The 57,671-nt window shown below is 52.9% G+C and carries 52 protein-coding genes (2 of these 52 cut by a window edge); 32 read left to right on the forward strand and 20 right to left on the reverse strand.

The window, feature by feature from the left end:
• Window positions 1–1,344: the 5' portion of a peptidyl-dipeptidase Dcp gene (gene dcp, locus ACLJPE_RS03790; protein ID WP_000106258.1), read on the reverse strand. The gene continues 699 nt to the left of window position 1, outside the view; the window shows 1,344 of its 2,043 coding nt (coding positions 1–1,344); it begins with the start codon at window positions 1,342–1,344; the stop codon falls past the left edge of the window.
• Between the two features lie 138 nt (window positions 1,345–1,482).
• Here dcp and ydfG point away from each other — a divergent pair, with 138 nt between their 5' ends.
• The 3 genes from ydfG (at window position 1,483) to ydfZ (ending at window position 3,430) form a co-directional block, all read left to right on the forward strand.
• Entirely contained in the window at window positions 1,483–2,229 is a 747-nt protein-coding gene (ydfG, locus tag ACLJPE_RS03795) for a bifunctional NADP-dependent 3-hydroxy acid dehydrogenase/3-hydroxypropionate dehydrogenase YdfG (protein WP_000636564.1), read from the forward strand.
• Between the two features lie 129 nt (window positions 2,230–2,358).
• Window positions 2,359–3,045, forward strand: a complete 687-nt coding sequence (locus ACLJPE_RS03800; RefSeq protein ID WP_000215562.1) for a GntR family transcriptional regulator — start codon at window positions 2,359–2,361, stop codon at window positions 3,043–3,045.
• 181 nt (window positions 3,046–3,226) lie between these two features.
• Entirely contained in the window at window positions 3,227–3,430 is a 204-nt protein-coding gene (gene ydfZ / locus ACLJPE_RS03805) for a putative selenium delivery protein YdfZ (protein ID WP_000989267.1), read from the forward strand.
• Between the two features lie 66 nt (window positions 3,431–3,496).
• Here ydfZ and ACLJPE_RS03810 read toward each other — a convergent pair whose 3' ends face one another.
• The 5 genes from ACLJPE_RS03810 to ACLJPE_RS03830 form a co-directional block, all read right to left on the reverse strand.
• The gene (locus ACLJPE_RS03810; protein ID WP_001181269.1) at window positions 3,497–4,963 is read right to left on the reverse strand and encodes a mannitol dehydrogenase family protein; all 1,467 of its coding nucleotides are present in this window, start codon (window positions 4,961–4,963) and stop codon (window positions 3,497–3,499) included.
• 143 nt (window positions 4,964–5,106) lie between these two features.
• A complete protein-coding gene (locus ACLJPE_RS03815) occupies window positions 5,107–6,486 on the reverse strand; it encodes an MFS transporter (RefSeq protein ID WP_000192119.1) in 1,380 nt (459 codons plus the stop codon).
• A gap of 53 nt (window positions 6,487–6,539) precedes the next feature.
• Window positions 6,540–7,559, reverse strand: coding sequence for a Zn-dependent oxidoreductase (locus ACLJPE_RS03820; RefSeq protein ID WP_000836487.1), 1,020 nt, complete (start codon window positions 7,557–7,559; stop codon window positions 6,540–6,542).
• 10 nt (window positions 7,560–7,569) lie between these two features.
• The gene (gene rspA / locus ACLJPE_RS03825) at window positions 7,570–8,784 is read right to left on the reverse strand and encodes a starvation-sensing protein RspA (protein ID WP_000706261.1); all 1,215 of its coding nucleotides are present in this window, start codon (window positions 8,782–8,784) and stop codon (window positions 7,570–7,572) included.
• A 121-nt stretch (window positions 8,785–8,905) separates the two neighbouring features.
• Entirely contained in the window at window positions 8,906–9,232 is a 327-nt protein-coding gene (locus tag ACLJPE_RS03830; protein ID WP_000921389.1) for a YnfA family protein, read from the reverse strand.
• 152 nt (window positions 9,233–9,384) lie between these two features.
• Here ACLJPE_RS03830 and ACLJPE_RS03835 point away from each other — a divergent pair, with 152 nt between their 5' ends.
• Together ACLJPE_RS03835 and speG are read left to right on the forward strand one after the other, a co-directional pair.
• Window positions 9,385–9,726, forward strand: a complete 342-nt coding sequence (locus tag ACLJPE_RS03835; RefSeq protein ID WP_001066438.1) for a DUF1283 family protein — start codon at window positions 9,385–9,387, stop codon at window positions 9,724–9,726.
• Between the two features lie 35 nt (window positions 9,727–9,761).
• Window positions 9,762–10,322 carry a spermidine N1-acetyltransferase gene (speG, locus tag ACLJPE_RS03840; protein ID WP_000199997.1) on the forward strand — a complete coding sequence of 187 codons (561 nt, stop codon included), beginning with the start codon at window positions 9,762–9,764 and terminating at the stop codon, window positions 10,320–10,322.
• 40 nt (window positions 10,323–10,362) lie between these two features.
• On the opposite strand, the gene ACLJPE_RS03845 is transcribed toward speG, so the two are convergent.
• Complete coding sequence (locus ACLJPE_RS03845; RefSeq protein ID WP_000743122.1) at window positions 10,363–11,073, reverse strand: YnfC family lipoprotein; 711 nt, start codon at window positions 11,071–11,073, stop codon at window positions 10,363–10,365.
• A gap of 103 nt (window positions 11,074–11,176) precedes the next feature.
• Between ACLJPE_RS03845 and ACLJPE_RS03850 the strand changes: the two genes are divergently transcribed.
• The 11 genes from ACLJPE_RS03850 to clcB all read left to right on the forward strand — a co-directional run bounded on the left by ACLJPE_RS03850 (window position 11,177) and on the right by clcB (window position 23,939).
• Window positions 11,177–11,485, forward strand: a complete 309-nt coding sequence (locus tag ACLJPE_RS03850; RefSeq protein ID WP_000975516.1) for a DUF1161 domain-containing protein — start codon at window positions 11,177–11,179, stop codon at window positions 11,483–11,485.
• A gap of 156 nt (window positions 11,486–11,641) precedes the next feature.
• Window positions 11,642–14,086, forward strand: coding sequence for a selenate/tellurate reductase subunit YnfE (ynfE, locus tag ACLJPE_RS03855; protein ID WP_001117596.1), 2,445 nt, complete (start codon window positions 11,642–11,644; stop codon window positions 14,084–14,086).
• A gap of 97 nt (window positions 14,087–14,183) precedes the next feature.
• Window positions 14,184–16,619 carry a selenate/tellurate reductase subunit YnfF gene (gene ynfF, locus ACLJPE_RS03860; RefSeq protein ID WP_000705292.1) on the forward strand — a complete coding sequence of 812 codons (2,436 nt, stop codon included), beginning with the start codon at window positions 14,184–14,186 and terminating at the stop codon, window positions 16,617–16,619.
• 10 nt (window positions 16,620–16,629) lie between these two features.
• Entirely contained in the window at window positions 16,630–17,247 is a 618-nt protein-coding gene (gene dmsB / locus ACLJPE_RS03865) for a dimethylsulfoxide reductase iron-sulfur subunit DmsB (RefSeq protein ID WP_000213064.1), read from the forward strand.
• Window position 17,248: 1 nt separating this feature from the next.
• Entirely contained in the window at window positions 17,249–18,106 is an 858-nt protein-coding gene (locus ACLJPE_RS03870) for a dimethyl sulfoxide reductase anchor subunit family protein (RefSeq protein ID WP_000534706.1), read from the forward strand.
• A gap of 42 nt (window positions 18,107–18,148) precedes the next feature.
• Entirely contained in the window at window positions 18,149–18,763 is a 615-nt protein-coding gene (gene dmsD, locus ACLJPE_RS03875; RefSeq protein ID WP_000206565.1) for a Tat proofreading chaperone DmsD, read from the forward strand.
• A 304-nt stretch (window positions 18,764–19,067) separates the two neighbouring features.
• A complete protein-coding gene (gene osmY, locus ACLJPE_RS03880) occupies window positions 19,068–19,778 on the forward strand; it encodes an osmoprotectant ABC transporter permease OsmY (protein WP_000557304.1) in 711 nt (236 codons plus the stop codon).
• A 28-nt stretch (window positions 19,779–19,806) separates the two neighbouring features.
• On the forward strand, window positions 19,807–20,709 hold the full coding sequence (gene osmX / locus ACLJPE_RS03885; RefSeq protein WP_001211193.1) for an osmoprotectant ABC transporter substrate-binding protein OsmX: 903 nt from the start codon (window positions 19,807–19,809) through the stop codon (window positions 20,707–20,709).
• Window positions 20,710–20,718: 9 nt separating this feature from the next.
• Window positions 20,719–21,366 carry an osmoprotectant ABC transporter permease OsmW gene (gene osmW, locus ACLJPE_RS03890; protein ID WP_000379677.1) on the forward strand — a complete coding sequence of 216 codons (648 nt, stop codon included), beginning with the start codon at window positions 20,719–20,721 and terminating at the stop codon, window positions 21,364–21,366.
• Complete coding sequence (gene osmV / locus ACLJPE_RS03895; RefSeq protein ID WP_000593078.1) at window positions 21,366–22,514, forward strand: osmoprotectant ABC transporter ATP-binding protein OsmV; 1,149 nt, start codon at window positions 21,366–21,368, stop codon at window positions 22,512–22,514. Before osmW ends, osmV begins: the two co-directional genes overlap by 1 nt.
• 135 nt (window positions 22,515–22,649) lie before the next feature.
• Window positions 22,650–23,939 (forward strand): voltage-gated ClC-type chloride channel ClcB, encoded by a 1,290-nt coding sequence (gene clcB, locus ACLJPE_RS03900; protein ID WP_031603922.1) that lies wholly within the window; start codon window positions 22,650–22,652, stop codon window positions 23,937–23,939.
• On the opposite strand, the gene bioD is transcribed toward clcB, so the two are convergent.
• The 3 genes from bioD to ACLJPE_RS03915 all read right to left on the reverse strand — a co-directional run bounded on the left by bioD (window position 23,895) and on the right by ACLJPE_RS03915 (window position 26,963).
• On the reverse strand, window positions 23,895–24,590 hold the full coding sequence (bioD, locus tag ACLJPE_RS03905; protein ID WP_000919206.1) for a dethiobiotin synthase: 696 nt from the start codon (window positions 24,588–24,590) through the stop codon (window positions 23,895–23,897). The two genes, clcB and bioD, sit on opposite strands and share 45 nt — an antisense overlap.
• Window positions 24,591–24,715: 125 nt before the next feature.
• Window positions 24,716–25,936, reverse strand: coding sequence for a sugar metabolism global transcriptional regulator Mlc (mlc, locus tag ACLJPE_RS03910; protein WP_000225087.1), 1,221 nt, complete (start codon window positions 25,934–25,936; stop codon window positions 24,716–24,718).
• Between the two features lie 127 nt (window positions 25,937–26,063).
• Window positions 26,064–26,963, reverse strand: coding sequence for a LysR family transcriptional regulator (locus ACLJPE_RS03915; RefSeq protein ID WP_001019577.1), 900 nt, complete (start codon window positions 26,961–26,963; stop codon window positions 26,064–26,066).
• A gap of 119 nt (window positions 26,964–27,082) precedes the next feature.
• On the opposite strand from ACLJPE_RS03915, the gene ACLJPE_RS03920 reads away from it, so the two are divergent.
• Window positions 27,083–28,336, forward strand: a complete 1,254-nt coding sequence (locus ACLJPE_RS03920) for an MFS transporter (RefSeq protein ID WP_023232814.1) — start codon at window positions 27,083–27,085, stop codon at window positions 28,334–28,336.
• Between the two features lie 66 nt (window positions 28,337–28,402).
• On the opposite strand, the gene ACLJPE_RS03925 is transcribed toward ACLJPE_RS03920, so the two are convergent.
• Complete coding sequence (locus ACLJPE_RS03925; protein WP_001068154.1) at window positions 28,403–28,495, reverse strand: KPN_01571 family protein; 93 nt, start codon at window positions 28,493–28,495, stop codon at window positions 28,403–28,405.
• Window positions 28,496–28,730: 235 nt separating this feature from the next.
• On the opposite strand from ACLJPE_RS03925, the gene asr reads away from it, so the two are divergent.
• Together asr and ACLJPE_RS03935 are read left to right on the forward strand one after the other, a co-directional pair.
• On the forward strand, window positions 28,731–28,979 hold the full coding sequence (gene asr, locus ACLJPE_RS03930) for an acid resistance repetitive basic protein Asr (RefSeq protein WP_000756317.1): 249 nt from the start codon (window positions 28,731–28,733) through the stop codon (window positions 28,977–28,979).
• Window positions 28,980–29,247: 268 nt separating this feature from the next.
• A complete protein-coding gene (locus ACLJPE_RS03935) occupies window positions 29,248–30,069 on the forward strand; it encodes a trypsin-like serine peptidase (RefSeq protein WP_000549654.1) in 822 nt (273 codons plus the stop codon).
• Between the two features lie 39 nt (window positions 30,070–30,108).
• Here the strand turns inward: ACLJPE_RS03935 and mdtI are convergent, their stop codons facing one another.
• Together mdtI and mdtJ are read right to left on the reverse strand one after the other, a co-directional pair.
• Window positions 30,109–30,438: a multidrug/spermidine efflux SMR transporter subunit MdtI gene (mdtI, locus tag ACLJPE_RS03940; RefSeq protein ID WP_023232815.1), complete on the reverse strand. Its 330-nt coding sequence runs from the start codon at window positions 30,436–30,438 to the stop codon at window positions 30,109–30,111.
• Window positions 30,425–30,787: a multidrug/spermidine efflux SMR transporter subunit MdtJ gene (gene mdtJ / locus ACLJPE_RS03945; RefSeq protein WP_000500279.1), complete on the reverse strand. Its 363-nt coding sequence runs from the start codon at window positions 30,785–30,787 to the stop codon at window positions 30,425–30,427. Before mdtJ ends, mdtI begins: the two co-directional genes overlap by 14 nt.
• A 417-nt stretch (window positions 30,788–31,204) precedes the next feature.
• On the opposite strand from mdtJ, the gene ACLJPE_RS03950 reads away from it, so the two are divergent.
• Window positions 31,205–32,239, forward strand: coding sequence for an AI-2E family transporter (locus ACLJPE_RS03950; RefSeq protein WP_023232816.1), 1,035 nt, complete (start codon window positions 31,205–31,207; stop codon window positions 32,237–32,239).
• A 174-nt stretch (window positions 32,240–32,413) separates the two neighbouring features.
• On the opposite strand, the gene pntB is transcribed toward ACLJPE_RS03950, so the two are convergent.
• Both pntB and pntA read right to left on the reverse strand, forming a co-directional pair.
• Window positions 32,414–33,802, reverse strand: a complete 1,389-nt coding sequence (pntB, locus tag ACLJPE_RS03955; protein ID WP_000014056.1) for a Re/Si-specific NAD(P)(+) transhydrogenase subunit beta — start codon at window positions 33,800–33,802, stop codon at window positions 32,414–32,416.
• A 10-nt stretch (window positions 33,803–33,812) separates the two neighbouring features.
• Window positions 33,813–35,342 (reverse strand): Re/Si-specific NAD(P)(+) transhydrogenase subunit alpha, encoded by a 1,530-nt coding sequence (pntA, locus tag ACLJPE_RS03960; protein WP_023220681.1) that lies wholly within the window; start codon window positions 35,340–35,342, stop codon window positions 33,813–33,815.
• Window positions 35,343–35,868: 526 nt separating this feature from the next.
• Between pntA and ydgH the strand changes: the two genes are divergently transcribed.
• Together ydgH and ACLJPE_RS03970 are read left to right on the forward strand one after the other, a co-directional pair.
• Window positions 35,869–36,813 (forward strand): DUF1471 family protein YdgH, encoded by a 945-nt coding sequence (ydgH, locus tag ACLJPE_RS03965; protein ID WP_000769292.1) that lies wholly within the window; start codon window positions 35,869–35,871, stop codon window positions 36,811–36,813.
• Between the two features lie 298 nt (window positions 36,814–37,111).
• Window positions 37,112–38,494, forward strand: a complete 1,383-nt coding sequence (locus tag ACLJPE_RS03970; RefSeq protein ID WP_000412353.1) for an amino acid permease — start codon at window positions 37,112–37,114, stop codon at window positions 38,492–38,494.
• A 58-nt stretch (window positions 38,495–38,552) separates the two neighbouring features.
• On the opposite strand, the gene ACLJPE_RS03975 is transcribed toward ACLJPE_RS03970, so the two are convergent.
• Complete coding sequence (locus ACLJPE_RS03975) at window positions 38,553–38,888, reverse strand: GlpM family protein (protein ID WP_001629457.1); 336 nt, start codon at window positions 38,886–38,888, stop codon at window positions 38,553–38,555.
• 126 nt (window positions 38,889–39,014) lie between these two features.
• On the opposite strand from ACLJPE_RS03975, the gene rstA reads away from it, so the two are divergent.
• The 5 genes from rstA (at window position 39,015) to tus (ending at window position 45,652) form a co-directional block, all read left to right on the forward strand.
• Window positions 39,015–39,746, forward strand: a complete 732-nt coding sequence (gene rstA / locus ACLJPE_RS03980) for a two-component system response regulator RstA (RefSeq protein WP_001080048.1) — start codon at window positions 39,015–39,017, stop codon at window positions 39,744–39,746.
• Window positions 39,747–40,224: 478 nt separating this feature from the next.
• Window positions 40,225–41,376, forward strand: a complete 1,152-nt coding sequence (ompS2, locus tag ACLJPE_RS03985) for a porin OmpS2 (RefSeq protein WP_023232818.1) — start codon at window positions 40,225–40,227, stop codon at window positions 41,374–41,376.
• Between the two features lie 152 nt (window positions 41,377–41,528).
• Entirely contained in the window at window positions 41,529–43,235 is a 1,707-nt protein-coding gene (locus tag ACLJPE_RS03990; protein WP_072102626.1) for an amidohydrolase, read from the forward strand.
• Window positions 43,236–43,345: 110 nt separating this feature from the next.
• Window positions 43,346–44,647 (forward strand): two-component system sensor histidine kinase RstB, encoded by a 1,302-nt coding sequence (gene rstB / locus ACLJPE_RS03995; RefSeq protein WP_031601867.1) that lies wholly within the window; start codon window positions 43,346–43,348, stop codon window positions 44,645–44,647.
• Between the two features lie 75 nt (window positions 44,648–44,722).
• Window positions 44,723–45,652, forward strand: coding sequence for a DNA replication terminus site-binding protein (tus, locus tag ACLJPE_RS04000; protein WP_031601868.1), 930 nt, complete (start codon window positions 44,723–44,725; stop codon window positions 45,650–45,652).
• Here tus and fumC read toward each other — a convergent pair.
• Together fumC and fumB are read right to left on the reverse strand one after the other, a co-directional pair.
• On the reverse strand, window positions 45,649–47,052 hold the full coding sequence (gene fumC, locus ACLJPE_RS04005) for a class II fumarate hydratase (protein ID WP_000259117.1): 1,404 nt from the start codon (window positions 47,050–47,052) through the stop codon (window positions 45,649–45,651). The two genes, tus and fumC, sit on opposite strands and share 4 nt — an antisense overlap.
• 167 nt (window positions 47,053–47,219) lie before the next feature.
• Window positions 47,220–48,866 (reverse strand): class I fumarate hydratase, encoded by a 1,647-nt coding sequence (gene fumB / locus ACLJPE_RS04010; RefSeq protein ID WP_000066609.1) that lies wholly within the window; start codon window positions 48,864–48,866, stop codon window positions 47,220–47,222.
• A 199-nt stretch (window positions 48,867–49,065) separates the two neighbouring features.
• Between fumB and manA the strand changes: the two genes are divergently transcribed.
• Complete coding sequence (gene manA / locus ACLJPE_RS04015; RefSeq protein WP_001170625.1) at window positions 49,066–50,241, forward strand: mannose-6-phosphate isomerase; 1,176 nt, start codon at window positions 49,066–49,068, stop codon at window positions 50,239–50,241.
• A gap of 102 nt (window positions 50,242–50,343) precedes the next feature.
• Window positions 50,344–51,852 (forward strand): YdgA family protein, encoded by a 1,509-nt coding sequence (locus tag ACLJPE_RS04020; RefSeq protein ID WP_000753340.1) that lies wholly within the window; start codon window positions 50,344–50,346, stop codon window positions 51,850–51,852.
• A gap of 57 nt (window positions 51,853–51,909) precedes the next feature.
• Here the strand turns inward: ACLJPE_RS04020 and ACLJPE_RS04025 are convergent, their stop codons facing one another.
• Window positions 51,910–52,938 (reverse strand): Mal regulon transcriptional regulator MalI, encoded by a 1,029-nt coding sequence (locus tag ACLJPE_RS04025; RefSeq protein ID WP_000951918.1) that lies wholly within the window; start codon window positions 52,936–52,938, stop codon window positions 51,910–51,912.
• 172 nt (window positions 52,939–53,110) lie between these two features.
• Between ACLJPE_RS04025 and malX the strand changes: the two genes are divergently transcribed.
• The 3 genes from malX to add all read left to right on the forward strand — a co-directional run bounded on the left by malX (window position 53,111) and on the right by add (window position 57,104).
• On the forward strand, window positions 53,111–54,703 hold the full coding sequence (malX, locus tag ACLJPE_RS04030; RefSeq protein WP_000208902.1) for a maltose/glucose-specific PTS transporter subunit IIBC: 1,593 nt from the start codon (window positions 53,111–53,113) through the stop codon (window positions 54,701–54,703).
• Window positions 54,704–54,712: 9 nt separating this feature from the next.
• Window positions 54,713–55,885 (forward strand): MalY/PatB family protein, encoded by a 1,173-nt coding sequence (locus tag ACLJPE_RS04035; protein WP_000459431.1) that lies wholly within the window; start codon window positions 54,713–54,715, stop codon window positions 55,883–55,885.
• A gap of 217 nt (window positions 55,886–56,102) precedes the next feature.
• The gene (gene add / locus ACLJPE_RS04040) at window positions 56,103–57,104 is read left to right on the forward strand and encodes an adenosine deaminase (RefSeq protein WP_000565565.1); all 1,002 of its coding nucleotides are present in this window, start codon (window positions 56,103–56,105) and stop codon (window positions 57,102–57,104) included.
• Between the two features lie 74 nt (window positions 57,105–57,178).
• Here add and ACLJPE_RS04045 read toward each other — a convergent pair whose 3' ends face one another.
• A protein-coding gene (locus ACLJPE_RS04045) for an oxidoreductase (RefSeq protein ID WP_000998240.1) crosses the window boundary here: on the reverse strand, window positions 57,179–57,671 show its end. Its footprint extends 548 nt past the window's final position; 493 of the gene's 1,041 nt are visible here — the last part of the coding sequence; the start codon falls outside the window, past its right edge; the stop codon is at window positions 57,179–57,181.

Below are 57,671 nucleotides of genomic sequence, written 5' to 3' on the forward strand. Positions count from 1 at the left end.
ATAGTTACAAACATTGTATATAACGGGCCGGGTTTCGTTGAGTGTGGATTGCTCGACAAAATTCCCCATCCACGCGCCGCCGCTTTTCGAGTCCCGCGCGAAGAAGTCGCCATAAAATAACGCCATGCCGACACCATCGGAATCGAAAATCTCCCACACCCGAACATCAGGGTGATACACCGGAATGTCAAAACGCTCGACGAAGGTGATGCCGAATAGCTGGTTGGCGGTCCAGAAAACCCCCTCTTGCAAGACCGTATTTAAGGCAAAATAGGGCTTCAGTTGCGCTTCATCTAACGCATATTTTTCCCGCCGTACCTGTTCGGCATAGAACATCCAGTCCCAGGCCTGAACGGTGTAGCCGCCCTGCTCACCCTCAATGACGTTCTGAATTTCCGCCTGTTCATTGAGTACACGCTGACGCGCTGGCGGCATAATGCCACGCATAAAGCTCAGTGCGGCTTGCGGCGTTTTCGCCATCTGATCGGCCATTTTCCATGCGGCATAATTGGGGAACCCCAGCAGTTTTGCCTGACAGCGACGAATCTCTACCAGACGCTGAACGATAGCGCGGGTATCGTGGGCATCTCCTTTTTCCGCCCGAGTCCATGACGCTGCGAATAAATTTTCGCGAGCCTGGCGATCGCGCAGTGTAGCAAGCGCAGGCTGTTGCGTCGTATTAAGGAGCGGAATGAACCAGCGCTCCTCCAGGCCTTTTTCACGCGCCGCTTCAGCAGCGACGGTCATTTCTTCCGGGCTTAATCCTGCCAGGCAATGCGCGTCATCGACCGCCAGCCCGCCCGCTTTACTTGCCGCAAGCAGACGCTGATTAAACTGACTCATTAAGGTCGCGGATTCAGTATTCAATACCTTCAGTCGCGCTTTATCCTCTTCGGCAAGCTGCGCGCCTGCCAACACAAAACGCTGATGGATCACATCGACCAACCGTAGCGACTCATCATCCAGCCCCAGTGAGTGACGCTGTTGCCAGACGGCATCCACGCGAGCGAATAACGCGCTATTCAGATAAATATCGTTGGAGAGCGCCGCCAGCTCGGCAGAAAAGGCCTCATCCAACCGCTGGAGTTCATCGTTAGTGTGCGCGGCCGTCATCGCGAAAAAAACGCTGGTGACGCGTGACAGAAGCGCCCCGCTTTGCTCCAGCGCCAGAAGCGTATTCGTAAAATCAGGGGCCGCCGGATGATTGACGATGGCCTCGATTTCCACGCGTTTTTGCCGCACGCCCTCATCAAAAGCAGGACGATAATGGCAATCTTTGATCCGATCAAAACGCGGTGCCTGATAAGGCAACATACTCTGGTCTAACAAAGGATTCGTCGACATTTTTCACTCCTGAAAATAGGTTGATCATAAGAGTAAGCTTCCCCCTATGCTGACCGCAACCGTGTTAACCAGGATTACCCTTTCATAAACGCCGCGTGCTATGGTAATACAACACAAAAAGCGTTGAGGAACTGTGTGATGATCGTTTTAGTAACTGGAGCAACCGCAGGGTTTGGCGAGTGCATTGCACGCCGTTTTGTTGAGAATGGACATAAAGTCATTGCCACGGGACGTCGTCATGAACGCCTGCAAGCGTTAAAAGATGAGCTTGGCGAGAACGTATTGACCGCCCAACTGGACGTGCGCAACCGCGCGGCCATCGAAGAGATGATGGCCTCTCTGCCTGCGCAGTGGCGCGATATTGATGTGCTGGTCAATAACGCCGGTCTGGCGCTGGGTCTTGAACCGGCGCATAAAGCCAGCGTAGAAGACTGGGAAACTATGATCGATACTAATAATAAAGGCTTAATTTATATGACCCGCGCCGTGCTGCCAGGAATGGTCGAACGTAATCGCGGTCATATCATTAACATCGGTTCAACCGCCGGCAGTTGGCCTTATGCTGGTGGCAACGTCTATGGCGCGACGAAAGCCTTTGTGCGCCAGTTTAGCCTGAATTTGCGCACGGATTTACACGGCACGGCGGTTCGCGTGACCGACATTGAACCGGGTCTGGTTGGCGGTACCGAGTTTTCCAGCGTCCGTTTCAAAGGCGACGATGAGAAAGCGGGTAAAACTTACGAAAATACCACCGCGCTCACGCCAGAAGACATTACCGAAGCGGTATGGTGGGTGGCCACACTCCCCGCGCATGTGAATATTAATACCGTTGAAATGATGCCTGTTACCCAATCCTTCGCAGGGCTCAGCGTCCACCGTAGCTAAGAGGTTATACCCGGTCTGCGGGCCGGGTAATCCCTGGCAAACGTATCTGCAACCAGAAACATGATCGGTATAGACCACCACGGAAAAGTGGTAGAGTATCCGGGTCAACCGCCTAAAAAGTAAGAATGAATGACCGTCGAAACGCAGCTTAACCCTACACAGCCTGTCAACCAGCAAATTTACCGTATTCTTCGGCGTGATATCGTGCATTGTCTGATCCCGCCTGGCACGCCGCTATCAGAAAAAGAGGTTTCAACCCGTTTTAACGTTTCACGTCAACCGGTGCGCGAGGCTTTTATAAAGCTGGCGGAAAATGGGTTGATTCAGATCCGCCCTCAGCGCGGTAGTTATGTGAATAAGATTTCGCTTTCTCAAGTACAGAATGGCTGCTTTGTTCGGCAGGCGATCGAATGCGCGGTAGTCCGCCGTGCGGCGGCGATGATCACCGACAACCAGTGCTATCAACTGGCGCAAAACCTGCACCTGCAACATATTGCCATCGAGCGCAAACAGATTGATGATTTTTTCCAGCTTGATGACGATTTCCACCAAAAGCTGGCGCAGATCGCCGATTGCCAGTTAGCGTGGGATACCATTGAAAATATCAAAGCGACAATCGACCGGGTTCGCTATATGAGTCTGGATCATGTTTCTCCGCCGGAGATGTTGTTGCGCCAGCACCATGATATTTTCTCCGCGCTGGAAAATCGTGACGGCAATGCGGTTGAGAGCGCAATGACCCAGCATTTGCAGGAAATTAGCGAATCCGTTCAGCTTATCCGTCAGGAAAACAGCGGCTGGTTTAGCGAAGACTAACCCCCCTTTAACGTCTGGGTGAGACGCCTTCTCCGCTTTCTCACCCTGCACATTCCCGCCTAAAAAGCCGTGAGCTTGATCAAAAACAAAAAAAATTCGCAACGATAAGCGTATTTATATGTCGCCCGTCATGCGGGGAAACCTGCGGGCTTTGGCTGTAAGTTTGAAAGGAGAAAACACCATGATGACATACGATCGTAACCGTAACGCAATCACTACCGGTAGCCGGGTCATGATAAGCGGCACGGGTCATACCGGGATTATCAAAGCCATTGAGAGCGAAGGTCTGGATGCAGGTCAAATTCGCCGCGGCAAAACGGTGATTGTCGAAGGTTGTGAAGGTAAATTCGCGCCGGTCGAACTGATCCGTCTTGGCATGAACTGATACCACTGGCCGCTAAGAACCGCTCCGGCCTTCCCGGTAGCATAATGCTACCGGGTCTCTGCTGCGCTATTTCAATCGCTCGGCATATTTCGCCACGCTCGCTTTCGCGCCATATGTCAGTAAACTGTCATAGGCTTCTTGCACTTTTTGCGTAAACCGCGCCGCCTGCGGCAAATCGTTGCCGAAAATTTCAGCCATTCCCAGCAGCGCCTTAACACGACTGGCGCCTTCTTCACTGTTTGCCACGGCGCGCTGAATAACCGGCAATAGCGGATCGCTAATGTCGATGGCCTTGCCCTGTTCATCCACGCCGCCAACGTAACGCATCCACCCCGCCACGCCCAGCGCCAGCAAATCAAAATCACTATGATTAGCAAGATGCCAGCGAACGGAGTCCAGCATACGCTGCGGAAGTTTCTGGCTACCATCCATCGCTATCTGCCAGGTACGATGACGCAGCGCCGGATTACGGTAACGCGCAATCAACTGATCGGCATAACGCTGTAAATCTACCCCCTGGACTTTCAGCGTGGGCGCCTGCTCGCGTAACATTAACGCCTGCGCGGTCAGACGATAGTTGTCGTCAGCCATGCAGTCATTAATATGCTGATAGCCGGCAAGATACCCCAGATAAGCCAGGAAAGAATGACTGCCGTTAAGCATTCGCAGTTTCATCTCTTCAAACGGAACCACGTCGGCGACCAACGTCGCGCCCGCGTTTTCCCACTGCGGACGACCCGCCACAAACGTATCTTCTATCACCCACTGACGAAACGGCTCACAGGCGACACCCGCCGGATCGCGCACGCCGGTCAGTTGTTCGATTTTATCCAGCGTCTCCGGCGTGACCGCAGGGACAATCCGATCAACCATGGTTGACGGAAATGTCACGTTTTGCTCGATCCATATCGCCAGTTCCGCATCCACCTCCCGGGCGTAAGCCGTCACAACCTGACGCGTCACATGCCCATTTTCCGGCATGTTATCGCAGGACATCACGGTAAATGCCGATAAGCCTGCGGCTTTACGACGCGCTAACGCTTCGACAATAATACCCGGTGCCGTTAGCGGTTGATGCGGATTTTGCAGGTCGGCGGCAATCATGGGATGTTCCAGCAGAAGTTGGCCCGTGGCTGGCGAATGACAATACCCTTTCTCGGTAATGGTCAGAGACACAATCGCTATTTGCGGTTCGCACATCGCCGCCAGCACACGTTCCAGACCATCAACCTGAACATGCAACGCCGCTTTGACGACGCCCACCACACGCGCCGTCCAGGCTTCCGCCGACATCTCCGCCACGGTATAGAGGTTATCCTGCTGCTTTAGATCGGCAATCTGCTGTTCGCCGCCAATAAGGTTAACCTCATAATAGCCCCAGTCGCTATGCTGCTCCGCAGCCAGAATATCTGTATAAACCCCCTGATGCGCGCGATGAAACGCGCCAAAACCGAGATGGACCATCCGCGCCACCAGCGCCGCGCGATCGTAATCAGGAAGCGTCGCCTTTGCCGATAAAAGCCTGTTTTGCATTTTATAACCTCTATATTCTGAAAGCGGAACAGTCGCAGAGTAACGCCTGCCCTGGTGCATTTGGATTTACGCTAATTAAACAAAAGTGGCCGGACAGCATGGCCGAAACCGCATTAGCGTTCCGGCCATACCGTCGACACGATTTAACTCGTCTGGGTTGCGGAGTGGCGTAACTTCTCTGCCGCTGTCGCTTCCGCCGCATCCTCAGGCAAGCTCAGATCGCGATCTCTGACCTCCGGCATCAACAACGCAGAAATCAGACCAATACACGAGTAGAGCACCAGCATAATTAATATGGGCAGCCAGGAATCGGTCATGTTACAAAAGATCCCCGCAAGAACAGGGCCAAAGCCAACCGCCACCAGGCCTCCTGCCTCTTTTGAAATCGCCATCCGGGTGAAGCGATTACGCGATCCGAAAATTTCCGCCATGGTGATGTTTTCCAGCGCAAATAATCCCAGCACGGCAAAGTTATGAATAACAATGAGCGCCGCCATAATTACGCCAGGGCTATACGTTTTATCTACCACAATAGACAGCATCGGCCAGGCGAGGATAATCGCGGAGATATTCAATATTATATACGGCAGCCGACGACCGTATTTATCGGACAACCACCCTAATAGTGGGATAGTGATAAAACCAATTACGGAACTTATCATTAACGCATCGGTTGGGATAGATTTGTTAAATAATAACGTCTGAACTAAATATCCGGCAAGGAAGGTTTGAATAAGCCCCGAATTCCCAGCTTGTCCAAAACGTAAACCGGTGGCCAGCCAGAAAGATTTGCTGGTAAACATCGCGCCCAATGTATTTTCTGACGCAGACGTTAACGCTGGCGATTTTTCGCCTTCACTTACTTTTTCGAATACCGGACTTTCTTTCAGATTCATTCGCAGCCAGATCGCGAATATCATGACAACGACGCTCGCCAGGAAAGGAATACGCCATCCCCAGGCGATCAGCTGTTCGCGTTCAAGCGCAAAGAACATCACCGCCCAGATCGCCGTCGCGCTCAACGTACCGCAGTTGGTGCCCATCGCAACCAGCGAGGAAATGATGCCACGCTTTCCTTTCGGCGCATACTCGGCCAGCATGGTACCCGCGCCGGAAATTTCCGCCCCGGCGCCCAGCCCCTGTATAATTCGCAATGTCACCAGTAATACTGGCGCAAAAATGCCGATTTGCGCATACGTCGGCAGTACGCCAATCAGCGTGGTGCAGATCCCCATCATGGTGATGGTAATAAACAATACTTTTTTTCGTCCGATGCGGTCGCCCATTTTACCAAAAACAAAGGCGCCGATAATTCTGGCTATATAACCTGCACCATAGGTGCCCATTGCCAGAATAAGCGCCATCGCGGCAGACTGTTCCGGGAAAAATATCTCATGGAAGACCAGAGCCGCGCCTAGTGAATATAACTGAAAATCCATAAATTCAAGCGCGGTGCCTAACCAGCCAGATACGGCAGCGCGCACTAAATCCTGAGTCGATCGTTCATGCTTTATTTGTGTCATATAGGCAATCTCTAAGAGGTAAGATGCGTACCACTTACTCGCAATTATTTATATTATTTCGCAAACGTGAGTAAGACTTTGCAGCATTGACGCTGGTCTTTCTCGAAAAGCTCAATCGCGTCGGTGACATGTTGATAATCAAATGTATGCGTTATCAGCTTATCCGGATCAATAAGCCCTTTATTCAGCCAGTCAATCACGACCGGGAATTTATTGGCATTAAGACGCGATGAATAAATAGCCAGCTCTTTTCCGGTAATACCCTGCTGTACAATCTCACACGGGTCGCTGGAAAATCCCATCAGGACAATGCGTGCCGCAGGCGATGCAAGTGTAATCGCCTCTTGCAGGATAGCGGGATGACAGGCGGCATCGACAATCAAGGTCGGCTTTAGCGCCTTCTGCTGTAGAAATTCCGCCAGTGAATGTTGACCATTATTGAGGGTCCAGTCAGCGCCGCTCTGCTTCGCCATCGCTAAACGCTCTTCAATGCGATCAACGACTATGACCGTTTTAACCTGATAAACCCCCTTCAGCGCCTGTACGGTCGTCAGTCCCATCGGGCCAGCGCCATAGATAAGCGCCACGTCCTGCTCGGTTGGATTCACCTGCCCCGTCACATTTGCCGCAATGGTAAACGGCTCAACCATGACGGCATGATGATCTGCGATGTTGTCCGGTATGCGATGAGCATTACGGGCCGGCGCCACCGCATACTCGCTGAAACCGCCGTCACGATGCACGCCCAGCACCACCAGCGAGGTACACACATTGGGTTTACCGACTGAACAAGGGTAACAATGCCCGCAACTGATCACCGGATCGACGGATACCCGTTCTCCTATCCGGTCGTGATTGACGTTGTCGCCTACCGCGTCGATGACACCGAAAAATTCATGGCCTATGACACGGGGATATTTTGCAAAGGGATTATGTCCCCGATAAATATGACTGTCGGAACCGCAGATACCCGCCAGTTTCACTTTAATACGAACTTCACCCGGCGCAGGCTGAGGAAGCGCGCGCGTTTCGATAGTTAATGTATTCGGTTTTTCGATTACGATGCTTTTCATTTTTCGCTCCTTACCAGTTCCACAGTGTGCCGTCTTCCAGGCGGGCCACCGGCAAATAGGCTGGATCGTACGGATATTTCGCCGCCAGTTTTTCATCGAACTCAATGCCCAGTCCTGGCTTGTCGCCCGGATGCATATAGCCGCCCTCGAACGTCCAGTTATGCGGGAAAACCTCCAGCATCTGTTCGGAGTAGCCCATATACTCCTGTACGCCAAAGTTAGGCACCCACAGGTCGAAATGTAATGCAGCGGCCATACAAACCGGCGACAGATCGGACGGCCCATGCGAACCGGTACGCACCTGGTAGAGCGAGGCAAAATCGGCAATGCGGCGCATCCCGGTAATACCACCGGCATGGGTAAGCGTGGTGCGGATATAGTCAATCAATTGCTCTTCAATGAGCTGTTTGCAATCCCAGATACTGTTAAAGACTTCGCCTACCGCAATCGGCGTGACCGTATGCTGGCGGATGAGGCGGAAGCACGCCTGATTTTCAGCCGGCGTCGGGTCTTCCATCCAGAACAAACGATAGTCTTCAATACTTTTGCCAAAGCGGGCAGCCTCAATAGGCGTCAGTCGGTGATGCATATCGTGCAGAAGATGTTCATTAAACCCGAACGTATTACGCACGGCGTCAAACAGCTTTGGCGTAAAATCGAGATACTTTTCCGTTGACCACAACTGTTCTTCCGGCCACTGGCCTTTTGTCGCGGGCTCATAGGCCAGCCCCTTGCCTTTCGCCATGCCGTAGGTGGTTTTCATCCCCGGAACGCCGCACTGCACGCGGATTGCTTTGAACCCTTGCTCTTTATGACGCGCGTAGTCTTCCAGCACATCGTCGATGGTGTGGCCTGTGGTATGGCAATACACCATGACGCCTTCACGCGAAGCGCCGCCGAGTAACTGATACAACGGCATATTGGCGGCTTTGGCTTTAATATCCCATAGCGCCATATCAACCGCGGAAATGGCGGACATGGTGACAGGGCCACGGCGCCAGTACGCGCCTTTGTAGAAGAACTGCCAGATATCTTCGATGCGGCGAGCATCCCGCCCGATGAGCTGTGGGCACAGGTGATCGGTAAGGTACGAGGCCACCGGGAGCTCGCGTCCGTTCAGGGTGGCATCCCCCAGACCGATGATCCCGTCTTCCGTGGTTATCTTTAAGGTGACGAAGTTACGCCCTGGACACGTAACAAAAACTTCAGCCCCTACAATCTTCATTTTTATTCCTTACATCGCATTATGGGATGCAGGAAATTTACCCAACTGAGCTACTACCATACAAGTATATTAATGTAAAAAGCGCTGCCAGATCACAAAATGTTCTGGTCGCGCGGCAATGTTACGTACGTCCCCATCCGACGACGATAATCAGCATTCCACACAACGCGATCAGCGCGCCGCACCAGTCATAAACCGTGAGCCGGACGCCATCGACAACACGTAACCACAGGAGCGCAGTACAGACATATACCCCACCGTAAGCCGCATAAACCCGCCCACTCGCCGCCGGATGCAAGGTCAAAAGCCAGACGAATAACGCAAGTGACGCAGCGGCGGGCAAAAGCCACCACACGCTGGCGCCGCGCTTAAGCCATAGCCAGGGAAGAAAACATCCAATGATTTCACAGAGGGCGGTAACAAAGAAAAGCAGAGTCGTCTTTAGCATGAGATTCATTTGGTTACGAAATGATAAGTGATAATACAACAGAATATCGTTACGGTTATCCGGCCATTCTTGTGTATATGCCCGGCATAAGGATTGGTGTAGAATTTACAGGTGGTTTACCGCTTTTTCCCCTCTAATGAAAGGATGTTGTGATGAACAATACGCTGAGCAAACGCCTGTGCCTGACGGCAATGCTTACGTTGGCGGCCGTTATATATACTCCTTCCGCATTCGCTGAAACCAGTAAACTGGTGATTGAATCGGGAGATAGCGCACAAAGTCGTCAGGAAGCGGCGATGGAAAAGGAACAATGGAACGACACTCGCAGTCTGCGTCAGAAAGTGAATACCCGCGCAGAAAAAGAGTGGGACAAAGCCGATGCCGCCTTTGATAACCGCGATAAATGCGAGCAAAGCGCCAACATCAACGCCTATTGGGAGCCCAATACGCTGCGGTGTCTGGATCGTCGTACAGGTCGCGTTATTACGCCCTAATGCAGGATAACTAAAAGGAAGTGTAAGGATACAGTATGACAAGTGACTACAAGGTCAGACTGCGCCCGCTTGAGCGTGAAGATTTACGATTTGTCCACCAGCTTGATAATAATGCCAGCGTTATGCGTTACTGGTTTGAAGAGCCGTATGAGGCTTTTGTCGAACTGTCGGATCTCTACGACAAACACATCCACGACCAAAGCGAACGGCGCTTTGTCGTCGAATGCGATGGTGAAAACGCTGGGCTGGTAGAACTGGTGGAAATTAACCATGTGCATCGGCGGGCGGAATTTCAGATTATTATCTCGCCGGAGTACCAGGGAAAAGGCCTGGCGTCACGCGCGGCCAAACTGGCGATGGATTACGGATTTACCGTACTCAATCTCTATAAATTGTATTTGATCGTCGATAAAGAGAATGAAAAAGCGATTCACATCTACCGTAAACTCGGGTTTAGAGTAGAAGGCGAGCTGATTCATGAGTTCTTCATTAACGGCGAATACCGTAACACCATCCGCATGTGTATCTTCCAGCAGCAGTATCTGGATGAACATAAAACGTCCGGTTCTACGCTCCTGAAACCCACCGCGCAGTAAACGTGGCGCAGTAGTCACGGAGAGTCGCACCGCGCCCGGTTTAGTAGTAATCGATACGATTTTTAATGGTGTAATGGTGGGACACTGCCGGCTTAACGCTCTCATCGACGATAACAAGCCGGCAGTCAACAGGGTTCGCGTACGCATCATATTCGCAGCTCTGTGTGACATTGCCAACCTGTCGATCATCCACCCGGCTGACTGCCGTATAGTCCAGCTTTTTACGCGGGTCCGCGGAGGGTTTTGCCGTCACAGAGAGCGTATTCTGCGAGTTTATGGTTGTCTTACCTAGCGGATAACCTTCGCTATCATAGCGGTACTCGACTTTCATCTCTTTGCCCGTCGCCGATACCACAAAACCGTTGTCGTCCGTTTCCCAGGTCACGCCCGCCGAAGGCAACGCCGCCAGCTGGCACTTCCCCTGTAACTGCACCTTTTTTTCCAGCGTCTGAGCATCCCGGTAATAATTGGCATCCAGCACGAGCGCCAGCCCCGTATTATTCTCCAGATCGTGTAACTCAAGCGTATCAAAACAGCCTTCCTGTGAAAGCGTACCGGTGACCTGCTTCGCCACTTCGCCATTCTCACTCATCAATGTCTGGCTGAAATCCTTTACCGGACCACGTAATGGATCAAAATCAAATTCGTTCGAAAAACTGGCCATTTCCGGCGTAAAAGACTCAAGGGATTTCGGGTTATCACAACCTGCCAGTATCATGCACAATAACGTCAGTAAAAGGGGTTTCTTCACGCGTGTCACCAGGATGAAAAGATATTTATCATCATATTAGCAAATACAGTTATTTACACGAAAAATGCTAAGCTTAGAACATCGTCATTAATCACAGGAGTTCATGATGAAAATCGCAACTGCAATAGCCGCTCTGGCGTTAGTCAGCGCCCCCTCGCTGGTGATGGCGGCACCGGGATCGTGCGAGAGAGTAAAAAGCGATATTGAACAACGTATCATCAATAACGGCGTGCCGGCGGATAATTTTACGCTCACTATCGTTCCTAACGACCAGGCCGATCAGCCCGACTCACAGGTGGTGGGCCATTGCGCGAACGACACGCATAAAATTCTTTATACCCGCACCAGCAGCGGCAATGCGCCAGCCAATACCTCTCCCGCTCAAGACGGTTCATCCGCCGAACCGCAATAATCTCCTCCTGCCCTCCGGGTCCGGAGGGTAACGCTCTTTGACATGGATTAATAATCCTTACTCCCAAAGGGGTAAACTCATTACATCATTAGCATGTTAATAATTTCGTTATAGTTATCAATATATAGCGAAATAATAACGACAATGGAGTGAGTGATGCCCGGAGAAAAGCAACAAACAGGCGTTAGCCGCAGGACGTTAGTGAAATCAGCGGCGCTTGGCTCACTGGCGCTGGCTGCCGGAGGCGTATCTTTACCGTTTGGGATGCGTACCGCGGCCGCGGCCGCGGCAGTGCAGCAGGCCATGCGCAACGAAGAAGATAAAATCGTCTGGGGCGCCTGTTCGGTCAACTGCGGCAGTCGCTGCGCCCTGCGTCTGCATGTAAAAGATAATGAAGTCTGGTGGGTTGAAACTGATAATACTGGCGACGATGTCTACGGCAATCATCAGGTTCGCGCCTGTCTGCGGGGCCGTTCAATCCGTCGGCGCATTAACCATCCGGATCGCCTTAACTATCCCATGAAACGCGTTGGCCGCCGCGGCGAAGGCAAATTTGAACGCATTAGCTGGCAGGAAGCACTGGACACCATTAGCGCCAGCCTGAAAAAGACCGTAGAGACCTACGGCAATGAAGCCGTTTATATCCACTATTCATCCGGCATCGTAGGCGGCAACATAACCCGCTCGTCGCCTGCCGCCTCGCCGGTGAAGCGTTTGATGAACTGCTACGGCGGTTCGTTGAATCAATACGGCTCATACAGTACCGCGCAAATTTCTTGCGCCATGCCCTACACCTATGGCTCCAACGACGGCAACAGCACGTCTGATATCGAAAACAGTAAACTGGTGGTCATGTTCGGCAATAATCCGGCTGAAACACGCATGAGCGGCGGCGGCATTACCTGGTTTCTGGAGCAAGCGCGTGAACGCTCAAATGCGCGCATGATCGTGATAGATCCGCGCTATACCGATACCGCTGCCGGACGTGAAGACGAGTGGATACCGATTCGCCCCGGCACCGACGCCGCGCTGGTGGCAGGGATTGCCTGGGTATTGATTAACGAAAATCTCGTTGACCAGCCTTTTCTCGACAACTATTGCATCGGCTACGATGAAAAGACCCTTCCGGCTGACGCGCCCCCCAATGGCCATTATAAGGCTTATATTTTGGGCCAGGGCGAGGACGGTATCGCAAAAACGCCGCAGTGGGCATCGCATATTACCGGCATCCCCGCCGATCGGATTATCAAACTGGCGCGCGAGATAGGTAGCGTCAAACCGGCCTACATCTGTCAGGGTTGGGGGCCGCAGCGTCAGGCGAACGGCGAACAAACCGCTCGCGCCATCGCCATGTTACCGATTCTGACCGGCAACGTCGGCATTCATGGCGGTAACAGCGGCGCACGCGAATCTACTTACACCATTACCATTGAACGTCTGCCGGTCCTGGAGAATCCCGTTAAAACCGCCATCTCCTGCTTTAGCTGGACGGACGCCATTGCGCGCGGCCCGGAAATGACCGCCCTGCGCGACGGCGTACGCGGCAAAGATAAGCTGGATGTCCCGATCAAATTTCTATGGAACTACGCTGGCAACACCCTGATTAATCAGCATTCGGATATTAATAAAACCCATGAAATTCTTCAGGATGAAGCGAAATGCGAAATGATTGTGGTCATCGACAATTTTATGACCTCTTCCGCGAAGTACGCCGATATTTTACTGCCGGATCTCATGACCGTCGAACAGGAAGATATCATCCCCAATGATTACGCCGGCAATATGGGATATCTGATTTTTATTCAACCGGCGACGACGCCTAAGTTCGAGCGCAAGCCCATCTACTGGGTACTCAGCGAAATCGCCAGACGCCTCGGCGACGATGTGTATCAGCGGTTTACCGAAGGCCGTACCCAGGCGCAATGGCTGCAATATCTGTACGCCAAAATGCAGGCAAGAGATCCGGCATTGCCCGCGTATGACGAGCTGAAAAAAATGGGCATCTATAAACGTAAAGATCCCAACGGCCATTTTGTCGCCTATAAAAAATTTCGTGAAGATCCGCAGGCCAATCCGTTAAAAACGCCGTCCGGTAAAATCGAAATCTACTCAAGCAAACTCGCTCACATCGCCAGTACCTGGGAGCTGGCGGAAGGCGACGTGATAAGCCCACTGCCGATTTATACCCCTACTTTTGAAGGATGGGACGATCCGAAACGGAGCACCTTCCCGCTACAGCTGTTTGGCTTTCACTATAAATCCCGTACCCATTCAAGCTACGGCAATATTGATGTTCTGCAGGCCGCCTGTCGCCAGGAGGTGTGGATAAATCCGCTCGATGCGCAAAAACGCGGTATCGCGAATGGCGACAGGGTTCGCGTCTTTAACGATCGTGGAGAGGTGCGTCTACCCGCCAAAGTCACGCCGCGTATTCTGCCGGGCGTCAGCGCGATGGGTCAGGGCGCATGGCATAATGCGGATATGGCTGGCGATAAAATTGACCACGGCGCCTGCATCAATACGCTCACGACGCTGCGTCCTTCCCCCCTGGCAAAAGGGAATCCTCAACATACAAATCTGGTGGAAATCGAAAAAATCTAAGCCGCCTGCTCCGGGACGTTTTTACGCGCCCGGAGCTCCCCGTTTTGCGAACACAACGACATTTAAAACTCTTTTTGGATGAGCATAGTGAGCTGTTATGAAAATCACCAACCCTGAGGCATTAATGGCGGCCAGTATCAGCCGACGAAGCCTGGTAAAAACCTCCGCTATCGGTAGCCTTGCGCTTGCCAGTAGCGCTTTCACCCTTCCATTCTCCCGCATCGCCCACGCCGCAGCAGGCCTCGCATCTGGCAATGTGGCAGAAAAAGCGGTCTGGAGTTCATGTACCGTTAACTGCGGCAGCCGCTGTCTGCTACGCCTGCACGTAAAAGATGACACCGTATATTGGGTTGAATCAGATACCACGGGCAACGATGAATATGGCAACCATCAGGTACGCGCCTGCCTGCGCGGTCGCTCCATTCGTCGCCGGATGAACCACCCCGATCGCCTGAAATATCCGATGAAACGCGTTGGTAAACGAGGAGAAGGCAAATTCGAACGTATCAGTTGGGATGAAGCGTTGGATACCATCGGCGATAACCTGAAACGTATCCTCAAGGACTACGGCAACGAAGCGGTACATGTGCTTTACGGTACCGGCGTGGACGGCGGCAATATCACCAATTCTAACGTACCGTATCGCCTGATGAACGCCTGCGGCGGCTATCTCAGCCGTTACGGTAGCTACAGCACCGCCCAAATCAGCGCGGCCATGAGCTATATGTTCGGCGGCAACGACGGCAACAGTCCGGATGATATCGCCAATACAAAACTGGTGGTGATGTTTGGCAATAACCCCGCGGAAACACGTATGAGCGGCGGCGGCGTGACATACTATGTCGAACAGGCGCGCGAACGCTCCAACGCCCGGATGATCGTGATTGACCCGCGTTATAACGACACTGCCGCCGGCCGCGAAGACGAGTGGCTGCCGATTCGCCCTGGTACCGATGGCGCGCTGGCGGCGGCAATCGCCTGGGTGCTGATTACCGAAGATCTTATTGATAAACCGTTTCTGGATAAATACTGCATCGGCTACGACGAAACCACTCTGCCCGCCTCGGCCCCGCGTAACGCGCACTATAAAGCCTATATTTTGGGTCAGGGCGAAGACGGTATTGCTAAAACGCCGCAATGGGCCGCGCAGATTACCAGTATTCCGGCGGAAAAAATCATTCAACTGGCGCGGGAAATCGGCTCGGCGAAACCGGCTTACATTTGCCAGGGCTGGGGACCGCAACGCCACTCTAACGGGGAGCAGACCGCACGCGCAATCGCCATGTTGTCTGTACTCACCGGTAACGTCGGCATAAATGGCGGTAATTCCGGCGTACGCGAAGGCACCTGGGATCTGGGCGTCGAATGGTTTTCTATGCTGGAGAACCCGGTAAAAACCCAGATTTCGGTCTTTACCTGGACCGACGCTATCGATCATGGCGCGGAAATGACCGCCACACGCGACGGCGTGCGGGGAAAAGACAAGCTCGACGTGCCGATCAAATTTTTGTGGTGCTACGCCAGTAATACGCTGATCAATCAGCATGGCGATATCGCCCACACCCACGAGGTGCTTCAGGACGACAGTAAATGTGAAATGATCGTCGGCATCGAGCACTTTATGACCGCGTCGGCAAAATATTGCGACATTCTGCTGCCTGATTTAATGCCGACCGAGCAGGAAGATCTGATTTCCCACGAATCCGCAGGCAATATGGGCTATGTCATTCTTGGTCAGCCCGCCACCTCGCCGAAATTTGAAAGAAAGCCCATTTACTGGACGCTCAGTGAAGTGGCTAAACGGCTTGGTCCGGACGTATACCAGACCTTCACAGAAGGCCGCACGCAGCATGAGTGGGTCAAATACCTGCACGCAAAAACCAAAGCGCGTAACCCGGAAATGCCGGATTACGAAGAGATGAAACAGACAGGGATTTTCAAGAAAAAATGCCCGGAGGAGCACTACGTCGCTTTCCGCGCCTTCCGCGAAGACCCTGCCGCCAACCCACTGAAAACGCCGTCCGGTAAAATCGAAATCTATTCCGAGCGTCTGGCAACCCTCGCCAACACGTGGGAGCTGAAGAAAGATGAGATTATCCATCCTTTACCCGCCTATACGCCAGGCTTTGACGGTTGGGACGATCCGCTTCGTCAGCGCTACCCGCTACAGCTAACCGGCTTCCACTATAAAGCGCGTACCCACTCCAGCTACGGCAATATCGACGTCCTGCAACAGGCATGTCCGCAGGAGATCTGGATCAACCCGATTGATGCGCAAGCGCGCGGCATTCAGCACGGCGACACCGTGCGGGTCTTTAACCAGAACGGACAGATGCTCATTCCGGCAAAAGTCACGCCGCGCATATTGCCTGGCGTCACCGCTATCGGCCAGGGCGCCTGGTTAAATGCCGACATGTTTGGCGACAAAGTCGATCGCGGCGGCTCCATTAACATTCTGACGTCGCACCGGCCTTCCCCACTGGCGAAAGGTAATCCGTCACACAGTAATCTTGTTCAGGTTGAAAAGGCGTAAGGAGTAACCCATGACAACCCAGTATGGATTTTTTATTGATTCCAGCCGTTGCACCGGTTGCAAAACCTGCGAACTGGCCTGCAAGGACTACAAAGATTTGACCCCGGATGTCAGCTTCCGCCGCATTTATGAGTATGCGGGTGGCGACTGGCAGGAAGATAACGGCGTCTGGCACCAGAACGTCTTTGCCTACTATCTCTCCATCTCCTGTAACCACTGCGAAGACCCGGCCTGTACCAAAGTCTGCCCGAGCGGCGCGATGCACAAGCGCGATGACGGTTTTGTGGTGGTGAACGAAGAGGTCTGTATCGGCTGCCGCTACTGCCACATGGCCTGCCCGTACGGCGCGCCGCAGTACAACGCGGCCAAAGGTCATATGACCAAGTGCGACGGCTGTTATGATCGCGTCGCCGACGGCAAAAAGCCTATCTGCGTCGAATCCTGTCCGCTGCGGGCGCTGGACTTTGGTCCTATCGACGAACTGCGCAAAAAACACGGTGAGCTGGCTGCCGTCGCGCCGCTGCCGCGCGCGCATTTCACGAAGCCGAATATTGTGATTAAACCCAACGCCAACAGCCGCCCGACCGGGGACACTACCGGTTATCTGGCCAATCCGAAGGAGGTATAAGATGGGAAGTGGATGGCATGAATGGCCGTTGATGATCTTCACGGTCTTTGGTCAGTGCGTGGTCGGCGCGTTAATCGTTAGCGGACTGGGCTGGCTGACGGCAAAAGACGATACCATCGCCCGTCAGCGCATCGTGCGCAGCATGTTTTTTCTGTGGCTGGTGATGGGAGTGGGATTCCTCGCGTCGATTATGCATCTCGGCTCGCCGATGCGTGCGTTTAACTCGCTTAACCGCGTAGGCGCTTCCGCACTGAGTAATGAAATCGCCGCAGGATCGGTGTTCTTTGCCGTAGGCGGCATCTGGTGGCTGGTGGCGGTACTCGGTAAAATGCCCCCGGCGCTGGGTAAAGTGTGGCTGCTGGTCAGTATGGCGCTCGGCGTTGCATTCATCTGGGCAATGACGCTCGTTTATCAGATAGATACCGTGCCAACCTGGTATAATGGCTACACCACGCTGGCCTTTTTCCTCACGGCATTCCTGTGCGGCCCGGTGTTTGCGGCGCTACTGCTACGCATCGCGCGCGTCCCATTTTGCAGCGTGACGTTTGCCAGTATTAGCGGCCTGGCGTTGGTGGTGTGCGTGGCGGTCATCGTACTACAAGGGCTGTCTCTCTCAACCATTCACAGTTCCGTGCAACAGGCCAGCCATCTCGCACCGGATTACGGTATGCTACAGGTCTGGCGCATTGTCTTGCTTGCTGCCGGATTAGGCTGCTGGCTATGTCCGCTAATCCGTCGCCGCGAACCGCATACCGTTGGTTTGCTGCTCGGTGTCGTGCTGGTGCTGGCGGGCGAAATTATTGGCCGCGGACTTTTTTATGGCCTGCATATGACCGTAGGTATGGCCGTCGCAGGTTAATTTATGCGTGCGGGGCGACCCGCACCTTTCGGGATTGTTTGAATGACCACTTTTTTACAACGTGATGATTTTGCAGTAACGGCGCGTGTTCTCGGCGCGTTGTTTTATTATTCGCCGGAAAGCCACGAAACCGCTCCTCTGGTTCAGGCGCTATTAACCGACGACTGGCAGGCGCAGTGGCCGCTTGATGCCGAGGCGCTTGCGCCTGTGGCGGCTATGTTTAAGACCCACAGCGAAGAGTCGTTGCCACAGGCCTGGCAGCGTCTGTTTATCGGCCCTTACGCTCTGCCGTCTCCGCCGTGGGGTTCCGTCTGGCTGGATCGTGAGAGCGTATTATTTGGCGATTCTACATTGGCGCTACGTCAGTGGATGCGCGAAAACGGAATTCAGTTTGAAATGCAGCAAAACGAGCCAGAAGATCATTTTGGGTCGCTGTTGCTGCTGGCGGCCTGGCTTGCCGAGAATGACCGTCATCATGAATGCGAACAACTCCTGGCCTGGCATCTGTTTCCGTGGTCGTCCCGCTTTCTGGACGTATTTATCGATCATGCCGGGCATCCGTTTTATCAGGCGTTGGGGCAACTGGCGCGTCTGACGCTGGCGCAATGGCAAGCTCAACTCATTATTCCCGTCGCTGTAAAACCGTTATTCCGTTAATCCCCACAAAAGGCAGGATTTTACCTGCCTTTTCTCCCATTGCGGCCTATTTTTATCTACAAAAAGTGACAACGTCACACCACGCTTCTATTTTTAAGATAATTCTTTATCGTGAATGTTCACGCTAAGCCGTATAAGGGCAAAGCATAATTGTTAATAGATGTTTAACAGTGTTAAACATCACGCTCCGCTGGAATCCTTCCCAACCTGTTGCTATAGCTCAAAGCACCCTGCCGGAACATGGCATAACAACACGCAACTCTTAACGTCGCCATAACACATGCAAACAGGGAGACACACCGCAATGCACACCCTCACCCTAAAACGTGTACTTGGGTTCACTATCGTCATTTTGCTGTTACTGGCGCTGTTTATCTGGGGAATCGGTCTGGAGACGCTGAAAGCGCGTCAGGTCGATCTGCTGTATCTCGGACAACGGCATTTGATGCTGGTCTTTACGTCCATGTTTTTTGCTTTACTGGTCGGTATCCCGAGTGGGATTTTACTCAGCCGTCCTGCGGCAAAAGGATTTGCTGAATATGTCATGCAAATCTTTAATGTTGGTAATACCTTGCCGCCGCTGGCCGTTCTGGCCTTAGCGATGGTGATTATCGGGATCGGCGATACGCCCGCCATTGTCGCGCTATTTCTGGCCTCCCTTCTGCCTATCGTCCGCAATACCTATGCGGGCCTCTGTTCCGTTCCCGCCTCACTGATTGAAGCGGCGAACGGGATTGGGATGACAAAATGGCAGCGGCTTCGCCAGGTAGAGCTACCTAATGCGTGGCCAGTGATGCTGTCCGGTATTCGCATCGCGACCGCCATCAATGTCGGCACCGCGCCGCTGGCCTTTCTGATCGGCGCCAGCAGCTACGGCGAGCTGATTTTCCCGGGAATTTATCTCAACGATTTTCCGACGTTGATCCTCGGCGCAACGGCCACGGCGTTATTCGCGCTGATTCTTGACACTCTGCTTGCCTGGTTTGGGCGACGCCTTAGCCCTCATACCGTTTGAACGCATAAATAACAATAAGGAGCGTTAAATGAGATTCAAAAAACACCTGTTAGGATGGCTTGCCGCAACGCTGTTGTTCAGTAGCCAGACGCAGGCCGCGCCGCTGGTTCTCGCCACCAAAAGCTTTACCGAGCAGCATATTCTTTCCGCTATGACCGTTCAGTATTTGCAGAAGAAAGGCTTTCAGGTTCAGCCGCAAACCAATATCGCCGCGGTGATTTCACGTAATGCGATGGTGAATAAACAAATTGATATTACCTGGGAATACACCGGTACATCGCTGATTATTTTCAACCGTATCGATAAGCGCATGAGTCCACAGGAAACCTACGACACGGTAAAACGCCTGGATGCGAAGCTGGGCCTAGTATGGCTCAAACCGGCTGACATGAACAATACTTACGCGTTCGCGATGCAGCGCAAACGCGCCGAGTCGGAAAATATCACCACCATCTCGCAAATGGTGGCAAAAATCGAACAGGTCCGGCAGAACGATCCTGACCACAACTGGATGCTCGGCCTCGATCTGGAATTTGCCGGGCGCAGCGACGGAATGAAGCCCCTTCAGCAAGCCTATCAGATGCAGCTCGATCGCCCGCAAATACGACAGATGGACCCAGGGCTGGTCTATAACGCCGTTCGGGATGGGCTGGTTGACGCCGGGCTGGTCTATACCACCGACGGACGGGTGAAAGGGTTTGATCTGAAAGTGCTGGAAGATGATAAAGGCTTCTTCCCAAGTTACGCTGTCACGCCCGTAGTGCGTAAAGAGGTGCTGGAAGCCAATCCTGGCCTTGATGACGCCTTAAACACCCTTTCCGGCCTGCTCAATAACGATGTGATATCGACCCTAAACGCCCAGGTCGATATCGAGCATCGCACGCCGCAACAGGTAGCCCATCAATTTTTGCAGGACAAAGGTCTGCTGTAAGGAGCGCCTATGGATACGATACATTATATGCTGGATAACGCAGGCTATCTCGCCAGCCTTACCTTTCAGCATCTCTGGCTGGTCGCGCTGGCCGTCGGTCTGGCGATTATCATCGGCGTACCGTTAGGCGTTTTGATTGTACGCCACAAATGGCTGGCAACGCCGGTATTGGGCGCAGCCACGCTACTTCTTACCATTCCGTCTATCGCGCTGTTTGGATTAATGATCCCGCTCTTTTCGCTGATCGGGCATGGTATTGGCGTTCTGCCCGCCGTGACGGCTGTTTTTCTCTACTCTTTACTGCCGATTGTCCGTAATACCCATACTGCGCTTGATAGTTTGCCGCCCGGTCTGCGTGAAGCGGGACGCGGCATCGGTATGACTTTCTGGCAACGGCTGCGCTGGGTCGAAATCCCAATGGCCCTACCGGTTATTTTCGGGGGTATCCGCACCGCGGTAGTGATGAATATCGGCGTGATGGCGATTGCCGCGGTGATCGGCGCCGGCGGTCTGGGGCTGCTACTGTTAAACGGCATTAGCGGCAGCGATATTCGCATGTTAATTGCCGGCGCGCTGATGATCTGTCTACTGGCAATTGTACTTGACTGGCTGTTGCATCGTCTGCAAGTCGTACTGACACCTAAGGGGATACGATAATGATAAAACTGGAAAAACTCACCAAACAATTTGTACAGAAAAAGGGTCAGCCGTTAAAAGCCGTCGACAACGTCAACCTGAACGTGCCGGAAGGCGAAATGTGCGTCTTACTCGGTCCCTCCGGCTGCGGCAAAACCACCACGTTAAAGATGATCAACCGGCTGATCGCGCCCAGCAGCGGTAATATTCTTATCAACGGCGAGAATACCAACGATATGGATACGGTAACGCTACGCCGCAATATTGGGTATGTTATCCAACAGATCGGCCTGTTTCCTAATATGACGATTGAAGAAAATATTACCGTTGTGCCGCGCATGTTGGGTTGGGACAAAGCGCGCTGCAAGCAACGCGCCGAAGAGTTGATGGACATGGTGGCGCTGGATGCCAGAAAATTTCTGCATCGCTATCCAAAGGAGATGTCCGGGGGACAGCAGCAGCGTATTGGCGTGATCCGCGCTCTGGCCGCCGATCCGCCGGTACTGCTGATGGATGAGCCCTTCGGCGCGGTGGACCCAATTAACCGCGAAGTGATCCAGAACCAGTTTCTGGATATGCAGCGTAAGCTAAAAAAGACCGTGATGCTGGTCAGCCATGATATCGACGAAGCGCTAAAACTCGGCGACCGTATCGCCGTGTTCCGTCAGGGGCGAATTGTACAGTGCGCCAGTCCTGATGAACTGCTGGCCAAACCGGCTAACGAGTTTGTCGGGTCGTTTGTCGGTCAGGACAGAACGTTAAAGCGTTTGCTACTGGTCTCCGCAGGCGATGTTACCGACCAACAGCCAACCATTACCGCGCGGCCTTCCACGCCGTTAAGCGAGGCGTTCGGCATCATGGATGATCACGATATTCGCGCCATTACCGTCATTGACAACGACGGTAAGCCACTGGGATTTGTGAAGCGCCGGGAAGCGCGGAACGCCAGCGGAATCTGCGCCGATATCACCCATCCTTTCCGTATTACGGGCAAAGCGGAAGATAATCTGCGTATTGTGCTGTCCAGATTGTACGAAAGTAATACCAGCTGGATGCCGATCGTTGATGAAGACGGACGCTATAACGGTGAAATCTCTCAGGATTACATCGCCGACTATCTCAGCTCAGGCCGCACGCGTCGGGCGCTAAATATTCACGAAAGCAGCTAACGTTGCCGCCGGATGGCCTCTCGCTATCCGGCAATATCATTATTGTACGCAATATTATATCGCACATAGTGCTTTTGCGTCTGACGCCATTTCCCCGCAGAATAGGCTATCCTGAAACTCCCTGTTTACCCGCTCATGCATCGTTTACACGCTTACCCGGATCTGCGCACGATGTTTCGTCGCCTGCTGATCGCTACGCTCATCGGTATTCTCGCGGCGCTGGCTGTCGCCGCCTTCCGTCATGCGATGCAATTGCTGGAGTGGATTTTCCTGAGTAATGACACCGGCAGTCTGGTGAATGCGGCTGAGGGGCTTTCGCCCTGGCGACGGCTGATTACGCCGGCGCTTGGCGGCCTGGCCGCTGGCCTGTTGCTGTGGGGGTGGCAAAAAATGAACCAACAGCGCCCCCATGCGCCCACTGACTATATGGAAGCATTGCAAACCGACGGGCAATTTGACGTTGGCGCCAGTCTGGTAAAATCGCTGGCCTCGCTGCTGGTCGTGGTCAGCGGCAGCGCAATTGGTCGCGAAGGCGCAATGATCCTCCTCGCCTCGCTGGCGGCATCCAGCTTTGCCCGACGCTTCACGCCGCGTGAGGAATGGAAATTATGGATCGCCAGCGGCGCCGCTGCGGGCATGGCGGGCGCTTACCATGCGCCGCTGGCGGGCAGCCTGTTTATCGCGGAAATCCTGTTCGGTACCTTAATGCTGGCTTCCCTCGGCCCGGTTGTCGTTTCCGCCGTCGTCGCCCTGCTAACCACCCATCTATTAAACGGTAGCGATTCACTACTCTATACCGTACATCTGACCGTTGATCTCCACGCGCGGGAGTACGTCATGATAGTCAGTACCGGCCTGGTCGCCGGTCTGTGCGGTCCGTTGCTGATGTGGCTGATGACGGCCAGCCATAATAGTTTCTTACGCTTAAAATTGTCCCCGCCCTGGCAACTGGCGCTGGGCGGGCTTATTGTCGGATTACTGTCGTTACTCACGCCCACGGTATGGGGAAACGGCTATAGCGTCGTACAATCATTTTTGCTCTCTCCGCCGCTATTCTCGCTGATTGGCGGAATTTTTGTGTGCAAAATCCTGGCGGTGCTCGCCAGCAGCGGGTCTGGCGCGCCGGGCGGCGTCTTTACGCCAACATTATTTGTCGGATTATCAATTGGAATGTTTCTGGGTCGGATATGGGGATTCTGGCTTCCAGGCTCGGATGAAATAGCAATTTTATTGGGGCTGGCGGGTATGGCGACGCTACTGGCGGCGACAACCCATGCGCCGATAATGTCCACCCTGATGATTTGTGAAATGACCGGCGAGTATCAGTTACTCCCCGGTCTGCTGATTGCCTGTGTAGTCGCGTCAGTGCTCTCGCGAACGTTACGCCATGATTCTATCTACCGCCAGCACGCTGCCGAGCATTGACAAACGAATATACTGCCCCAGCTCACGCTGCTCGGCGCGCGGCAGGTACGGCAACTCGCCAATCAGCGGCGCTGGCAGTTTTTTCCCAAGCACATCAATAATTTCAGCATAATGCGCCAGGCCAGGATTGATACGATTCGCCACCCAGCCAATTAATGGCAGTCCATCGTTAGCGACAGCTTGCGCAGTCAGTAGCGCATGATTAATGCACCCCTCCTGAATCCCTACCACCATCAATACCGGTAACTGTTCCTGTACCACCCATTCGGACAATGGACGTAAATCATTCATCAAACTACGCCAGCCGCCAGTACCCTCCACAACCACGTGGTCCACTTTATCGCTCAGGCTCGCCAGACCGTTGGACAGCAAGGTGTAATTTATAGGACAGCTATGCGCGACGCTGCTTTCTTCTTCGCTTAACGCGATCGGATTAATCGCCTCATACGGCAACTCCAGCGAAGAGACGCTTTGCAATACCAGCGCGTCTTTGTTGCGCATCCCTTCTGCAGTCTCTTTGCTCCCTTTAGCGACAGGTTTATACCCTGCGACGCTCTTACCACCCGACGCTAACGCTTGTAGTAATGCGCGGGAAACCACCGTCTTCCCAACAGAAGTGTCTGTACCTGTAATAAAGAAACGCTTCAGCATCACTAACTCCACCGTTATGCTTCGAAAATATAAGCCAGGAAAATAATACAGTGGAGAAAGTCTAAGATATGGCAAGGGCAATCAGCTTGAGTTAGCGCAAATTTTTGTACAACAGTTAAAAAATGTTAACCCTGTAATAGACGAATCAACAAAGAGCCGTTATACATCGCGTCTTTTACCAACGCCGCCCCGGCCATCGTGCCCTGGTTGGTAAACTGCGTGCTTTCCACTACCGTATTCCTACTGTAGGCGGGCAGCGCCTGCTGACGGATACTGTCAGCAATGGCCGGAAAAAGGATATCAGCCGCTTTACTTAGCGGCGAACCAATAAGAATTTTTTGCGGATTAAATAAATTCACCATGATAGCCAGAATGCGTCCGACATGCGCGCCAACGCCGCTAATAATATCTTTTGCTAATAGATCTCCCTGCATCGCCGCCTGACACAGTGAATCTACCGTTAACGGCTGGCCGTGCAACATTGAACTCATCGACTGATTAAGCCGAAGCTGCGTAAGTTCCAGCACGCTATCGACGCTGGCTATGGTCTCCAGACAGCCATGATTACCGCAATAACAGCGCTTACCATAAGGATCGACCTGGGTATGCCCAATCTCTACCAGACTGCTACTGCCCGCATGAAGCAAATGACCGTCGGTGATAACGCCCGCCCCCACATTATGATCAATCACCACCTGGATAACGTCGCGCGCGCCGCGTGAGGCGCCAAAAAGCGCCTCTGCCATCGTCCAGGCGCTAATATCATGCTGGATGTAAACCGGTACGCCGGTGTGCCGCTCCAGCGCATCTCCCAAAGGCATCTCTTTGACATCTTCGTAATACGGCATCCGGTGCACAACGCCGTTTTCGGTATCGATAATGCCCGGTAACGTAATGGCAATGGAGGTCAGACGCTCCAGTTTCTGCTGATGGCGGGTAAAAAACCGATCAACGTGCGTAATAATTCTCTCAAGCAACGGCGTGGCTTCGTTTAACGGCAGCGCCAGACACTCTTCTACCACCAGTTTGCTGCTAAGATCGCGCAGCGCAAGGAAAATTTCGCCACGGCTAATACGAATAGATAAATAGTGCCAGGCTTCTGTTTCCACCATCAGCCCGACGGCGGGACGTCCACGACTGCCCGCCTCTTTAATTTCAAGTTCCTGAACCAAATGCGCTTCCAGCATTTCGCGAACAATTTTCGTAATACTGGCAGGCGCCAACTGCGCCAGACGAGACAGGTCAATTCGCGATACCGGTCCGAGCTGATCAATCAGGCGATACACTGCGCCAGCATTGGTCTGCTTAATTTGATCGATATGCCCAGGCTGACTATCAGCAACCACCGCTCACTCCCTTTATTTTCGCGCTCCGAAATAATCTGTGTGCTATGGTGAAACACTTCAATACTCGCCGTCAACTTTTTGCTTAGCCGTGTGATTAACTGCACATTTTCACCCTTTTTAAGCGTAATTAATCCCGTCGGGCAGCCAGTAATAGCAGTTGGCAAAACCGCTGTACGGCATGACTCTGTTCATGATGCTTTGGCCATACCAGCCACATTTCAGATACGGCGTCCTCTTCAGCCAGGGGAACCCAGCGCATCTCGCTCATCTGTACACGCTTAAAGGATGCCGGCAGAATCGAGACGCCCAGTCCCGCCGCCACCAGACCAATAATGGTCATTGCCTCGCCAACCTCCTGCGTGATGGTCGGCGACAGGTTATAGCGCCGCATCAGGCCGAGAATATCGTCGTAGAGGCCCGTCCCGACATGCGGATCGAAAAAGACGAAAGGTTCTTCCGCCAGCTCTGTCAGACTGACGACCGGCTTTTGCGCCAGCCGATGTTCGCGCGGGATCATGGCCATAAGCGGCTCATGCAAAATCACCTCGCGATTAAGTGTGTCGGGCAGCGGCGTATTCCGCAGCAAGCCAATATCCAGTACGCCTTCGTTGAGCGGCGCGATTTGCTCACGCGTATTCATTTCACGCGTTTGCATATGCACTCCCGGATAGGACTGGCGGAACAGCGAAAAGGTATGCGATACCGCCCGAATAAAAGGCGCTGAAGACGTAAAGCCAATACGGATTTCACCCGCTTCGCCCTGATGCAACCGCTCGGCGCGAGCGGCGGCGTCGTTTACCAGACTCAGGATGTGTCGGCTATCCACCAGAAACTGTCGCCCGGCGGCCGTTAACGCTACGCTGCGGTTGGTCCGCGCCAGTAATCGCGCGCCGACCTGCTGCTCCAGAATTTGTATCTGCTGACTGAGCGGCGGCTGCGAGATATTGAGGCGCGCGGCGGCGCGACCAAAATGCAGTTCTTCTGCTACCGCCACAAAGTAACGTAAATGACGTAATTCGATATTCATATTTTTAACGTCTTATTTGAGACAATTAATATATTAGACAGAATATTTTGCTTTTTCTATGCTTTACATGTCGGTTATACCCGTCTCCTGTTGACGGAGATGTAAAGCAAGGATTTAACGTGAGTCGTACAACTATTCTCGATGACGCCACGGCGAGCGATATCGATGAACAACGCCATTCTCAGCCGGTTCAATTTATTAAACGCGGTACAGCGCCTTTCATGCGCGTCACGCTGGCCCTTTTTTCCGCGGGCCTGGCGACTTTCGCGCTCCTTTATTGCGTTCAGCCTATATTACCGGTACTTTCCCAAGAGTTTGGCGTCTCCCCAGCCAGCAGCAGCGTTTCACTTTCTATTTCTACCGCCATGCTGGCTATCGGCTTACTTTTTACCGGCCCGCTTTCTGATGCGATAGGCCGTAAACCGGTGATGGTCACAGCCTTGTTATTAGCCTCCTGCTGCACATTGTTATCAACCATGATGACCAGCTGGCATGGTATTCTGATTATGCGCGCGCTGATCGGTCTGTCGTTAAGCGGCGTCGCCGCAGTGGGAATGACCTACCTGAGCGAAGAAATCCATCCCAGCTTTGTCGCTTTCTCTATGGGGCTCTATATTAGCGGTAATTCCATCGGCGGGATGAGCGGGCGTTTATTAAGCGGCGTCATGACCGACTTTTTTAACTGGCGCATCGCGCTGGCGGCCATCGGATGCTTTGCGCTGGCGTCCGCGCTGATGTTCTGGAAGATTTTACCCGCCTCGCAACATTTCCGTCCTACATCGCTACGGCCTAAAACGCTATTTATTAATTTCCGTCTCCACTGGCGCGATCGAGGGTTACCTCTGCTGTTTGTGGAAGGCTTTTTACTGATGGGCGCATTCGTCACCCTGTTTAACTACATTGGCTATCGCCTGATGCTCTCCCCCTGGGAATTAAGCCAGGCCGTGGTCGGACTGTTATCCGTAGCCTATCTCACCGGCACATGGAGCTCGCCGAAAGCTGGCGCAATGACCTCACGCTATGGCCGGGGGCCGGTGATGCTGTTCTCTATCGCAGTAATGCTGGGCGGGCTTTTACTGACGCTTTTTACCTCGCTTTGGCTGATTTTTGCCGGGATGCTGCTTTTTTCCGCCGGCTTTTTCGCCGCGCACTCCGTGGCCAGTAGTTGGATTGGCCCGCGTGCGCGCCGGGCGAAGGGACAGGCCTCGTCACTTTATCTTTTCAGCTATTATCTGGGGTCCAGTATCGCCGGGACGCTAGGCGGCGTATTCTGGCATAGTTACGGCTGGAACGGCGTAGGCGGTTTTATCGCGCTAATGCTGGTGCTGGCCATCCTGGTCGGGACGCGGTTACATCATCGTCTTCACGCCTGAAAAGAAATAATCCGGCGATAGCAACGTGCGCTATCGCCGGGCTGGTTTCACGCCACGACTCACTGTTTACCACAGACCTGTCAAGCTTGATACTCCCATGACTTCTCTGATTGCATCCAGCGCCAGAAGCGTAAATACCACCCAGATTATCGGATTCATATACGGTGTACTTGTTATTCTGGAGAGCGAATATTACCGACTCTGCAACCAAAAATAACGGCCGGTAACGTAAAGCTACCTATTATGGTGGGGGCTGACATCGCGTTACCGGGGGATTGTACATAGCGTTACATGCCGAAACCAATCACTCACGGAAGCCTTTTGATAACAGCGATATAGTCATTTCACCGGCCCCGCAGTGGGGTTGAATGAAAACCAAATCGAGGGTATCAAAATGAAAAAAGTATTAGCTCTGGTTGTTGCCGCTGCAATGGGTCTCTCTTCCGCAGCATTCGCGGCTGAGACTGCAACGCCTGCGAAAACCGCAACGCCTGCCAAAACAACCCAGACCACCCAGCACCACAAAAAGCAGCATAAGAAAACCGTTGAGCAAAAAGCGCAGGCGGCTAAAAAGCACCAGAAAAAAGGTGGTAAAGCGCCAGCCAAAACCACGTCAAAACCAACTACTCAACCGGCTGCGTAAGTCGTAACATGCTGCGGCGCGCCCCCGCGCCCGTTTTTACGGCGCTAAATTGTTCTGGTTTAGCGCCGCCTTCCGGGAGGGCAAAAAAGTGTCTCGCTACCGCTTTGAGCTCATTCTTATCGTGCTTATTTTATGCGCCGTTATTGCCACGCATTTCTATCTTTCCTGAGTGTAGTTATCTGATTTTACTCCCACTTTCTTACCGTCACGTCTATAGTAGTACTGAGGGTTTGTTGTTAATAATCATAATTACCCACCAGAGTGTGATATGCATAAAACCATTGCTGTATTACTGGGCATAGTGTGTTTTTTACAGGTTATGGCGAAAGCCAGGGGGGCTGAAACAGACGCCACGGATGCCAGCGACGTCAAAACGCTTTTTTTTAACCATGACGATCGGGTGCCCGTCGCCGATCCTACCCAATCGCCGTGGGATGCCATCGGGCAACTAGAGACCGCCAGCGGTAATTTGTGTACGGCAACGCTTATCTCCCCGCATATCGCCCTAACAGCAGGTCACTGCCTGCTAACGCCACCGAAAGGAAAACCAGACAAGGCGGTTGCGCTGCGTTTTGTGGCGCGAAAAGGAGTATGGCGCTATGAAATCCACGGCATTGAAGGCCGCGTTGAACCGTCGCTGGGCCGACGTCTGAAAGCGGATGGCGATGGCTGGATTGTGCCGCCTGCCGCGGCAAGCTGGGATTTTGGTCTGGTAATATTGCGCTACCCACCTTCCGGTATCACGCCAGTGCCTTTATTTACCGGCGATAAAGCGGCGCTCACTGCGGCGTTGAAAGCCGCAGACCGAAAAGTCACGCAGTCCGGTTATCCGGAAGATCATCTGAATGCGCTCTATTCCCATCAGGATTGCGTCGTGACCGGCTGGGCGCAGAATGCCGTACTCTCACACCAGTGCGACACCTTACCTGGCGACAGCGGCTCGCCGCTCTTATTGCACACGGATAGCGGATGGCAGCTCATTGGCGTACAAAGCTCCGCCCCTGCGGCTAAAGATCGCTGGCGCGCCGATAACCGCGCTATATCCGTCACCGGCTTTCGCGATAAGCTGAAAGCTCTGGCGCAGGATTAATGCGGGAATCGCTGCCTGAACCGACAGGCAGCGATCGTCTCAGGCAAATTTGATCATGACCATTCCGGCGAGCAGCAATATCACGCCAACCCAGCCTTTGGGGTTTAAGCGCTGACCGAAGAGCACCCAGCCCGCCGCCAACGTGGCGGCAATACCAAAACCGCCCCATAATGCATACGCCACCGACAGGTCTATCCCTTTAACCGCCTGGGAAAGCGCGCTGAAGGCGGCCAGAACAGCGGCAAGCGATAAGATGCCATAGCATTTACGGCGAAAGCCGTCCGAATATTTCAACAGTACGTTAGCCGCGATTTCCAGCATTATTGCCAGCCCAAGCCAGGCGCCGTGTATCCATTCAAATTGTTGCACGAGCCGCCCCCTTCACCGGTTTGCCGGGTTTACGCGTCCCTGATTTGATCAATACGATGCCGGCGACCAGCGTCAGCAAGCCGGCAATCTTCATGGTTGATAATGCTTCATCAAATAGCAGCACGCTAAAAATGGTAATAAATAAAATGCCGATCCCTTCCCATAAGGCATACGCCACACCCAGGGCAATCTTTTTTACCGCAAAAGAAAGAAATATATATGACAGCGTGATCATCACCAGCATTAAAATAAAACCCGCATTGCCATTACCCACGCTAGCCCATTTCATTGAGAGCGTGCCGGTAATTTCAGTCGCGATAGCCAGAGCTAATAAAATCCAGTAAAACATGACACTTCTCCTGCATGAGAATATACTCTTTCGAGTCTGCTGCACGCAGCAAACTAAAAAATAAAATCAGTTAGCACAGCGCGTTGCGCCAGCTCAGGCAGAAGTGAGAGACTAAAGTGCGTTACGCCAGTGCTGCTCGCCAATAAGCAGGAAAAAGGAGGTAGAGTGAAGATGCGTTTGCGTGGAGAAAAAAGCGCTGAACATATTGTCCATAATATTACAATTATCCGCAGTGTTGCTTCTCGTCATCGCGGATGATAATTGTCCTCGGTAGTTGAACACGCCTGATTTGTATCATAAGCCAGGAATTAACTCAAAATATTTTCACTTCTTTACCTGAAGTGTTTGATTTTAACCAGAACAGGTCGACCGACATCACATTATTATTCGAGTCGGCATCAGAAAACAGGGACTGATATGGCAAAACCGATCATCACGCTCAATGGTCTAAAAATCGTCATTATGCTGGGAATGCTGGTGGTTATTCTGAGCGGTATCCGCTTCGCCGCAGATATCATTGTTCCCTTTATTTTGGCGTTATTTATTGCAGTCGTTCTCAATCCCGTTGTGCAACGGATGACCCGATGCCGAATTCCGCGCGTTGTCGCCGTATCATTGCTCATTGTGATTATTGTTATGTTAATGGTACTGCTACTGGCCTATTTGGGGACATCATTAAATGAACTGGCTCGTACCCTACCGCAATATCGCTCCTCATTGGTGATACCGTTGCAACGTATTGAACCGTGGTTACAGCGAGCAGGCATTGGCGTGTCGGTTGATGAGCTGGCGAAATATATCGATCCAAACGCCGCCATGACTCTGGTAACGAACCTGCTCACCCAGCTGTCCAATGCTATGTCGTCCATCTTTTTATTGTTATTGACCGTGGTATTTATGCTGCTGGAGGTTCCACAGCTGCCTGAAAAACTGCAGCAGATGATGAGCCGTCCGGTGGAAGGCATGGCGGCAATTCAACGCGCGCTTGATAGCGTTTCCCATTATCTGGTGTTAAAAACAGCGATCAGTATCGTGACGGGGCTGGTCGCATGGGGAATGTTGGCCGCGCTGGATGTCCGCTTCGCCTTTGTCTGGGGTCTACTGGCCTTCGCGCTGAATTATATCCCTAATATTGGATCGGTGCTCGCTGCCCTGCCGCCTATTATTCAGGTGCTGGTATTTAACGGGTTTTATGATGCGCTGCTGGTGCTGGCAGGCTATCTGCTGATTAATCTGGTCTTCGGCAATATCCTTGAGCCACGAATCATGGGACGTGGTTTAGGCCTTTCAACCTTAGTGGTATTTTTGTCGTTAATTTTCTGGGGCTGGCTATTAGGTCCGGTGGGCATGTTGCTCTCCGTTCCGTTAACCATCATTGTCAAAATCGCCCTCGAACAGACCACCGGCGGGCAGAGTATCGCCGTTCTGCTTAGCGATTTAAACAAAAGATAAAATGCAATACATACACAAAATCATTCAAGATGCATCGCGGCGGCAAGGGAAGAAATCCCCTGGAGCATAGATAACGATGTGACCGGAGTTTCTGAGCGCAGCCAACAAAGAGGCAGCTTAAAGGATGAAGTGTATAAAAACGGCCTCCGAAGAGGCCGCCGCACGTTTAAAAGATTAAAGCGCTTTCAGAATTGCATCCACGCTGGCTTTGGCATCGCCAAACAGCATTTGCGTATTCTCTTTAAAGAACAGCGGGTTCTGCACACCAGCATAACCAGTATTCATTGAACGCTTAAAGACCACGACATTCTGTGCTTTCCACACTTCGAGAACCGGCATACCGGCGATCGGACTGCGGGGATCGTCTTGCGCCGCCGGGTTCACCGTATCGTTCGCGCCAATCACCAGCACGGTATCGGTATCGGCGAAATCATCATTGATTTCGTCCATTTCCAGCACGATGTCATAAGGCACTTTCGCCTCCGCCAACAGCACGTTCATATGACCGGGCAAGCGCCCCGCCACCGGATGAATGCCGAAACGCACGTTGATACCGCGCGCACGCAGTTTTTCGGTGATTTCCGCCACCGGATACTGCGCCTGCGCCACCGCCATCCCGTACCCCGGCGTAATAATGACGGAGTGGGAGTTTTTCAGCATCTCAGCAGTCTCTTCCGCTGTGATTTCGCGATGTTCGCCAGCTTCCTGATCGTCGCCTGTTGAGGAGCCGTCAGTACCGAACCCACCGGCAATAACGCTGATGAAAGAGCGGTTCATCGCTTTACACATAATGTAAGACAGGATCGCGCCTGACGAACCGACCAGCGCGCCGGTCACAATCAGCAAATCGTTGCTTAACATAAAGCCAGCCGCCGCGGCAGCCCAACCGGAATAGGAGTTCAGCATTGAAACAACCACCGGCATGTCCGCCCCGCCGATAGAAGCGACCAGATGCCAACCAAACGCCAGCGCGATAATGGTCATCAGCAGTAGCGCCAGTACCTGTAGACCCACGCTTTCGGTACGAACAAAAACCAGCAGCAACAGGAAAGAAACAACCAGCGCCGCCAGGTTCATTTTGTGACGGTTAGGCAACATCAACGGCTTAGAAGAGATTTTGCCGCGCAGTTTACCAAACGCTACGATCGATCCAGTGAAAGTGACTGCGCCAATAAAGATACCGAGGAAGACTTCGGTCAAATGGATATTCACCAGCACCGGCGCCAGACTGGCGTCATGGTACAGATAGCTGTTAAAGCCAACCAGTACCGCCGCCAGGCCCACGAAACTGTGCAGAATCGCGACCAGCTCCGGCATCTCGGTCATCTCAACTTTTTTCGCCATGCGGATGCCAATCGCGCCGCCAATAATCATGGCGACCAGAATCCATGCCACGTTGCCGGTATCCGGCCCAAAAATGGTCGCCAGCAACGCGATCGCCATCCCGGCAATACCGAAGTTATTCCCCTGGCGGGACGTTTCATGCTTTGAAAGCCCGGCAAGACTGAAAATAAACAGGATCGCGGCAACAATGTATGCAGCTGTAACTAATCCTCCAGACATGTGTTACCCCTTAGTTTTTCCGGAACATTTTCAGCATACGCTGAGTCACGGTGAAGCCACCGAAAATATTAATGCTGGCGATAAGCACCGCGATAAAGCTCAGGAAGCTGACCCAGCCGCCCTGACCAATTTGCAATAATGCCCCGACAACAATAATCCCTGAAATTGCGTTGGTCACCGACATTAATGGCGTATGAAGCGCATGAGACACGTTCCACACCACGTAATAACCAACCACGCAGGCGAGCGCAAACACGGTAAAATGGCCGAGGAACTCTTTTGGCGCGACATCGGCCAGCCAGCCAAAAAGAATGATCGCCAGCGCCATTAACGCATACTTCCGCCAGGGTGAAGCGGGCTTTTCCAGCTCTTTTGGCGCAGGTGCTGCTTTAGGCGCGGACTGTGGCTGTGCGGAAACCTGGATTGGCGGCGCAGGCCAGGTAATGTCGCCGTCGCGAATCACCGTCACGCCACGGATCACGACATCGTCAAAATCCACGTCAATATTGCCGTCTTTCTCTTTGCACAGCAGCTTCAGCAGGTTAACCAGGTTGGTGCCATAAAGTTGGGATGACTGCGTCGGCAAACGCCCCGGTAAATCGGTGTAGCCAATCACTTTCACGCCATTGTCCGTCGTCACAACCTGATTGGCGACGGTATATTCGCAGTTACCGCCGTTCTGCGCGGCCAGGTCGACAATCACGCTGCCGGCCTTCATAGAATCGACCATATCGCGGGTAATCAGCTTCGGCGCAGGTTTGCCCGGAATCAACGCGGTGGTAACAATGATATCGACTTCTTTGGCCTGGGCGGCAAAGAGCGCCATTTCCGCTTTGATAAACGCCTCGGACATCACTTTGGCGTAACCATCGCCGCTACCGGCTTCCTCTTTAAAATCCAGTTCGAGGAACTCAGCCCCCATACTCTGAACCTGCTCTTTGACTTCAGGACGAGTGTCAAACGCGCGGACAATCGCCCCCAGGCTGTTTGCCGCGCCGATAGCCGCAAGACCGGCAACGCCCGCGCCAATCACCATCACCTTCGCCGGCGGCACTTTCCCGGCGGCGGTGATTTGGCCGGTAAAGAAGCGCCCAAATTCATGCGCGGCCTCTACAATGGCGCGATAACCCGCGATATTCGCCATTGAGCTTAACGCGTCGAGCGACTGCGCGCGGGAAATACGCGGCACGGAGTCCATCGCCATCACCGTGACCTTACGTTCGGCAAGTTTCTCCATTAACCCAGGATTTTGCGCAGGCCAGATAAAACTGACCAGCGTAGTCCCGGGGTTCAGTAAAGCGATTTCATCTTCTTCAGGCGCATTAACCTTGAGAATAATTTCCGACTGCCAGATAGCATTGCCGTCTACAATATCCGCGCCAGCCTGCGCAAACGCTTTGTCGTCAAAACTTGCCAGTTGACCCGCCCCGCTTTCGATAGCGACGCTAAACCCCAGCTTCAGTAGCTGCTCTACCGTTTTCGGCGTCGCAGCGACACGGGTTTCATTGGGTAACCGCTCTTTTGGTATGCCAATTCGCATAAATGTTCCCTTCCATCGGTATTTTTGATGATGGTTTGTCAGTAAGCGCGAGAAGCGTACGCCTGCCCGCGTTTGAGGTAAATGTTACCCCAGCAGAATAAAACCGTTACAAACTCTCTATAACCTACTGAAAATAACGCCTGTGATCTAGCGCCAAAAAACAGAATTTTTTATCAAATTTGCAAAACATGAACGATTCAGCCGCTAAGCAGCCATAATGCCTTGAAAATGGCCTGCGAGGGCTGATAATTCGCTCAAATTTGACAGTAAAACATCATTAAACCTCTGTCGATATCAAGAAATTAACATTAAATTAACTTATTAAATTCATGCGCTTCATTAGCTTAGCCGCCCGGACGCCGTTTTTTTCGACATATCGGTAAATGTTATCATCAAAGATAGGATACATGACACGATGCGTGAAAAATCCCGCAGACATCCATATGGTTTAAATGCAATAATCAGCCACGTTTCTAGTCAATAACAATACCAGTACCTGGTTTGCGCAAGGCGAAGGATTATTTTTATGAAGCTTAAGAACACTCTCCTGGCGTCGGCTCTGCTTTCTGCGGCTGCTTTTTCTGTCCATGCAGCAACAGAACTGACGCCGGAGCAAGCGGCTGCACTAAAACCTTATGACCGCATCGTTATTACCGGTCGTTTTAATGCTATTGGCGATGCGGTCTCCGCCGTGTCCCGCCGCGCAGATAAAGAAGGCGCAGCCTCCTTCTATGTTGTCGACACCTCGGAGTTCGGCAACAGTGGTAACTGGCGTGTTGTGGCGGACGTGTATAAAGCCGACGCGCCGAAAGCCGACGCGCCCAAAAATCGTGTCATTAATGGCATCGTGGAATTACCGAAAGACCAGGCCGTACAATTAGAACCGTATGACACCGTCACCGTTCAGGGCTTCTACCGTAGCCAGCCGGAAGTTAACGATGCCATTACGAAAGCGGCGAAACAGAAAGACGCATACGCTTTCTATATTGTTCGTCAGGTGGATGCGAATCAGGGCGGAAACCAGCGCATCACTGCATTTATCTATAAACAAGATGCGAAAAAACGCATCGTCCAGAGCCCGGACGCTATTCCGGCAGACTCTGAAGCTGGCCGCGCCGCGCTGGCTCAGGGCGGCGAAGCTGCGAAGAAAGTCGAAATTCCAGGCGTCGCTACGTCAGCCTCGCCGAGCGCCGAAGTAGGCCGTTTCTTCGAAACGCAATCCACCAAAGGTGGGCGTTACACTGTCACACTTCCGGATGGCACAAAAGTTGAGGAGCTGAATAAAGCGACGGCTGCGATGATGGTGCCTTTCGACAGCGTTAAGTTCACCGGCAACTACGGCAATATGACAGAAATCTCCTACCAGGTCGCCAAACGCGCGGCGAAGAAAGGCGCTAAGTATTATCATATTACGCGTCAGTGGCAGGAGCGCGGCAATAACATCACCATCAGCGCCGACCTCTATAAATAAGGCGCGCGTCGCCATCAGGCTTTCTCGCCGGATGGCGGCATACCTGCCTTATCAGGCCTACACGATCGTTCAACGGCAGGCCTGATAAGCCACCATCAGGCACTTTCTCGCGGGATGCCAGTTCCGTCAAATATCGCGATGAATCTCACTTTTCGCTTTTTTGGCGATAAATCTTATCAAGGCCGTTGCATGCGGTCCCTTCTCTCCGTAAAATCCCGCGCCTTAGTGGCTTTCACCATTTTTATGCGTTTTGCCATAATAATTATTCTTCCAATTTCATTTTTATAGCTGGATACCAATGGAAAAAAAACTGGGACTGAGCGCGCTGACCGCGCTGGTTTTAAGCTCAATGCTTGGCGCAGGTGTTTTCAGTCTGCCCCAGAATATGGCCGCCGTTGCCAGTCCGGCTGCGTTGTTAATTGGCTGGGCCATTACCGGCGTGGGGATACTCTTACTGGCATTCGCCATGTTAATCCTCACGCGCATTCGCTCCGAGCTTGACGGCGGTATCTTTACTTACGCCCGCGAAGGCTTCGGCGAACTGATTGGCTTTTGTTCTGCCTGGGGCTATTGGCTGTGCGCGGTCATCGCCAACGTATCCTATTTGGTTATCGTTTTTTCAGCGCTGAGTTTCTTTACCGATACGCCTGCGCTGCGTCTGTTTGGCGACGGTAATACCTGGCAGGCTATTGTCGGCGCTTCAGTCCTGCTCTGGATTGTCCATTTCCTCATCCTGCGCGGCGTACAAACGGCAGCCAGCATCAATCTGGTCGCGACTCTGGCGAAACTGTTGCCTCTCGGCGCGTTTATTGTGCTGGCTATCATGATGTTCAAACTGGATACATTCACACTGGACTTCACCGGTGTTGAGCTCGGTATTCCCGTATGGGAACAGGTCAAGAACACCATGCTTATTACGCTGTGGGTGTTTATTGGCGTTGAAGGCGCCGTCGTCGTCTCGGCCCGAGCGAAAAATAAACGCGATGTAGGCCGCGCCACGCTACTGGCGGTACTCGCAGCGCTGGGAATATATCTCCTGGTCACGCTGCTTTCTCTTGGCGTTCTGGCGCGTCCGGAACTGGCGGAGATGCGCAACCCGTCGATGGCCGGTCTGATGGTGAAAATGATGGGGCCGTGGGGAGAAATTATTATTGCGGCGGGACTGATTGTGTCTGTCTGCGGGGCTTATCTAAGCTGGACTATCATGGCGGCGGAGGTGCCATTTCTGGCGGCAGCCTATAAATCCTTCCCGGGCATCTTCGCGCGACAAAATGCGCAAGGCGCGCCTTCTGCGTCGTTATGGCTCACCAATATCTGTGTGCAAATCTGTCTGGTGCTGATCTGGCTGACCGGTTCAGACTACAACACGCTATTAACGATTGCGTCAGAAATGATTCTGGTGCCCTACTTTCTGGTCGGCGCATTTCTGCTGAAGATTGCAACGCGTCCCCTCCATCGGGCGGTCGGTATCGGAGCCTGTATTTATGGCTTATGGTTATTATATGCGTCGGGTCCCATGCACCTGCTGCTGTCCGTCGTACTGTACGCGCCTGGATTACTGGTTTTCCTGTATGCGCGTCGGACGCACAAGCATGACAACGTATTAAATCGTCAGGAAGTCGTGCTGATTGGTTTATTGCTGGTCGCGGCGGTTCCGGCTACGTGGATGCTGGTGGGTTAACCCCCCCATCGTAATATCCGTCTGTATTACGATGGGGAAACCACGGTCTTTGCCAATATTAATGCCATTTAATCCAGCAAAAAATCAGCAGCCACGCGCTTAGCCCCCAGCAGACCACCGCACCGCCAAGCGCGACGGGCAGGCGCATCACGCCGCTGAAATACCATAGCGTTGCAAGATAAATGAAATAAGGAATGATCGACCACATGCTAAAGATGATGGTGGTACGCATCGCGTCGATGCCCCGCTCGCTGGCCACGATATAGTGCGCGATAAGCGCAAACGTTGGAAACAGTGGAATTAATCCGGCGATATAATAATTTTTTGTTTTTGACAGCAGACCAATCAATACGACGACCAGCGCCCCCAGGGCAGCTTTAATCACGAGTCCCATTACCTTGCCTTAACACGCTAATAACAACAGCGTGTAGCATAACGGAACCGCTCTCGTTTAGAAAAGATTTATGGAAGGGAAAACAGAGGCGGTGTATGTTGGCGTTTTCTATTCTCCATTTATAATATGAACCGCATTGTATTTGTTGAAGACGACGCTGAAGTGGGTTCTCTCATTGCCGCTTATCTGGCGAAACATGATATTGATGTCATTGTTGAGCCGCGTGGTGACCGGGCGGAGGATCTTATCCTCACCACTCAGCCCGATCTGGTTTTACTGGATATTATGCTTCCAGGTAAAGATGGCATGACGATATGCCGCGATTTACGCCACCGCTGGCAAGGCCCGATTGTCCTGCTCACCTCGCTGGACAGTGATATGAATCATATTCTGGCGCTGGAGATGGGCGCCTGCGACTACATCCTCAAAACCACGCCTCCGGCCGTTTTGCTGGCGCGTCTGCGCTTACACCTGCGGCAAAGCGAACAAACGCAACAGGCAAAAAGTCTTCAGGAGAGCGCGCTTACGCCGCATAAAGCGCTGCGTTTTGGCGCGTTAACCATCGATCCCCTAAACCGGGCGGTCCAGCTCAACGGCGATTTCATATCGCTCTCCACCGCCGATTTTGAATTGCTCTGGGAACTGGCGACACACGCCGGACAAATTATGGATCGCGACGCGTTGCTAAAAACGCTGCGCGGCGTCAATTATGATGGTCTGGATCGCAGCGTGGATGTGGCGATTTCCCGCCTGCGTAAGAAACTGCTGGATAGCGCTGCTGAGCCCTATCGTATAAAGACCATTCGCAATAAAGGCTATCTTTTTGCCCCTCATGCCTGGGACGAAACGACGGGATAAGTTAGCTGCAGCTTTTACCTGCCTTTATCAAATCATAGTGGCGATGCTCATCACCGCCACTGTTCAAAAAACAGACATTGTATACATGAATGCTATTTTTATTAGTCGAAACGGCCACTTTATTACCGTTTTCTCTGCGTTGCGGCTCATCATTACGTCTTTTTCGCTCAAGAAAATTAAATTAAAAAAACTCGAATCCAGTTCACAAAATTGATAACAAAATGTTTGCCCGGCGCTATATTACCGTCTTTTTTCGCAAATTGTGAAATCAAACAAATCATAATCATGAATATATAATAACAAATATATTCACCATAAATATATGCGTTTCCGACAGTAACTTTTGTATTAATTAATAACATATAAGAAAAGTTAGCATTTGCTGAAATAATATTATTCAGATTAGGATGCCTTTGATTCAACGAATCTGTAGAAGTTCAATCTTTTGCAAATAAGTTAAGTTTTTAAGGATAAAAAAATGAAAAGAAAAGTATTGGCACTTGTCATCCCGGCTCTGCTGGCTGCTGGCGCGGCACACGCCGCTGAAATTTATAACAAAGACGGCAACAAACTGGACCTTTACGGGAAAGTAGACGGCCTGCACTATTTCTCTGATGACTCTTCTAAAGATGGCGATCAGACCTATATGCGTTTCGGCTTTAAAGGCGAAACACAGATTAACGACCAACTGACCGGTTACGGCCAGTGGGAATATAACGTTCAGGCTAACACTACCGAAGGCGAAGGTGCTAATTCCTGGACTCGTCTGGCATTCGCCGGCCTGAAATTCGGCGACTACGGCTCATTCGACTATGGTCGTAACTACGGCGTCCTGTACGACGTGGAAGGCTGGACCGATATGCTGCCTGAGTTCGGCGGCGACTCCTATACTTACGCTGACAACTACATGACCGGTCGTGCTAACGGCGTGGCCACCTACCGTAACACTGATTTCTTCGGTCTGGTAGACGGTCTGAACTTCGCGTTGCAATATCAGGGTAAAAATGAAAGCCAAAGCGCTGACGATGTAAATATCGGTACCAATAACCGTAATAATGGCGACGATATTCGTTACGATAACGGTGATGGCTTCGGTATTTCTACTACCTATGATATTGGCATGGGCTTCAGCGCAGGCGCTGCGTATACCACTTCCGATCGTACTAATGAGCAAGTTAATGCTGGCGGCACGATTGCTGGCGGCGACAAAGCGGATGCCTGGACAGCTGGCTTGAAATATGATGCCAACAACATCTATTTAGCGACTATGTATTCTGAAACCCGTAATATGACGCCTTATGGTAAAGCGGACCCGGGTTATGCTGGCGGCGTAGCAAACAAAACGCAAAACTTCGAAGTTACAGCCCAATATCAATTTGATTTCGGTCTGCGCCCGGCGGTTTCTTTCCTGATGTCTAAAGGTAATGATCTGACCTATAACAACGTTAATGGCGATGATAAAGACCTGGTTAAATATGCTGATGTAGGTGCTACCTACTATTTCAACAAAAACTTCTCCACCTATGTTGATTATAAAATCAACCTGCTGGATGATGACGACCAGTTCTATAAAGATGCCGGTATCAGCACTGATGATATCGTCGCGCTGGGTATGGTTTACCAGTTCTAATTATTCATTAATTCTTCTCAAGCCCGCCGTTTCGGCGGGCTTTTCTTTTTTTATCACCACCGTTCTAAAAACAGAACGCACTGTTCCCTGGGCACAGATTGAACAATTCTTGTTCGCTCTCTATGGTTTGCTTATCGCCCGACAAAAGGAACATGCTAATGATCAGTCTCGTCCCGTCTCTGATTTCCAGAACCACTCTTCTCTTTCTGCTCACGGCCACAGGCGCAGCCACCGCCGCCCGCCCGGCAGCGGATATTATTTTGCATAACGGTAATATCATCACTCTGAATGATGCCCAGCCGCAGGCCAGCGCGCTGGCGATTTCCGGCTCGCGGATTGTGGCGATTGGCGATGATACGGCGACAAATGAATGGCGCGGCGACCATACCCGTACCATCGATTTACAGGGTAAAACCGTGATACCCGGCCTGACCGATACCCACATCCACGCCATTCGCGGCGGACAAACCTGGACATTCGAAACCTACTGGTACAACAGCCCTTCGCTTAAAGACGCGCTGGATAAATTACGCGCCGACGCTAACCGTCGTCCCCACGATCAATGGGTAGCCGTAGTGGGATCGTGGATACCGGCACAATTTGCAGAAAACCGGGCGCCGACGGTAGCCGAATTGAGCCACGCCCTTCCCGATCATCCGGCTTATATTCAGTATCTTTACGACTATGCGTTAGTGAATCAGCGCGGTATAGACGTACTTGGCCTTAACGACACCCCTCCTCCTGATTTAGCGGGAATCCGCGTAGAGCGCGACGCAAAAGGTAGCGCCACGGGGAAATTATTTGGTGACATCGCCGCGTTTAACCAGCTTTTTGCCAGCATAAGTCGTAACGCCGATCGCGAGGGTGGTCTGCGGCAATTTTTCGCTGATATGAACGCTCGCGGCGTGACCGGCATCATTGACCCCTCTGCCGGGCCTGCCGCCGCTTATGAGCCTTTATTTACAATGCGAAACCAGGGGGATTTACCGCTGCGCGTGGGGTATCGCATTCCGGTACAGCCGGAAGCGAAAGGTCATGAAGCGCAGTGGTTCAGCAACCTGATGGCCTTTCGCCCGGCGCGTGCCGATGACGGGCAACTGGCTTTTCTTGGCCTGGGGGAAAGCCTGGTGGCCGGAATGAATGACGGCGTGCGGATGGCCCCAGGGTTTTCTTCCTCAGAGCAGGACAAAACCGCGCTTCGCCAGGTCGCGACGCTTGCGGCAAAACGGGGAATACCGCTTGAGATCCACGCCTATACCGATGACAGCGCCGACGCGATATTGACGATTTTTGAGCAGGTAGCGCAGCAGTACGATCTGCGCCCTCTCCGCTGGTCTATTGCGCATCTGAATACCGGTTCGCCACAGACGCTTGAGCGAATGCGTAAGCTGGGCCTGGCATACACTGTGCAAATGGGGCCTTACTTTGAGGGGCTTGCCATCCGTGACGCCAATCCACCCGGCGCGACGGACAATTCGCCGCCGGTTCGACTGGCGCTGGATAAAGGGCTTGTCGTAGCTGGCGGCACCGATTCGACGCGTATTGGCATTGCCGGTGTCTGGCACGCTATCGAATATCATATCACCGGTATAGCGTCAGGCGGTTCCGTGCGTAAACCCGCCAGCGAGCGGCTCACGCGTCTGGAAGCGCTAGCGTTATATACACGTCATGCCGCCTGGCTCGCCTTTGCCGAACAACACCGGGGCCAGCTTAGCGTCGGAAAACAGGCCGATCTGGCGGTACTCAATCAGCCATTTATGACGATGCCGGAAGACAGAATTGATACCATTCGCGCTGTTTTGACGCTTGTCGATGGACGCATTGTTCACGAAAGTCCGGACCTTAACGCCGGACAATGAGGTTGTCAGTTGACGCAAAGCCTGCTTTTATAACCCACCAGCGGCGCTGACGGGAAATCTTTTTCGTCAGCGCGCGATAGAGCTAATGTATTGAGATCCGGTGGGCGTTGATGAAAAAGCTGTTTGTGCAGTTTTATCTTTTGCTGTTCGTCTGTTTTCTGGTCATGACCTTATTGGTCGGACTGGTGTACAAATTCACTGCCGAACGCGCGGGCAGGCAATCGCTCGACGATCTGATGAAAAGTTCGCTCTATCTGATGCGCAGCGAACTGCGGGAAATTCCGCCGCGTGAATGGGGGAAAACGTTAAAAGAGATGGACCTGAACCTCTCTTTCGATTTACGCGTTGAACCGTTAAATCACTATAAGCTTGATGCCACCACCACGCAGCGACTGCGTGAAGGCGATATCGTCGCGCTTGACGATCAATACACCTTTATTCAGCGTATCCCGCGCAGCCATTACGTCCTGGCGGTTGGCCCGGTTCCCTATCTCTATTTCCTGCATCAAATGCGACTGCTGGATATCGCTTTAATGGCGCTCATTGCCTTTTCTCTCGCCTTTCCTGTGTTTATCTGGATGCGCCCGCACTGGCAAGAAATGCTCAGGCTCGAATCCGCCGCGCAGCGCTTTGGCGAGGGTCACTTGACTGAACGCCTGCACTTCGATAATGGCTCCAGTTTCGAACGTCTGGGTGTCGCGTTCAACCAGATGGCGGATAACATTAATGCTCTGATCGCCAGTAAAAAACAGCTGATTGACGGTATCGCCCACGAGCTTCGCACGCCGCTGGTACGTTTACGCTATCGGCTTGAAATGAGTGAAAATCTGACACCGCCGGAATCACAGGCGCTCAATCGCGATATTGGTCAACTGGAAGCGCTGATTGAAGAACTGCTCACCTATGCGCGCCTTGACCGACCGCAAAATGAACTGATGTTGACCGAACCCGACCTCCCCGCCTGGTTGCTAGCGCATTTGCAGGATGTGCAGAGCGTGACCCCGGAACGCGCCGTAAACCTTCTCACATCTGTAATTGGCGATTATGGCGCGCTTGATATGCGGTTAATGTCGCGAGTGCTGGATAACCTGCTGAATAATGCGTTGCGCTACAGTCGTACCACCGTTCAGGTCAGTCTGTTACTCGACGGCAGTCAGGCAACATTGATAGTCGAAGATGATGGCCCCGGCATTGAAGCGGATGCGCGTGAGCGCATATTTGAACCTTTTGTCAGACTCGACCCCAGTAGAGACCGGGCGACAGGCGGCTGCGGGCTTGGACTCGCCATCGTACACTCTATCGCCCTGGCGATGGGCGGTAGCGTCGTCTGTGACGAGAGCGAACTGGGCGGCGCAAAATTTAGCTTTCACTGGCCGGTCTGGCACGCGATGCCCGACATGACCGCTGCCTGACGTATTTTGCACGCTGGTTGAGCGGCGGGAACTGTGCTATACAGATAGTATGTTGTAACTAAAGTGAGTGATACCATGTCCCGCTACGATCTCGTTGAACGCCTGAATGGTACTTTTCGCCAGATAGAACAATACCTGGCGGCGCTGACGGATAATCTACAGCAGCATTCGCTACTTATCGCCCGTGTCTTTTCACTGCCGCAGGTGACCAAAGAGGCGGAACATGCGCCGCTGGATACTATCGAGGTAACGCAACATCTGGGGAAAGAGGCCGAAGCGCTGGCGCTACGTCACTATCGCCATTTGTTTATTCAACAGCAGTCCGAAAACCGCAGCAGTAAAGCCGCCGTCCGCCTGCCTGGCGTCTTATGCTATCAAGTGGATAATGCGACACAGTTAGATCTGGAAAATCAGATACAGCGCATTAACCAGTTGAAAACCACCTTCGAGCAGATGGTTACGGTAGAGTCCGGTCTTCCCTCAGCGGCACGTTTTGAGTGGGTGCATCGGCATCTACCCGGCTTAATTACGCTGAACGCTTACCGCACGCTGACGCTTATCAATAACCCCGCCACCATACGTTTCGGCTGGGCAAATAAACATATTATTAAAAATTTAAGCCGGGATGAGGTTCTGAGCCAGTTGAAAAAAAGCCTCGCGTCGCCGCGCAGCGTCCCGCCGTGGACGCGCGAACAATGGCAATTCAAGCTGGAACGGGAATATCAGGATATCGCTGCCTTACCGCAGCAGGCCCAACTCAAGATTAAGCGTCCGGTTAAAGTACAGCCGATCGCTCGCATCTGGTATAAAGGCCAGCAGAAACAGGTGCAACACGCCTGCCCCACGCCGATTATCGCATTAATCAACACGGACAACGGCGCTGGCGTGCCGGATATTGGCGGGCTGGAAAACTATGACGCCGATAATATTCAGCACCGTTTTAAACCACAGGCGCAACCGCTGCGACTGATTATTCCGCGACTGCACCTGTATGTGGCGGATTAACGTCCCGGCGTCATACTGCCAACCATCAATTCCGGACGTACCCAGGCGTCGAACTCCTCATCGCTAAGATATCCTAATGCCACGGCTGAGGCTTTGAGCGTCAGCCCTTCTTTATGCGCCTTCTTCGCAATCTCCGCCGCTTTATCGTAACCGATGTGCGTATTCAGCGCAGTGACCAGCATCAGCGACTCATTCAGCAACTGCGTAATACGCTCGCGGTTTGGCTCGATTCCTGATGCACAGTGTTGATTGAAACTCGCCATGCCATCGGCCAGCAGGCGCACCGTTTGCAGAAAATTATGAATAACCATCGGACGATAGACGTTGAGCTCAAAGTTGCCCGATGCGCCCCCCATATTGATGGCCACATCGTTACCCATCACCTGGCAACATAGCATCGTTACCGCTTCACACTGGGTCGGGTTCACTTTACCAGGCATAATGGAACTGCCCGGCTCATTCTCAGGGATAGCAATCTCGCCAATGCCGCAGCGCGGGCCGGATGCCAGCCAGCGAACATCGTTGGCGATTTTCATCAGCGAGGCCGCCAGCCCTTTTAATGCGCCATGCGCCTGTACCAACGCGTCACAGGTCGCCAGCGCTTCGAATTTATTCGGGGCGGTAACAAACGGCGCCGCGGTAATCGTCGCCAGTTCCTCGGCCACGCGCCGGGCATATTCCGGGTGGGTATTAAGCCCTGTCCCTACTGCGGTTCCGCCGAGCGCCAGTTCCGCGACGTGCGGTAAACTGTGCTCAATGTGTCTGAGGTTATGTTCCAGCATGGCTACCCAACCGGAAATCTCCTGGCCTAAGGTGAGCGGCGTCGCGTCCTGCAGGTGAGTACGGCCAATTTTGACAATATCGGCGAAAGCGTGGGATTTATCGCGAAGCGTATCCGTTAATGCGGATAATTGCGGGATAAGGTGTTCGCGCAACGCCAGTAACGCCGCCACGTGCATGGCGGTTGGGAACACATCGTTTGAGCTTTGACTCTTATTGACGTCATCATTGGGATGCACCTTGCGTTCCATACCGCGAACGCCGCCCAAAATTTCACTGGCGCGGTTCGCTAACACTTCATTCATATTCATGTTGCTTTGCGTACCGGACCCGGTCTGCCAAATCGCCAGCGGAAACTCATCAGCATGTTTTCCCGCCAGCACTTCATCAGCCGCCTGGATAATCGCGCTGGCTTTTTCCGCCGCCAACAACCCTAAGTCCTGGTTGACCTTCGCAGCGGCGCGCTTGGTCAACGCCAGAGCGTGAATGAGCGAGACGGGCATTTTCTCCGTGGAAATCCGAAAATGCTCCAGCGAACGTTGAGTCTGCGCCCCCCACAGTTTATCTGCCGGGACTTCAATCGCACCCATTGAATCTTTCTCGCGGCGTACCGTTACCATTACCTGCTCCTTACTCAAGTTGATGAGATCATGTGTCGACATTGCTCACATGTTTGCGGTCTTATGAGTATTAACGATAACAACACAACGGTGTAGACCGGATAAGGCGCTTGCGCCGTTCTCCGGCAAAATAGCGAATCATGTTACCGCCCCGCAGGGCGGCGACATTACTTAACGCAGCGCGCGCACTGCGATGACTGAATCTGCTGGAAGAAATCGTTGCCTTTATCATCCACCAGAATAAAGGCCGGAAAATCCTCCACTTCAATTTTCCAGATAGCCTCCATACCCAGTTCAGGATATTCCACGCACTCCAGGCGCTTGATACTGCCCTGCGCCAGAACGGCTGCCGGGCCGCCGATACTGCCCAGGTAGAAGCCGCCATGTTTCTTACAGGCATCGGTCACCTGCTGGCTGCGGTTGCCTTTCGCCAGCATGATCATACTGCCGCCCTGCGACTGGAGCTGATCAACATAAGAGTCCATCCGTCCTGCGGTAGTCGGCCCAAGCGACCCGGAGGCGTACCCTTCCGGCGTTTTTGCCGGCCCCGCATAATAGATAGGATGATCTTTGATGTACTGCGGCAAACCTTCGCCTCTGTCCATCCGTTCTTTCAGTTTAGCGTGCGCGATATCGCGGCCCACAATAATCGTGCCGTTCAGCGACAGGCGCGTTGATACCGGATACTGCGACAGTTGTTGCAGTATCTCGCTCATGGGACGGTTAAGATCAACGCGCACCGCCTCGCCCTCTCCCGCCTGGCGCAGCGCCTCGGGAATATATTTACCGGGATTGCGCTCCAGCTTCTCGATCCAGATCCCTTCCCGGTTGATCTTCGCTTTAATATTTCGATCCGCGGAGCAGGACACGCCCATACCTACCGGACACGATGCCCCGTGGCGCGGCAATCGGATGACACGAATATCGTGAGCGAAATATTTGCCGCCGAACTGCGCGCCCAAGCCAAGATTTTGCGCCTCAAGCAACAATTCTTTTTCCAGCTCAATATCGCGGAAGGCCTGCCCGTGTTCATTGCCTTCGGTCGGTAGCGCATCATAGTATTTTGCCGAGGCCAGCTTAACGGTCTTCAGGTTCGCTTCCGCCGAGGTGCCGCCAATGACAAACGCAATGTGATACGGCGGACAGGCGGCGGTGCCCAGCGTACGCATCTTATCAACGAGATAATTTTTGAGCTTACCCGGCGTCAGAAGCGCTTTTGTCTCCTGATAGAGGTAGGTTTTATTCGCCGATCCGCCGCCTTTAGCGATACAGAGGAATTTATATTCATCGCCATCGACGCTGTAGAGATCGATCTGCGCCGGCAGGTTAGTACCGGTATTGACCTCTTTGTACATATCCAGCGCCGCGTTTTGCGAATAGCGCAGGTTATCTTCGATATAGGTGTTATATACGCCGCGAGCCAGCGCCGCTTCATCACCTCCGCCAGTCCAGACGCGTTGGCCTTTTTTGCCGACAATAATGGCCGTACCGGTATCCTGGCAGGTGGGCAACACGCCCTTGGCCGCGATATCGGAGTTTCGCAGGAATTGCAGCGCGACATATTTGTCGTTTTCACTGGCCTGCGGATCGCGCAGAATATCCGCCACCTGCTGCTGATGCGCGGGACGTAGCATAAAAGACGCATCGTGGAAGGCCTGACGCGCCAACAGCGTGAGCGCTTCCGGCGCGACTTTCAGGATCTCTTGTCCTTCAAATTCGGCGACGGAAACATGTTCGCTGGTCAACAAGTAGTACTCGGTATCGTCCTTTTTGAGGGGAAAAGGGTCTTGATAAAAGAAGGGTTTGTTTGACATTGTGCTCTCACTTACCGCTCGGTATGGTTATTCTCTGGGCAGGTGTTCCATTGCCCGACTCAAAGCGAGTAACACTATCCTACACAATTTTTTAACAAAAACTGAGACAAGTACGACTTTTTACGCCCGGAGGTTACTTCATGCGGGTTTCTTGGTTTAATACCTCCCATTAATCTCCACATTGAAACAGGGCTTGATAATGCAAAAACTCATTAACTCAGTGCAAAACTATGCCTGGGGAAGTAAAACTGCGTTAACGGAACTTTATGGCATCGCCAATCCGCAGCAGCAGCCAATGGCTGAACTCTGGATGGGCGCGCATCCCAAAAGCAGCTCGCGAATCACCACCGCCAACGGCGAAACCGTCTCCCTGCGTGACGCCATCGAAAAGAATAAAACCGCCATGCTGGGCGAAGCGGTAGCCAACCGTTTCGGCGAACTGCCGTTTCTGTTTAAAGTACTGTGCGCCGCGCAGCCGCTCTCTATTCAGGTACACCCGAATAAACGCAACTCCGAAATCGGTTTCGCGAAAGAAAATGCGGCGGGTATCCCCATGGATGCCGCAGAGCGGAACTATAAAGATCCTAACCATAAACCAGAGCTGGTTTTTGCCCTGACGCCTTTCCTGGCGATGAACGCGTTCCGCGAATTTTCTGACATTGTCTCTTTACTGCAACCTGTCGCCGGCGCGCATTCCGCTATCGCCCACTTTTTGCAGGCGCCAAACGCTGAACGTCTGAGCCAGCTTTTCGCCAGCCTGTTGAATATGCAAGGCGAAGAAAAATCCCGCGCGTTAGCCGTACTCAAAGCGGCGCTTAACAGCCAGCAAGGCGAACCGTGGCAAACGATCCGCGTGATTTCAGAGTATTATCCTGACGACAGCGGGCTTTTCTCTCCTTTGTTGCTGAATGTGGTCAAACTGAATCCCGGCGAAGCGATGTTCCTGTTTGCCGAAACGCCTCACGCTTATCTGCAGGGCGTTGCGCTGGAAGTCATGGCGAACTCCGATAACGTTCTGCGCGCTGGCCTTACGCCAAAATATATCGACATCCCTGAGCTGGTCGCGAACGTGAAGTTCGAACCTAAGCCTGCCAGCGAGTTGCTGACTGCCCCGGTAAAAAGCGGCGCGGAGCTGGACTTCCCAATTCCGGTTGACGATTTTGCTTTTTCACTGCACGACCTGGCGCTTCAGGAGACGAGCATCGGCCAACACAGCGCCGCGATTCTGTTCTGCGTTGAGGGTGAGGCGGTGTTACGTAAAGATGAACAGCGTCTGGTACTGAAGCCGGGTGAATCTGCCTTTATCGGCGCGGATGAGTCTCCGGTTAACGCCAGCGGCACAGGCCGTTTAGCGCGTGTTTATAACAAGCTGTAGCAACGTACTGAATTTTTTAACAACTCTTGCTAAGCTTATAACAGACGTAAAACTCCTCCAGGCGGTTTAATCCGCCTGGTTTCATTTTTATGGACAATTGATATGAAAAAAACACTGGTAGCTGCAGGTGTAGTAATTGCACTTGGCATCGTCTGGACAGGCGGCGCCTGGTATACGGGGAAAAAGCTGGAGAACCATCTTTCAGAAATGGTGACTCAGGCCAATGAACAGCTCAAGCGTACTGCGCCGGAGGCCGGTGTCGAATTAAGTTATCAAAACTACCAGCGTGGCGTGTTCAGTAGCCATCTGCAACTGGTTGTCAAACCGGTTGCCGGCGCAGACACTACCTGGTTGAAACCCGGGCAAAGCATTGTGCTGGACGAGTCCGTTTCACATGGTCCCTTCCCGCTCGCCCAGCTTAAAACGCTCAATCTGATCCCTTCTATGGCGTCGGTAAAAACCACTCTGGTGAATAACGATGCGGCAAAACCCCTCTTTGATATCGCGAAAGGCGACGCGCCCTTTGTTATCAATACCCGCATTGGTTATGGCGGCGATACCCGCTCCGATATCTCTCTCAAGCCGTTAAACTACGAGAATGCCGGTGAAAAGGTCGCCTTTAGCGGCGGCGAGTTCCAGCTTAACGCCGACAAAGACGGTAATGTGGTTTCGCTGTCGGGCGAAGCGCAGAGCGGCCTGGTCGATGCCGTTAACGAATATAATCAGAAGGTACAACTCACCTTTAATAATTTGAAAACCGACGGTACCAGTAAGCTGGCAAGCTTTGGCGAGCGTGTAGGCGACCAAAAGTTAACGCTGGATAAACTGTCCATCGCCATTGAGGGTAAAGAGATGGCGGTGCTGGAAGGGATGGAAATTGCCGGCAAGTCCGATCTCGTCAACGACGGAAAAACCATTAACAGCCAGTTGGATTACTCGCTTAACAGCCTGAAAGTGCAGAATCAGGATTTAGGCAGCGGTAAATTAACGCTGAAAGTCGGTCAAATCGACGGCGAAGCCTGGCACCAGTTTAGTCAGCAATATCATGCGCAAACGCAGGCGCTGTTGAATCAGCCGGACGTGGCGCAGAATCCTGAGCTTTATCAGCAAAAAGTCACTGAAGCGTTCTTTAGCGCTCTCCCCGTGCTGTTAAAAGGCGATCCGGTACTGACCCTGGCGCCGCTTAGCTGGAAAAACGCCAAAGGGGAAACCACGCTGAATCTGTCGCTGTTCCTCAAAGATCCGGCAACCACAACGGCACAACCGCAAACGCTGGCGCAGGAAGTCGACCGCTCCGTGAAATCGCTGGATGCGAAACTGGCAATTCCAATGGACATGGCGGTCGAGTTTATGACGCAGATAGCAAAGCTGGAAGGCTATCAGCAGGATGATGCGGAAAAACTGGCAAAACAGCAGGTGCAGGGGCTGTCCGCAATGGGTCAGATGTTCCGACTGACAACGCTGAAGGATAATACTATCGCCTCCAGTTTGCAGTACGCCAATGGCCAGATCACGCTCAACGGACAAAAAATGCCGTTGGAAGACTTTGTCGGCCTGTTTGGGATGCCGGCGCTTTCCGTTCCGGACGTTCCGGCGCTGCCTCAACAATAATCGCCTTGCCGGGTGTCGCGACGCTGCACCCGGTCTGCGCCGAACGACGCGCAGCCTCTACTTTTGCGTTACCAGGCGAGCGGCTATCGTTTGACTCCGCACATGGTGCTCGTCGTGAGCAATACGCTGCAATATTCGTTCGGCCAGGGTATAGCCTATTTCTCGCGCCGGCGTACTGGCCCAGATAATCGGCAGGTCGTCGAGGGCGTTCTCCGCCACATCAGCAAACGCCGCCAGCGACACCTGCTGCTCGAAATAACGATCGACACCGCTCTCGCCACTCTGTCGTCCGGCTCTCAGTAGGCCAAACCACGCCCCCATCGCAATGGTTTCGTTGTAACAAACGACAGCGCTAATGGTCGGATTGTATCGCAACAGCGCAGTAATGCTTTCTGCTGCCTGTTTCTGACTGGAAGCGCATTCCACGACCCACTCGCTGTGAAACGGTAGACCGTATTTTAACAACGTCGCACAATAGCCGCCCACGCGCTCCGCACGGGTTAAAGATGCGCTTTGTCCTCCCAGCCAGGCGATGCGCTGATGGCCCTGACGAATAAGGTACTCCGTCAGGAGCTGCGCCGCCTGCATGTTGTCAGGCCGAACGGTATCCGCATCATCAAGATAGCTGGCGCGTGACGCAAACACCACCGGAATTCCTTGTGCGTCGGCCTGCGCTCTCAGCGCTTCGCTACTACCCGCCGCACCGGCGATCACCATGCCATCCACGCCCTGATTAAGCAGCATGGTAAAACGCTGATTTAGCTGTTCGCCATCTTTCCCCCCGTGCAGGAGAAAAACCATACGGCCTTGCGCTTCCAGCGCTTCCGTTAACCCGGCGGTCAATTCGGCGTAAAAGGGTGCCGATAAATCACGCACGATCAAACCGATAACGCCGCTTTGCCCGCCACGCAGCGCGGACGCCTGGCGGTTACGCACAAAACCCAGTTGTTCAATTGCCGCGTTCACGCGCTCGCCGGTCGCGGCCGATATTCGCCCCTTGCCGCTCAGCACTAAGGAAACGGTGCTCACCGACACACCAGCCGCCAGCGCAACATCGTGGATAGTGATTTTTTTGGCGATAGCCATGTCAACAAATCGCTCCAGAATCTGACAGATAAAACGTTTTACCTATCCGTTATCTTTATACGCGTTATTATCGGTCAGTAATGTGATTAATGCCGCACTAAAATTTGATAAAACGTTTTATCTTTTCGCCATCATAACCTGACACCGGCCTTTATTAACAAGGAGTCGTTAGATGACGACGAAAACCACGCCAAAAATAACGCTATGGGAATTTTTCCAGCAACTGGGCAAAACGTTTATGTTGCCCGTCGCCTTGCTCTCGTTCTGCGGCATTATGCTCGGTATCGGCAGCTCGCTCAGTAGCCACGACGTTATCACCCTGCTCCCCGTGCTGGGTAATCCCTTGCTACAGGCTATCTTCACCTGGATGAGTAAAGTAGGTTCTTTTGCCTTTAGCTTCCTGCCGGTGATGTTTTGTATCGCGATTCCGCTCGGTCTGGCGCGGGAAAACAAAGGCGTCGCCGCGTTTGCCGGGTTTGTCGGTTATGCGGTCATGAACCTTGCAGTCAACTTCTGGCTCACGGCAAAAGGCATTCTGCCGACCACCGATGCGGCGGTGCTGAAAGCCAATAACGTACAAAATATTCTGGGCATCCCCTCTATCGATACCGGCATCCTCGGCGCCGTTATCGCTGGTATTATTGTCTGGATGCTGCATGAACGGTTTCATACCATTCGTTTGCCGGATGCGCTGGCTTTTTTCGGCGGTACGCGTTTTGTACCTATCGTTTCCGCCGTTGTGATGGGGCTTGTCGGCCTGGTTATCCCGCTCGTCTGGCCGGTTTTTGCGATGGGAATTAGTGGACTGGGTCATATCATCAATAGCGCCGGCGACTTTGGACCGATGATTTTCGGCACCGGCGAGCGCCTGCTGTTGCCTTTTGGTCTGCACCATATTCTGGTAGCGCTGATTCGCTTCACCGAGGCGGGGGGTACGCAAGAGGTATGCGGGCATACCGTGAGCGGCGCATTGACTATTTTCCAGGCCCAACTCAGTTGCCCAACGACGCACGGCTTCTCTGAAAGCGCCACTCGTTTCTTATCGCAAGGCAAAATGCCGGCGTTTCTCGGTGGGTTGCCGGGCGCCGCGCTGGCAATGTACCACTGTGCCCGTCCAGAAAACCGCCCTAAAATTAAAGGATTATTGATTTCCGGTTTAATCGCCTGCGTTGTCGGCGGTACAACGGAGCCGCTGGAATTCCTGTTCCTGTTCGTAGCGCCAGTGCTGTACGTTATTCATGCTCTGCTGACCGGGCTGGGCTTCACCATCATGGCTATTCTCGGCGTCACTATCGGCAATACGGATGGCAATATTATTGACTTTGTGGTGTTTGGCATCCTGCATGGTCTGTCAACAAAATGGTATCTGGTTCCGGTAGTGGCGGCGATTTGGTTTGCGGTTTACTACCTCATTTTCCGCTTCGCCATTACACGCTTTAACCTCAAAACACCGGGGCGCGAAGCGGAGATCGCCACCAGCATTGAAAAAGCGATCGCTGGCGCGCCAGGAAAATCCGGCTACAACGTGCCTGCTATCCTGGCGGCATTAGGCGGCACGGAAAACATCGTGAGTCTGGACAACTGCATCACCCGCCTACGTCTGTCCGTGAAAGATATGTCGCTTGTCGATGTCCAGGCATTGAAGGACAATCGTGCGATAGGCGTCATACAGCTCAATCAGCATAATTTGCAGGTGGTTATCGGCCCGCAGGTTCAGTCGGTAAAAGATGAAATGGTTGGTCTGATGAATACCGTTCAGGCATAAGGAAGAGATATGTTCGATTTTTCACAGGAAGTTGACCGTCGCGGGACATGGTGTACGCAGTGGGATTATGTCGCCGATCGTTTTGGCGAGGCCGATCTGCTCCCCTTTACGATTTCGGATATGGATTTTGCCACCGCGCCGTGTATCCTGGAGGCGCTAAACCAGCGCCTTTCCCACGGTGTGCTGGGCTATAGCCGCTGGAAAAATGAGGCGTTTTTAGGGGCGATTACCCACTGGTTTGCGACACGCCATCAGACCACGATAGATGCCCACTCCCTCGTATACGGCCCCTCCGTTATCTATATGGCGTCCGAGCTTATCCGCCAGTGGTCCAACGAAGGCGATGGCGTGGTAGTTCATACCCCCGCTTACGATGCTTTTTATAAAGCGATTGAAGGCAACCATCGCATCGTCACTCCCGTCCCGCTGGAGAAAGAAGGCAACGCCTGGTATTGCGATATGGCCAAACTGGAGGCGGCGCTGGTGCGTCCGGAAAGCAAAATCCTGCTGCTGTGCAGCCCGCAAAATCCCACCGGTAAAGTGTGGACGCGTGACGAGCTGGAAACGATGTCAACGCTATGCGAGCGCCATGGCGTACGGGTGATTTCCGATGAAATTCACATGGATATGGTATGGGGAAACCAGCCGCATATTCCCTGGAGCAATGTCGCGCGCGGAGACTGGGCGCTGCTCTCCTCCGGCTCGAAAAGCTTCAACATTCCGGCATTAACCGGCGCTTATGGAATCATTGAAAATAGTGAAAGCCGTGAACGCTACCTGGCCGCCTTAAAAGGGCGCGACGGCCTCTCTTCGCCAGCGGTGCTCTCGCTCACGGCGCATATTGCCGCGTATCAGCACGGCGCGCCGTGGCTGGATGCGTTACGCGCCTCGCTGGCGGCTAATATGCGCTATATTGAGCAGGCGCTGAATGGCGCCTTTCCGACGTTGAACTGGCAAGCGCCGCCATCGACCTATCTGGCCTGGATTGATCTCCGTCCACTCGGCATTGACGATCAAAAATTACAGCACACGCTCATTCATCAGGAGAAAGTCGCCATTATGCCCGGCGATACCTATGGCGCAGAAGGCCGGGGATTTGTGCGTCTGAATGCCGGATGCCCTCGCCTGAAACTTGAAAAAGGCGTCAACGGATTGATTAACGCTATCCGCACCGTTCGCTGATACTGTCTACAAGCAGGGGGCTGACCCTTTATCCTAAGATGCGATAACAGAGACAACCCCCGTGAGCTGACCGGGGGCGCGTTAAAGAGAATGATACAAAATTTCTCCCGCGCTCTCGCGAAGTTGCAACGTAATGACTCCGTTTTTGCAAAATTTCCAGAGGATTATCAATCTGTAGTATAATGGTGCGCACTTTTATTAAAAATTGAGTGCGCCCATGATTGATATTACGCTTCCTTTGACTGACATCCACCGCCACCTTGATGGCAACATTCGCGCCCAAACAATTCTGGATCTTGGTCGGCAGTTCAACATCGCCCTTCCCGCCCAAACGCTGGAAACGCTGATTCCGCATGTCCAGGTCACCTCAACCGAACCTGATTTAGTAAGCTTTCTCACGAAGCTCGATTGGGGGGTAAAAGTCCTGGCATCGCTTGACGCCTGCCGCCGTGTGGCCTTTGAAAATATTGAAGATGCCGCACGTAACGGCCTGCATTACGTCGAGCTTCGCTTTTCGCCCGGCTATATGGCGATGGCGCATCAGTTACCGATCGCAGGCGTGGTTGAAGCCGTTATCGACGGAGTACGCGACGGCTGTAACACGTTTGGCGTCGAGGCGCGACTCATTGGCATTATGAGCCGTACCTTCGGCGAGGCGGCATGTTTACAGGAGCTTGATGCGCTGTTGGCGCACAGAGAGAAAATCACCGCGCTGGATTTAGCCGGTGATGAGCTGGGCTTTCCCGGCAGTCTGTTTTTGTCGCACTTTAATCGGGCGCGCGATGCGGGCTGGCATATTACCGTTCACGCTGGCGAAGCCGCAGGGCCGGAAAGTATCTGGCAGGCGATTCGCGAACTGGGGGCCGAACGTATCGGACATGGCGTAAAAGCTGTCGAAGATCGCGCGTTAATGGATTTTCTTGCACAGCAGCGTATCGGTATTGAATCCTGTCTGACCTCGAATATTCAGACCAGTACCGTCGCATCGCTGGCAGATCATCCGCTCAAAACCTTCCTTGAGCATGGCGTTCTCGCCAGTCTTAATACGGACGATCCGGCTGTTCAGGGCGTAGATATTATCCATGAATATCACGTCGCCGCGCCAGCGGCAGGATTGAGCCGCGAACAGATTCGCCAGGCGCAGATTAACGGTCTGGAAATCGCCTTTCTGAGCGATGGCGAAAAACGTGCGCTGCGCGAAAAAGTGGCCGCGGCGTAAAATTGCTTTATTGATGCTAACGCCCTCTCTCCGCCTGCGGTTTAATGCTATCCCAGGCGGAGAAATGCGACATCTCAGGCAAGACACAGCGTCGCGCGATGTTTTGCCGATTCCATGCCCAGTTCAATCAACTCCATAATTTGAATCGCCTGGCTTGCCGGCACGGGATTTTCACCATTACCGTTTAACGCATCGCGGATGGCGGCATAATATGCCGGATAGTTACCCGGCAACGTAAGCCAGTTCTCGTCTTTGCGCTTCTCTCCCTCAACCAGGGTCAATACGCCGTCACGCATGTCATATCCCCAGTCTTCCTGCGGTAAACGCTCGCCGTTTTTTAACCGTTCTTCCTGGGGATCGAGGCCATATTTTACATAGCTACCGCGCGAACCATGAACGATGTATCGCGCGGATTCCGCCGCGGCCAGCATCGTACCGTGCAAAATCACGCGGCGCTGGGGGTAGGATAAAATCGCGTGGAAATAATCTGTAGATTGCGCACCCGGACGCAGCTGCGCTAAATCCACCGTCATGCTGACCGGCAGGCCAAAAAGTTGAATGGCCTGA

Origin of the sequence: Salmonella sp. SAL04196, from assembly GCF_046550835.1 — a bacterium.
GTDB classification, from domain to species: domain Bacteria; phylum Pseudomonadota; class Gammaproteobacteria; order Enterobacterales; family Enterobacteriaceae; genus Salmonella; species Salmonella enterica.

Excerpts from the sequence above, each read along its gene's own strand:
- ydfG (WP_000636564.1), top strand. The coding sequence starts at position 1,483 with ATGATCGTTTTAGTAACTGGAGCAACCGCAGGGTTTGGCGAGTGCATT.
- ACLJPE_RS03800 (WP_000215562.1), top strand. The coding sequence starts at position 2,359 with ATGACCGTCGAAACGCAGCTTAACCCTACACAGCCTGTCAACCAGCAA.
- ydfZ (WP_000989267.1), top strand. The coding sequence starts at position 3,227 with ATGATGACATACGATCGTAACCGTAACGCAATCACTACCGGTAGCCGG.
- ACLJPE_RS03810 (WP_001181269.1), bottom strand. The coding sequence starts at position 4,963 with ATGCAAAACAGGCTTTTATCGGCAAAGGCGACGCTTCCTGATTACGAT.
- ACLJPE_RS03815 (WP_000192119.1), bottom strand. The coding sequence starts at position 6,486 with ATGACACAAATAAAGCATGAACGATCGACTCAGGATTTAGTGCGCGCT.
- ACLJPE_RS03820 (WP_000836487.1), bottom strand. The coding sequence starts at position 7,559 with ATGAAAAGCATCGTAATCGAAAAACCGAATACATTAACTATCGAAACG.
- rspA (WP_000706261.1), bottom strand. The coding sequence starts at position 8,784 with ATGAAGATTGTAGGGGCTGAAGTTTTTGTTACGTGTCCAGGGCGTAAC.
- ACLJPE_RS03830 (WP_000921389.1), bottom strand. The coding sequence starts at position 9,232 with ATGCTAAAGACGACTCTGCTTTTCTTTGTTACCGCCCTCTGTGAAATC.
- ACLJPE_RS03835 (WP_001066438.1), top strand. The coding sequence starts at position 9,385 with ATGAACAATACGCTGAGCAAACGCCTGTGCCTGACGGCAATGCTTACG.
- speG (WP_000199997.1), top strand. The coding sequence starts at position 9,762 with ATGACAAGTGACTACAAGGTCAGACTGCGCCCGCTTGAGCGTGAAGAT.
- ACLJPE_RS03850 (WP_000975516.1), top strand. The coding sequence starts at position 11,177 with ATGATGAAAATCGCAACTGCAATAGCCGCTCTGGCGTTAGTCAGCGCC.
- ynfE (WP_001117596.1), top strand. The coding sequence starts at position 11,642 with ATGCCCGGAGAAAAGCAACAAACAGGCGTTAGCCGCAGGACGTTAGTG.
- ynfF (WP_000705292.1), top strand. The coding sequence starts at position 14,184 with ATGAAAATCACCAACCCTGAGGCATTAATGGCGGCCAGTATCAGCCGA.
- dmsB (WP_000213064.1), top strand. The coding sequence starts at position 16,630 with ATGACAACCCAGTATGGATTTTTTATTGATTCCAGCCGTTGCACCGGT.
- ACLJPE_RS03870 (WP_000534706.1), top strand. The coding sequence starts at position 17,249 with ATGGGAAGTGGATGGCATGAATGGCCGTTGATGATCTTCACGGTCTTT.
- dmsD (WP_000206565.1), top strand. The coding sequence starts at position 18,149 with ATGACCACTTTTTTACAACGTGATGATTTTGCAGTAACGGCGCGTGTT.
- osmY (WP_000557304.1), top strand. The coding sequence starts at position 19,068 with ATGCACACCCTCACCCTAAAACGTGTACTTGGGTTCACTATCGTCATT.
- osmX (WP_001211193.1), top strand. The coding sequence starts at position 19,807 with ATGAGATTCAAAAAACACCTGTTAGGATGGCTTGCCGCAACGCTGTTG.
- osmW (WP_000379677.1), top strand. The coding sequence starts at position 20,719 with ATGGATACGATACATTATATGCTGGATAACGCAGGCTATCTCGCCAGC.
- osmV (WP_000593078.1), top strand. The coding sequence starts at position 21,366 with ATGATAAAACTGGAAAAACTCACCAAACAATTTGTACAGAAAAAGGGT.
- clcB (WP_031603922.1), top strand. The coding sequence starts at position 22,650 with ATGCATCGTTTACACGCTTACCCGGATCTGCGCACGATGTTTCGTCGC.
- bioD (WP_000919206.1), bottom strand. The coding sequence starts at position 24,590 with ATGCTGAAGCGTTTCTTTATTACAGGTACAGACACTTCTGTTGGGAAG.
- ACLJPE_RS03915 (WP_001019577.1), bottom strand. The coding sequence starts at position 26,963 with ATGAATATCGAATTACGTCATTTACGTTACTTTGTGGCGGTAGCAGAA.
- ACLJPE_RS03925 (WP_001068154.1), bottom strand. The coding sequence starts at position 28,495 with ATGAATCCGATAATCTGGGTGGTATTTACGCTTCTGGCGCTGGATGCA.
- asr (WP_000756317.1), top strand. The coding sequence starts at position 28,731 with ATGAAAAAAGTATTAGCTCTGGTTGTTGCCGCTGCAATGGGTCTCTCT.
- ACLJPE_RS03935 (WP_000549654.1), top strand. The coding sequence starts at position 29,248 with ATGCATAAAACCATTGCTGTATTACTGGGCATAGTGTGTTTTTTACAG.
- mdtJ (WP_000500279.1), bottom strand. The coding sequence starts at position 30,787 with ATGTTTTACTGGATTTTATTAGCTCTGGCTATCGCGACTGAAATTACC.
- ACLJPE_RS03950 (WP_023232816.1), top strand. The coding sequence starts at position 31,205 with ATGGCAAAACCGATCATCACGCTCAATGGTCTAAAAATCGTCATTATG.
- pntB (WP_000014056.1), bottom strand. The coding sequence starts at position 33,802 with ATGTCTGGAGGATTAGTTACAGCTGCATACATTGTTGCCGCGATCCTG.
- pntA (WP_023220681.1), bottom strand. The coding sequence starts at position 35,342 with ATGCGAATTGGCATACCAAAAGAGCGGTTACCCAATGAAACCCGTGTC.
- ydgH (WP_000769292.1), top strand. The coding sequence starts at position 35,869 with ATGAAGCTTAAGAACACTCTCCTGGCGTCGGCTCTGCTTTCTGCGGCT.
- ACLJPE_RS03970 (WP_000412353.1), top strand. The coding sequence starts at position 37,112 with ATGGAAAAAAAACTGGGACTGAGCGCGCTGACCGCGCTGGTTTTAAGC.
- ACLJPE_RS03975 (WP_001629457.1), bottom strand. The coding sequence starts at position 38,888 with ATGGGACTCGTGATTAAAGCTGCCCTGGGGGCGCTGGTCGTCGTATTG.
- rstA (WP_001080048.1), top strand. The coding sequence starts at position 39,015 with ATGAACCGCATTGTATTTGTTGAAGACGACGCTGAAGTGGGTTCTCTC.
- ompS2 (WP_023232818.1), top strand. The coding sequence starts at position 40,225 with ATGAAAAGAAAAGTATTGGCACTTGTCATCCCGGCTCTGCTGGCTGCT.
- ACLJPE_RS03990 (WP_072102626.1), top strand. The coding sequence starts at position 41,529 with ATGCTAATGATCAGTCTCGTCCCGTCTCTGATTTCCAGAACCACTCTT.
- rstB (WP_031601867.1), top strand. The coding sequence starts at position 43,346 with ATGAAAAAGCTGTTTGTGCAGTTTTATCTTTTGCTGTTCGTCTGTTTT.
- tus (WP_031601868.1), top strand. The coding sequence starts at position 44,723 with ATGTCCCGCTACGATCTCGTTGAACGCCTGAATGGTACTTTTCGCCAG.
- fumC (WP_000259117.1), bottom strand. The coding sequence starts at position 47,052 with ATGGTAACGGTACGCCGCGAGAAAGATTCAATGGGTGCGATTGAAGTC.
- fumB (WP_000066609.1), bottom strand. The coding sequence starts at position 48,866 with ATGTCAAACAAACCCTTCTTTTATCAAGACCCTTTTCCCCTCAAAAAG.
- manA (WP_001170625.1), top strand. The coding sequence starts at position 49,066 with ATGCAAAAACTCATTAACTCAGTGCAAAACTATGCCTGGGGAAGTAAA.
- ACLJPE_RS04020 (WP_000753340.1), top strand. The coding sequence starts at position 50,344 with ATGAAAAAAACACTGGTAGCTGCAGGTGTAGTAATTGCACTTGGCATC.
- ACLJPE_RS04025 (WP_000951918.1), bottom strand. The coding sequence starts at position 52,938 with ATGGCTATCGCCAAAAAAATCACTATCCACGATGTTGCGCTGGCGGCT.
- malX (WP_000208902.1), top strand. The coding sequence starts at position 53,111 with ATGACGACGAAAACCACGCCAAAAATAACGCTATGGGAATTTTTCCAG.
- ACLJPE_RS04035 (WP_000459431.1), top strand. The coding sequence starts at position 54,713 with ATGTTCGATTTTTCACAGGAAGTTGACCGTCGCGGGACATGGTGTACG.
- add (WP_000565565.1), top strand. The coding sequence starts at position 56,103 with ATGATTGATATTACGCTTCCTTTGACTGACATCCACCGCCACCTTGAT.